Below are 56,210 nucleotides of genomic sequence, written 5' to 3'. Positions count from 1 at the left end.
ATGATCGCGCCGGTGTAGACGACGATCTGCACGATTCCCAGGAAGTAGGCGCCGTTGGCGAGGTAGAACACCGCCAGGACGATCATGGTTCCGGCCAGGGAGAGCGCGCTGTGCACGGACTTCTTCATGAAGACGGTGCACAGGGCGCCGATCACCGCGGCCGTGCCCAGGACCCAGAACTGGAAGGCCTCACCGGTGGAGGTGGTGTAGGCGGCGAGCTGTGCGGTCATCGACCGATCACCTTCTCCGAGGCCGGCTCGTCCTCGCCGAGGGTGGACGCGGCCTCCTGCGGGACCTCCCCCTTGGAGAGGGCGACCTGCTGGACTGTGCCGGGCGCGGCCTGTGTCACCAGGCCCCGGTAGTAGTCCTCCTCGGTCGTCCCCGGGAAGATCGCGTGGGGCGAGTCGACCATGCCCTCTTCGAGGCCGGCGAGCAGCTGCTCCTTGGTGTAGATGAGGTTGGCGCGGCTGGAGTCGGCCAGTTCGAACTCGTTGGTCATCGTCAGCGCGCGCGTGGGGCACGCTTCGATGCACAGGCCGCACAGGATGCAGCGTGCATAGTTGATCTGGTAGACGCGGCCGTAACGCTCGCCCGGCGAGTAGCGCTCCTCGTCGGTGTTGTCGGCACCCTCCACGTAGATGGCGTCGGCGGGGCAGGCCCAGGCGCACAGCTCGCAGCCGACGCACTTCTCCAGGCCGTCCGGATGGCGGTTGAGCTGGTGCCGTCCGTGGAACCGCGGAGCCGTGGTCTTCTTCTGCTCCGGGTACTGCTCGGTCAGCCGCTTCTTGAACATGGCCTTGAAGGTCACGCCGAAGCCGGCCACGGGGTTCTGGAAACCGGGCTTGGTCTCCTTGGGCTCCTCAACCATCGGACGCCTCCTTTCCATCCGAAGATCCGTCACTGACAGTGTCCGACCCACCACTGACAATCAGCTCCCGCTCGCGGCGCGGATGGCGCCTCGGCACCGGCGGAGCCTCCTGTCCGGGCAGCGGCGGTACGGGGAATCCGCCCGCCATCGGGTCGAAGCCGGCCTGCTGCGCGGCGGGCTGCTCGCCCGTCCTCGACTTCTCGCGGAACATGTCGACGACGAAGGAGATCAGCAGCAGGGCGAGTACGCCGCCGCCGACGTAGAGGGCGATGTCGGCGAAGTCGTAGTGCTCGTTGCGCAGGGCCCGTACGGTCGCGACCAGCATCAGCCAGGTCACCGAGACCGGGATGAGGACCTTCCAGCCGAGCTTCATCAGCTGGTCGTAGCGGACCCGGGGGAGGGTGCCGCGCAGCCAGATGAAGAAGAACAGCAGCAGCTGGACCTTGATGACGAACCACAGCATCGGCCACCAGCCGTGGTTCGCGCCCTCCCAGAAGGAGCTGATCGGCCAGGGGGCGCGCCAGCCGCCGAGGAACAGCGTGGTGGAGACGGCGGAGACCGTCACCATGTTCACGTACTCGGCGAGCATGAACATCGCGAACTTGATGGACGAGTACTCGGTGTTGAAGCCGCCGACCAGGTCGCCCTCGGACTCCGGCATGTCGAAGGGGGCGCGGTTCGTCTCGCCGACCATCGTGACGATGTAGAGGATGAAGGAGACCGGCAACAGGAGGATGTACCAGCGGTCGTGCTGCTGGGCGACGATCGTGGACGTCGACATCGACCCCGAGTAGAGGAACACGGAGGCGAACGCGGCGCCCATGGCGATCTCGTAGGAGATCATCTGCGCGCAGGAACGCAGGCCGCCCAGGAGCGGGTAGGTGGATCCGGAACTCCAACCCGCCAGGACGATGCCGTAGATGCCGACGGAGGCGACCGCGAGGATGTAGAGCATCGCGATCGGCAGGTCGGTCAGCTGCATCGTGGTGCGGTGGCCGAAGATCGAGATCTCGTTGTCGGCCGGCCCGAAGGGGATCACCGCGATCGCCATGAAGGCCGGGATGGCCGCGACGATCGGCGCGAGGACGTAGACGACCTTGTCCGCGCGCTTGACGATGAGGTCTTCCTTGAGCATCAGTTTCACGCCGTCGGCGAGCGACTGGAGCATGCCCCAGGGGCCGTGCCGGTTGGGTCCGATGCGCAGCTGCATCCAGGCGACGACCTTGCGCTCCCAGACGATGGAGAAGAGCACGGTCACCATCAGGAAGGCGAAGCAGAAGACGGCCTTGACGACGACCAGCCACCAGGGGTCGCGGCCGAACATCGAGAGGTCTTCTGCGGCGAGGTACGGGCTCATGCCTCCACCTCCTTGGGGGCCCCTTCGGCGGGTGCCGCCGGGCCGATGCGGACGAGGGAGCCGGGCTGTGCCCCGGTGTCGGAGGCGACTCCGGCGCCGGCGGAGTTCAGCGGGAGCCAGACCACCCGGTCGGGCATCTCGGTGATCTGGAGCGGGAGTTCCGTCGTCCCCGCGGTGCCGGTGACGGCGAGGAGGTCGCCTTCCGCGACGCCGGCCTCGGCGGCCGTGGCCGCCGACACGCGCGCGCGTGCGGCGTGCCGGGTCCCGGAGAGCGCTTCATCGCCCTCCTGGAGGAGGCCTTGGTCGAGGAGCAGCCGGTGCCCGGCGAGCACGGCCTCGCCGGCGGCCGGACGGGGCAGTGTGCCCGCGGTCTCCATGGGCTCGGCGGCGTGCAGGCCGTCCCAGGGGCCGAGCCGGTCGATCTCCGCGCGCGTGGTGCGCACGTCGGGCAGGCCCAGGTGGACGTCCATGGCGTCGGCGAGCATCTGCAGGACGCGCCCGTCGGTCGGCGCGAGGCGCCGGGTCATCTGGTCGGGCTTGAGCGCCGCCTCGAAGAAGCGCACCCTGCCCTCCCAGTTGAGGAAGGTGCCCGCCTTCTCGGCGACGGCGGCGACCGGCAGGACGACGTCGGCGCGCTCGGTGACCTCGCTGGGCCGCAGCTCCAGGGACACCAGGAAGCCGACGCTGTCCAGCGCGTTGCGCGCGCGTGCCGGGTCGGGCAGGTCGGCGACCTCCACACCGGCGACCACGAGCGCCGACAGTTCGCCGCCCGCGGCCGCCTCGACGATCTGGTGGGTGTCGCGGCCGTAGCGCAGCGGGAGTTCGGCGAGGCCCCAGGCGGCGGCGACCTCCTCACGCGCGCGCGGGTCGGTCGCGGGGCGGCCGCCCGGCAGCAGCGACGGCAGCGCGCCGGCCTCGACGGCGCCGCGCTCACCGGCCCGGCGCGGGATCCACACCAGCTGGGCGCCGGTCGCGGTGGCGGCCCGCACGGCGGCCGTGAGGCCGCCCGCGACCGAGGCGAGCCGCTCTCCCACGACGATGACCGCGCCCTCGGCCCGCAGCGCCTCGGCGGCGCGCGTACCGGGCTCCTCCAGGCCGACACCGCTCGCGAGGGCGTCCAGCCACTCGGTCTCGGTGCCGGGAGCGGCCGGCAGCAGGGTGCCGCCCGCCTTCTCCAGGCCCCGGGTCGCGTGGGTGGCGAGCGCGAACACCCGCTGCTTGCGCTTGCGCCAGGCCTTGCGCAGCCGCAGGAAGACGCCGGGTGCCTCCTCCTCCGACTCGAAGCCGACGAGCAGGACGGCGGGTGCCTTCTCCAGGGAGGTGTACGTGACGCCCGTACCGTCGAGGTCGCGGCCGTGGCCTGCCACACGGGAGGCGAGGAAGTCGGACTCCTCGCCGCTGTGCACGCGCGCGCGGAAGTCGATGTCGTTGGTGTCGAGCGCCACGCGCGCGAACTTGCTGTACGCGTAGGCGTCCTCGACGGTCAGCCGGCCGCCGATGAGGACGCCGGCCCGGGAGCGGGCGGCGGTCAGGCCCTGCGCGGCCGCCTCGAGCGCCTCCGGCCAGGAGGCGGGTTCCAGGACTCCGTCGGCGTTGCGGACGAGCGGGGTGTCGAGGCGGTCCTTCAGCTGCGCGTACCGGAACGCGAAGCGTCCCTTGTCGCAGATCCACTCCTCGTTGACCTCGGGGTCGTTGGCGGCGAGCCGCCGCATGACCTTGCCGCGCCGGTGGTCGGTGCGCGTGGCGCAGCCGCCGGAGCAGTGCTCGCACACCGACGGCGAGGAGATCAGGTCGAACGGGCGGGAGCGGAAGCGATAGGCCGCCGAGGTGAGCGCCCCGACCGGGCAGATCTGGATCGTGTTGCCGGAGAAGTACGACTCGAACGGGTCGCCCTCGCCCGTGCCGACCTGCTGGAGCGCGCCCCGCTCAACCAGCTCGATCATCGGGTCGCCGGCGACCTGGTTGGAGAAGCGGGTGCAGCGTGCGCACAGCACGCAGCGCTCGCGGTCGAGCAGCACCTGGGTGGAGATCGGTACGGGCTTCTCGTAGGTGCGCTTCTTGCCGTCGAAGCGGGACTCGGCGTTGCCGTGCGACATGGCCTGGTTCTGCAGCGGGCACTCGCCGCCCTTGTCGCAGACCGGGCAGTCCAGCGGGTGGTTGATGAGCAGCAGCTCCATCACGCCGCGCTGGGCCTTCTCGGCGGCCTGGGAGGTCAGCTGCGTCTTCACCACCATGCCGTCGGTGCAGGTGATGGTGCAGGACGCCATCGGCTTGCGCTGGCCCTCGACCTCGACGATGCACTGCCGGCAGGCGCCAGCCGGGTCCAGGAGGGGGTGGTCGCAGAACCGCGGGATCTCGATGCCGAGCTGCTCGGCGGCCCGGATGACCAGGGTGCCCTTGGGCACGCTGATCTCGATGCCGTCGATCGTCAGCGTGACGAGGTCTTCCGGCGGGACCGCCGCCTCTCCCCCTCCTGTGGGGGCGCTGGTGGTCACGGTCATGCGTTCACCTCCGGGCGGTCCGCCCAGGCCGTCGACTTGGCCGGGTCGAAGGGGCAGCCCCGGCCCGTGATGTGCTGCTCGTACTCCTCGCGGAAGTACTGCAGCGAGGAGAAGATCGGGGATGCGGCGCCGTCGCCGAGGGCGCAGAAGGACTTGCCGTTGATGTTGTCGGCGATGTCCGCGAGCTTGTCGAGGTCGGACATGGCGCCCTTGCCGGCCTCGATGTCCCGCAGCAACTGCACCAGCCAGTAGGTGCCTTCGCGGCAGGGAGTGCACTTGCCGCAGGACTCGTGGGCGTAGAACTCGGTCCAGCGGGTCACCGCCCGCACCACACAGGTCGTCTCGTCGAAGCACTGCAGGGCCTTGGTGCCGAGCATGGAACCCGCGGCGCCCACGCCTTCGTAGTCGAGGGGGACGTCGAGGTGCTCGTCGGTGAACATCGGCGTCGAGGAGCCGCCCGGCGTCCAGAACTTCAGCCGGTGGCCGGAGCGCATCCCGCCGCTCATGTCGAGAAGCTGACGCAGGGTGATGCCGAGCGGGGCCTCGTACTGGCCGGGGCTCGCGACGTGGCCGCTGAGCGAGTAGAGCGTGAAGCCCGGGGACTTCTCGCTGCCCATCGACCTGAACCAGTCTTTCCCGTTTTTCAGGATCGCGGGAACCGACGCGATCGACTCGACGTTGTTCACAACAGTCGGACAGGCGTAGAGGCCTTCCACCGCAGGGAAGGGGGGACGCAGCCGCGGTTGACCACGGCGGCCTTCGAGCGAGTCGAGCAGTGCGGTCTCCTCACCGCAGATGTAGGCGCCTGCGCCCGCATGCACGGTGAGTTCCAGGTCGAGCCCGCTGCCCAGGATGTTCTCGCCGAGGTAGCCCGCCGCGTGGGCCTCGCGCACGGCCTCGTGCAACCGCCGCAGAACGGGGACGACTTCGCCACGCAGATAGATGAAGGCATGCGACGACCTGATGGCATAGCACGCGATCACAATGCCCTCGATGAGGCTGTGCGGGTTCGCGAAGAGGAGCGGGATGTCCTTGCACGTCCCGGGCTCCGACTCGTCGGCGTTGACAACTAGATAGTGCGGTTTTCCATCTCCCTGCGGAATGAACTGCCACTTCATCCCGGTCGGGAATCCCGCGCCGCCGCGCCCGCGCAGTCCGGAGTCCTTGACGTACGCGATCAGGTCGTCCGGTGACATGGCGAGCGCCTTGCGGAGCCCCTCGTACCCCTCGTGCCTTCGGTAGACGTCGAGGGTCCAGGACCGGTCCTCGTCCCAGAAGGCCGACAGCACGGGTGCGAGCAGCTTCTCGGGGCTCGAGTCCTTGAGTTCGGGTGCCACGGTCATCACTCCCCCTCCTCGGCGGTAGGCCCTGCCGGGTGGGCCGGGTCGGAGGCCGATGTCTGATGCGGCGCGTCATGAGAACTGAGGTGCTCGGCCGGCGACGGCTCGTGCATCCGGTCCTGCGGTTCGTCATGCGGACCGCCGTCGCGCGGATGGACCACGCGCGCGGGTGCGGCCTCTCCCCTTGCCAGGCGAAGGCCCACCAGCGACGCGGGTCCCGCACTGCCGCCCTCCTCGACGGCCCCGGGCCGCTCGTCGGGGAAGCCGGCCAGAATCCGCGCGGTCTCCTTGAAGGTGCACATCCGCGCCCCGCGCGTGGGCTCCACGGGCCGTCCCGCCCGGAGGTCGTCCACCAGACGCTTGGCGCTGCCCGGCGTCTGGTTGTCGAAGAACTCCCAGTTGACCATCACGACCGGCGCGAAGTCGCAGGCCGCGTTGCACTCGATGTGCTCCAGGGTGACCTTGCCGTCGTCGGTGGTCTCGCCGTTGCCGACGCCCAGGTGCTCCTGGAGGGTCTCGAAGATGGCGTCGCCGCCCATCACCGCGCACAGCGTGTTGGTGCACACGCCCACCTGGTAGTCACCGGACGGCCTGCGCCGGTACATGGTGTAGAAGGTGGCGACCGCGGTGACCTCGGCCGTGGTCAGGCCTAGCACGTCTGCGCAGAACCGCATTCCGGTGCGCGTGACGTGGCCCTCCTCCGCCTGCACGAGGTGGAGGAGCGGCAGCAGGGCGGACCGGGAGTCCGGGTAGCGCGCGATCACCTCGCGCGCGTCCGCCTCCAGCCGGGCCCGCACGTCGTCCGGGTACGCGGGCGCGGGCAGTTCGGGCATGCCCAGGCTGACGCCCCGCTCCGAAGAAGAGGTGGTCACCGGTCGACGCCTCCCATCACGGGGTCGATGGACGCGACGGCGACGATCACGTCGGCGACCTGGCCGCCTTCGCACATCGCCGCCATGGCCTGCAGGTTGGTGAAGGACGGGTCGCGGAAGTGGACCCGGTAGGGGCGGGTGCCGCCGTCGGAGACGGCGTGCACCCCGAGTTCGCCCTTGGGCGACTCGACGGCCGCGTACGCCTGTCCCGGCGGGACGCGGAAGCCCTCGGTGACCAGCTTGAAGTGGTGGATCAGGGCCTCCATGGAGGTGCCCATGATCTTCTTGATGTGGTCGAGGGAGTTGCCGAGCCCGTCCGGTCCCAGGGCGAGCTGGGCGGGCCAGGCGATCTTCTTGTCGGCGACCATGACCGGTCCGGGCTGGAGCCGGTCCAGGCACTGCTCGACGATCCTGAGCGACTGGCGCATCTCCTCCAGGCGGACGAGGAAGCGGCCGTAGGCGTCACAGCTGTCGGCGGTGGGGACGTCGAAGTCGTACGTCTCGTAGTCGCAGTACGGCTGTGTCTTGCGCAGGTCGTGCGGCAGGCCGGTGGAGCGCAGGATCGGGCCGGTCGCGCCGAGGGCCATGCAGCCGGCCAGGTCGAGGTAGCCGATGTCCTGCATGCGGGCCTTGAAGATGGGGTTCCCGGTGGCGAGCTTGTCGTACTCCGGGAGGTTCTTCTTCATCTTCTTCACGAACTCGCGGATCTGGTCCACCGCGCCGGGCGGCAGGTCCTGGGCGAGTCCGCCGGGGCGGATGTACGCGTGGTTCATCCGCAGGCCCGTGATGAGCTCGTAGATGTCGAGAATCATTTCACGATCACGGAATCCGTAGATCATGATCGTGGTGGCGCCCAGCTCCATGCCGCCGGTGGCGATGCACACCAGGTGGGAGGACATCCGGTTCAGCTCCATCAGGAGTACCCGGATGATCTTGGCGCGCTCGGTGAGCTGGTCCTCGATGCCGAGGAGCTTCTCGACGGCGAGGCAGTAGGCGGTCTCGTTGAAGAAGGACGTCAGGTAGTCCATGCGCGTGACGAAGGTGGTGCCCTGCGTCCACGTGCGGAACTCGAGGTTCTTCTCGATGCCGGTGTGCAGGTAGCCGATGCCGCAGCGGGCCTCGGTGACCGTCTCGCCCTCGATCTCCAGGATCAGGCGGAGCACTCCGTGGGTGGAGGGGTGCTGGGGACCCATGTTGACGACGATGCGCTCGTCGTCGGCACGGGCCGCGGACTGGACGACCTCGTCCCAGTCGCCGCCGGTGACCGTGTAGACGGTCCCCTCGGTGGTCTCGCGTGCCGATGCGGACGGCGCGGATGCTGGCTGCGTGCTCACGAGTACGACCTCCGCTGGTCCGGAGCCGGGATCTGGGCGCCCTTGTACTCGACGGGGATGCCGCCGAGGGGGTAGTCCTTGCGCTGCGGGTGGCCCTGCCAGTCGTCCGGCATCATGATCCGCGTCAGGGCCGGGTGACCGTCGAAGACGATTCCGAAGAAGTCGTAGGTCTCGCGCTCGTGCCAGTCGTTGGTCGGGTAGACGGAGACCAGGGACGGGATGCGCGGGTCGCTGTCGGGGGCGCTGACTTCGAGGCGGATCAGCCTGTTGTGGGTGATCGAGCGCAGGTGGTAGACGGCGTGCAGCTCGCGGCCCTTGTCGTGCAGGTAGTGGACGCCGCTGACGCCGGTACACAGCTCGAAGCGCAGGGCGGGGTCGTCACGCAGGGTGCGGGCGACGCGGAGCAGGTGCTCGCGTTCGATGTGGAAGGTGAGCTCGTCGCGGTCGACCACCGTCTTCTCGATGACGTTCTCGGGGAGCAGCCCCTGCTCGTCCAGGGCGCCCTCCAGTTCGTCGGCGACCTCGTCGAACCAGCCGCCGTAGGGGCGGGTCGCCGGTCCCGGGAGCCGGACCGAGCGGACCAGGCCGCCGTACCCGGAGGTGTCGCCGCCGTTGTTGGCGCCGAACATGCCGCGCTGGACGCGGATCTCCTCGCCGCCCTGGCCGCGCTGGCCGGGGAGGTTGGAGGCGGAGAGGTCCTTCTCGGGGTTCACCCCGTTCGCGGACCCGTTGACGCCGTGGGTGCCGTTCGCGTCGCTCACCGCAGCAGCCCCTTCATCTCGATGGTGGGCAGGGCCTTGAGCGCCGCCTCCTCCGCCTCGCGGGCCGCTTCCTCCGCGTTCACGCCGAGCTTGGTGGACTGGATCTTCTGGTGGAGCTTGAGGATCGCGTCCATCAGCATCTCGGGGCGGGGCGGGCAGCCCGGGAGGTAGATGTCGACCGGGACGATGTGGTCGACGCCCTGGACGATCGCGTAGTTGTTGAACATGCCGCCCGAGGAGGCGCAGACGCCCATGGAGATCACCCACTTGGGGTTGGGCATCTGGTCGTAGACCTGCCTGAGGACCGGCGCCATCTTCTGGCTGACCCGGCCGGCGACGATCATCAGGTCCGCCTGGCGCGGCGAGCCCCGGAAGACCTCCATGCCGAAGCGGGCCAGGTCGTATCGGCCGGCGCCGGTGGTCATCATCTCGATGGCGCAGCAGGCGAGGCCGAAGGTGGCCGGGAAGACGGACGCCTTGCGCACCCAGCCCGCGGCCTGCTCGACGGTCGTCAGCAGGAAGCCGCTCGGCAGCTTTTCTTCGAGTCCCATGTCGTTAAAGGCCCCTCAGTCCCATTCCAGGCCGCCGCGCCGCCATACGTACGCGTACGCGACGAAGACGGTGAGCACGAAGAGCAGCATCTCCACGAGCCCGAAGATCCCCAGGGCGTCGAAGGTGACGGCCCAGGGGTAGAGGAAGACGATCTCGATGTCGAAGACGATGAAGAGCATCGCCGTCAGGTAGTACTTGATGGGGAAGCGCCCGCCGCCGGCCGGCGTGGGGGTCGGCTCGATACCGCACTCGTAGGCCTCGAGCTTGGCGCGGTTGTACCGCTTCGGACCGATCAGCGTGGCCATGACCACGGAGAAGATCGCAAAGCCTGCCCCGAGGGCTCCCAGTACGAGGATGGGCGCATACGCGTTCACCGCTCCTCGCTCCTCTCAGTCGGCGCTGACTGCTGGCGGTTGCACTGGGCTCACACCCTCCTCACCGGTCCCACCAGCCCCGCTCGTCCCGGGCGAAGATCGAGAACATGTGAAGCAGGTCACAAGCCCAACTGCCTCGCATCTTATGCCCGCCGCTCTGTGATCTGCGACACGGGGTATTCCACAAGCTTTGTGATCTCCACCACCTGACGAAGGATCATGAAGTCGGATGATGAGTGATCTTCATACGCGAAGCGTTCAGTTGATCACCAGAAGTGACATTTTTGCCAGTCGTCGCAGGCCGGAGGGGTCGTCTCAATATCAAGAGACTTCCGTTGCATGCAAATTGGCATTGGACGCGGGGGCCTGATAGTGGCCCGCGTTCACACATCAGAGGGAGGTCCGGGGCGCGGTGTGGACGGGGGTGAAGGTGCGTGCACGCGTTCACGAGCTCCACACGCGCGGGACGCCGTCATTCCGGTGGCCGTTCCGTGACCTCCGCCACATCGATGAGAAGCTCCTGAGAACGGGGCTTGGCCAATGAACCCAACCAGTGGTAGGTCGCGGGCAATTCGGACGTAATGATCAAAGACCGTGATCAAGGGCTTGATCACGGGCGCCCGCAATGTCCGTTACGGCGTCAATAAAGAGTGACGCACCCACGATTTCGGGTCTCGATTGAGCAACTGTGGCGCAGCACACGTTTCTTGAAGATATGAAGGAGCCCCTGGTACCGGTTGTTCCCATGTCCCACACCGCTCACATACGCAGCCACCGGAAGCCCTGCCGCAGCGCGTCGTCCCTCGCGATGCGGGCGGGAGTTGCCGGTGGCGTCCTCAGCACCCTGGCAGTTGCCGGGGCGTCGGGTTCGGCGAACGCCGCCGAACCGGTGACGCAGACCCTCGAACTGCCCACCCTGACGGCCGACCTGGCCGCTCAGGCGGCCCAGTCCGCGGACGCCACCCAGCAGGCCGCCGCGAACTACCAGCTGCAGGCCGAGCGTGACGCGGCAGCCGCGAACGCCGCGAAGCAGGCCAAGTCGGACCTCGCCGACGCCAAGCAGAAGGCCGCGGAGGCCAAGAAGAAGGCCGAGGAGGCCGCTCGCAAGGAGGCCGCCGCGCGCGCCTCCCGCAGTGCGGAGCGGACGACGCTCTCCACCACGGCGAGCACCAGCACCACCTCCACGAGCACGTCGACAGCCACCGGTTCGGCCGCGGCCATCGTCAGCTTCGTCAAGGCGCAGATCGGCAAGGCGTACGTCTCCGGTGCCACCGGTCCGTCCGCCTACGACTGCTCCGGCCTGGTGCAGACGGCCTTCAAGCAGGTCGGCATCAGCCTGCCGCGTGTCTCCCAGGACCAGTCGACCGCCGGCACCCAGGTCTCGCTGAGCAACCTGCAGCCGGGCGACATCCTGTACTGGGGCAGCGCGGGCAGCGCGTACCACGTGGCGGTGTACGTGGGCGACGGTATGTTCGTCGGGGCGCAGAACCCCTCCAGCGGCGTCGGCGAGCACCCTCTGTCGTACGACCCGCCGACCGGGGCCGTGCGGGTGCTCTGAGCGCACCCCGCCTCCTACGCGCGTAGGGCCGCAGCCGCTCGGGGGCAGCGGCCCTTGCGTCGTTCCCGACGGGGCTTCACCGCCCGGCCGTCCGCCGTCTCCTCCGGGCCGCCCAGCGGCTCCCCTGCGCGCCGCACGACTCCCCCTCGGCGCGCACCGCTGCTTCCCCGTGCGCCACGCAACTCCCCCTGGGCGCGCCCCGCTGCTCCCCGGACGCCGCACGGCGCTCCCCGGGTGCGCGAGGCCGCCTCCCGGGCGCGTCCCGCGTCCCTCCTGGAATCCTCGTGGGCGGGCCGCCGGACGGCGGCCGTCAACGGACGAAGGAGACAGCGCGATGCCACGCGTGTTCGTGCAGGGAAGCCCCGTCGAGCAGTTCCCCCGCCACGCCCCCGAGGCCGGGCGCGGAGCGGTGCGCCGGATCACGGAGGTCGGCGAGGAGGTGCTGCACAGGCCGTGCCGGGACGTCACGGAGTTCGGGCCCGACCTCGCCGCCCTGGTGGACGACATGTTCCTCACCATGTACGTCGCCGACGGGGCGGGACTCGCGGCGAACCAGGTCGGGGCCGATCTACGCCTTTTCGTGTACGACTGCCTCGATGACGATGGAAACCGGCATGTCGGACACATCGTCAATCCCGTGCTGGAGACGCCCCTGAGCGGCCGACGGCTGCTGGGCGAGGGCGAGGGGTGCCTGTCGGTGCCGGGCGCCGTGATGACCCTTCCCAGGCCGGACCGGGCCGTCGTACGGGGGCAGGACAGGGACGGCGACGCCCTTGCCGTCGAGGGCACTGGGTACTTCGCGCGGTGCCTCGCCCATGAGACCGACCACACCGACGGGTACATCTACCTGGATCGGCTCTCCAAGCGGGAGAAAAAGGACGCGCTGCTGCAGATGGCGGCCCGGCGGGACGAGGTGTACGCCCGCCGGGCCGCCAAGGCCGCCTCGCTCAGCGCCCAGGGCCTGTCGTTCGGATCATGCCGCGCGGCGCGGGGTGTGGCACGCGCATCACACCCCGCCCGGGTCGTCTGACGACGCACCGTGGGCCAAGCCGACCTGATCCGAACGACAGGCCCTGGTCACGCCTTCGGGGCCACCTTGCTCAGGCCGTTGATGATGCGGTCCATCGCGTCGCCGCCCGTCGGGTCGGTGAGGTTGGCCAGCAGCTTCAGGGTGAACTTCATCAGCATCGGGTGGGTCAGGCCGCGCTGGGCGGCGATCTGCATGACCTTCGGGTTGCCGATGAGCTTCACGAAGGCGCGGCCGAGCGAGTAGTAGCCGCCGTAGGTGTCCTTGAGGACGCGCGGGTAGCGCTGCAGGGCGATCTCGCGCTGGGCGGGCGTGGCCCGCGCGTGGGCCTGGACGACGACGTCGGCGGCGAGCTGGCCGGACTCCATGGCGTAGGCGATGCCCTCGCCGTTGAAGGGATTCACCAGGCCGCCCGCGTCGCCGACGAGCAGCAGGCCCTTCGTGTAGTGGGGCTGGCGGTTGAAGGCCATGGGGAGGGCGGCGCCGCGGATCGGGCCGGTCATGTTCTCGGGGGTGTAGCCCCAGTCCTCCGGCATCGAGGCGCACCAGGCCTTGAGGATCTCGCGCCAGTCCAGCTCCTTGAAGGAGGCGGAGGTGTTGAGGACGCCGAGGCCGACGTTGGAGGTGCCGTCGCCCATGCCGAAGATCCAGCCGTAGCCGGGCAGCAGGCGGTCCTGGGAGCCGCGCCGGTCCCACAGCTCCAGCCAGGACTCCAGGTAGTCGTCCTCGTGGCGGGGGCTCTCGAAGTACGTCCGGACCGCGACGCCCATCGGGCGGTCCTCGCGGCGGTGCAGGCCCATCGCGAGGGAGAGCCGGGTGGAGTTGCCGTCGGCGGCGACGACGAGCGGCGCGTGGAAGGTGACCTCGCGCTTCTCCTCGCCGAGCTTGGCGGTGACGCCGGTGATGCGGCCGGTGCGGGCGTCGATGACGGGGCCGCTCACGTTGCAGCGCTCGTGGAGGCGGGCGCCCGCCTTCTGGGCGTTGCGGGCGAGCTGCTCGTCGAAGTCGTCGCGCTTGCGGACGAGTCCGTAGTTCGGGAAGGAGGCCAGATCCGGCCAGTCCAGCTGGAGGCGGGAGCCGCCGCCGATGATGCGCAGGCCCTTGTTGCGCAGCCAGCCGGCCTCCTCGGAGATGTCGATGCCCATGGCCACGAGCTGCTTGACCGCGCGCGGGGTGAGGCCGTCGCCGCACACCTTCTCGCGCGGGAACTCGGTCTTCTCCAGGAGCAGGACGTCGAGACCGGCCTTGGCGAGGTGGTACGCGGTCGTGGAGCCGGCTGGCCCCGCGCCGACGACGATCACATCGGCGGTGTGGCCGGAGAGGGGCTCGGTCACGGCGGGATCTCCCCAAGGTTCGAAATCTGCGTGCCGACCGGCACTGGACATGGGCAGTCTATTCAGCAGAATTGATCACCCGGCTGAAGGGCTGCCCTGTGAACCGACCTCTCCCCGCGGTACGGCTGCGCGTTCCCACCCATGAGGACGCGGTGGCCTGGCACCGGGTCTTCGACGACCGCGAGGTCATGGAGTTCTACGGCGGCGGACCGGCCTCCCTGTCGGTCTACGAGGAACTCACCGCGCGCCAGCGGCGGCACGACGCGGAACTCGGCTTCTGCCTGTGGACCTTGCTGGACGAGTCCGGGGAGGTCATCGGCTTCACCGGCGCCCAGCCCTGGCGGCCCAAGTGGGGTCCGGTCGGCGAGGTGGAGATCGGCTGGCGGCTCGGCCGGGCGTACTGGGGCAGGGGTTATGTCACGGCGGCGGCGCGCGAGACCCTGGAACGGGTGCGGGCGGCGGGCCTGTCGGGGGTGGTGGCCATGGTGCGGCCGGGCAACGAGCGGTCGATCGCGGTGACCCGGCGGCTCGGCATGGAGCCGGCGGAGACCTACCCGCACCCCACCCTGGACGAGTCTGCACTCTGCTTCCGACTCGCCCTCAATCACGCAAAGTAGTCAACTGTCACAGAAAGACACCGGCGCCTTCCGGGCGGCGGGCACGGGAGTTACCCTGCCAGTACCGCTGGGGGTGACATCTGTGCGCATAACACCCAAAACACCTGAAGTACGCGTTCCACGTCTGGTCGGTCTGATGGCCGTGGACGCGCGCGAAACGGCCCGGGCGCGGGGCCTGTTCCTCAACGCGCCGGACCGCCCCGACTTCCTGCGCACCGTCGTGGACTACGTCGTACGCCAGTATCCGCAGCCCGGCGCCGAGGTGCCGCCGGACTCGATGGTGTACGTGTGGTTCGACTTCGGTGAGGGCGAGGGCGGCGGGGGCGTACGTGAGCCACGCATCCCGCGGCCGCCCACGGGCGGGATGCAGCGCGAACTGGGCGAGCCCGGGGACGCCTTCGAGATGATCGACCGGTGAGCCGCCGGCGGGTGCTCAGCTCTCCTTGAATCCCCGGTGCAGCGCGACCACGCCGCCGGTGAGGTTGCGCCACGCCACCCTGGACCAGCCGGCCTTCCGCAGCCGCTCGGCGAGGGCGGGCTGGTCGGGCCAGGCGCGGATGGACTCGGCGAGGTAGACGTACGCGTCCGGGTTGGAGGACACCGCGCGCGCGACGGGCGGCAGGGCGCGCATCAGGTACTCGGTGTAGACGGTCCGGAAGGGCGCCCAGGTCGGGTGCGAGAACTCGCAGATCACCACGCGGCCACCGGGGCGGGTGACCCGGTGCATCTCCCGCAGGGCCGTGTCGAAGTCCTGCACGTTGCGCAGACCGAAGGAGATCGTCACGGCGTCGAAGGTGTCGTCCTTGAACGGCAGCCTCGTCGCGTCGCCGGCCGTGAACGGCAGCCAGCCGTGGTTCCTCTTGCCCACCTGGAGCATCCCCAGGGAGAAGTCGCAGGGGACGACGTAGGCGCCCGTCCGCGCGAAGGGCAGCGAGGAAGTGGCGGTGCCGGCCGCGAGGTCGAGGACCTTCTGGGCGGGCCGTGCGTCGACCGCCTGCGCCACCTCCTTGCGCCAGCGCCGGTCCTGTCCGAGGGACAGCACGTCGTTGGTCAGGTCGTACCGTTCCGCCACGTTGTCGAACATCGAGGCGACTTCGTGCGGCTGCTTGTCCAAGGATGCGCGGGTCACCCGCTCATTGTTGCAGCCCGCCCTCACGGCGGGAGCCGGGGCTTCACGCGTGCCGCGACGTCCTCCACCCGACCGCACGCGAGCAGGAGCGCGAGGGCGGGAATGCCACGGGGCCGCCGGAGCGCCGCGACCCTGGCTGCCGCACGTTCGACGCGGGTGGGGGCGCGCCCGCGGCCGTGGAGGGGGGGACGTCGGAGCGGCCATGACCACCGCCGCACTCCGGTCGGTCGGCGCCCGCGGGGGCGGAGACGGATTCGGACGGGAACGGGGACGGGGCGCCGATGTTTGCGGTGGCGACCACGCCCGACGGTGCGCATTCCGATGGCGGGAGAAGCGCGGCGCGGCCCACGGTTCCGCGAGAGATTCCCGGGAGGCAAACCCTGTGTCCCTTTTTGCGGCAGGCGTCACGAGAACGGGTGCATACACGATGAAGGATTCCTGGAGACCGACAGCAGGATTTGCTTTCGCATTTGCGTTGGCATCCGGCTGTTCCGTAGAAACCGGGTCCAAGGCACACAGCCCCGCGTACGCCCCCTATGTCAGCGCGACCGACGCCTCGGCCACCGACTCCGCCGGGGCCCCGGCGGCGTACAACCTCGCCTTCGTCATCCTCGCCTTCGTCATCGCCGGCGGCAGCGGCTGCACGCCCAAGTGGGACGGCTCCGAGGCGATCGGCGACTCCGCGGTGAAGTCCCGTGTCACGAAGCTGAAGAAGGACGGCGCCGACGTCCGCGTCTCCTTCGGCGGGGCCTCCGGCAAGGAGATGGCCGCCGTCTGCCACAGTGCCCCCGCGCTGGCCGCCGCGTACGCGCGGGCGCTGGACGCGGTCGGCGCCACCGAGGCCGACTTCGACATCGAGGGCGACGGACTGGCCGATTCCGCCTCGGTGGCCCTGCGTTCACGCGCGATTGCCCGGCTGCAGAAGGAACCACCCGGCCTGGACGTCTCCTTCACCCTGCCGGTGATGCCCTCGGGCCTCGACCCGGACGGCCTCGCGCTGCTGGAGTCCGCGAACCGGTACGACGTCCAGGTCTCCACCGTCAACCTGATGACCATGAACTACGGCGAGTCGTACTCCGGTGACATGGCGGGCTACGCCCTCGCCTCCGCGAAGGCCGCCCACGCCCAGCTGAGGAAGCACGGGGAGACCTTCACGCTCGCCGACGCCGCGCGGGTACGGAAGTTCGCCGAGGACAAGGAGATCGCCTGGGTGTCGATGTGGTCCGCGTTCCGCGACCGGGCCTGCGCGGCCGGGAAGTCCGGGCGGGACGACGCGGCGACCGACTGCAGTGGCGTGAGCGAGCGTTCGGGCGCCTTCGCGCGGGCGTTCGCGGGCTGACCCGGCCCGCCCCGGCAGGAGGGCAGGGGGCGGGAGCCGTGGTCAGCGGCCGCGGTACACCAGGCGTCCGCCGATCACGGTCGCCACACAGGTCCCGGCGCCACGCCGGACCAGCTCGGCGCGGTCCCCGACGTCGAACACCGCGAACCGGGCGGGACCGCCCGGCACCAGCGCCGGCAGCAGGATCAGCGGGGTCGGGGACAGCGCCGCCGGGCCCGGCAGCCGGTCCGGCCGCCGCCCCACCGCGAGTCCGGCCCTGCGCACCGCGTCGACCGCGGCCCGCGACCGCAGCTCGCCGGCCACCGCCACCGTGCCGTGCGCCAGCATCCGCTGCACCCCGCGCCGCGCGCTGGCGCCGAGGCGGGCGGGGTCGGCGCGGAAGATCTCCTGCGCCCGCCGCCCGCCGATGGGCTTGGTGCCGAGGGCGTCGGCCTCGCGCGGGTCGGGGTGGTACGTGGCCTCAAGCAGCTCCGGGCCGTACGGGTTCAGCAGCCCCGGAGTCAGGATGCCGGGCCAGCGCCGCAGCTTCGCCCGGGGCTCGGCGTCGGCCAGTTCCTCGTACCGGCCGACGGCGGCGACGGACGCCCCGTCCACCAGTACCGCCGTCTCCGGCGACTGCTCGGCGACGTGAAGTGTCAGCACGGGACCCCTGGTCGGCTCTGGGTGGGACAGGGGCGGCTCCGGTCGGACCGCCCCGCTGATCGGCCCGGACTAGCTGGAAGCGAGCAGCTTCAGCTCGGGATGGGCCGTCCCGCCCGCGATCGCCGTGGACGAGATGTGCGACATCACGCGCTCGTCGACGGGGTCGTTCGCCGGGTCGTCGTGGACGACGAGGTGCTCGTACGTCGTGGCGCGCTGCGCCGGGACGCGGCCCGCCTTGCGGATCAGGTCGATGATCTCCATGCGGTTCGAGCGGTGCTTGGCACCGGCCGAGGAGACCACGTTCTCCTCCAGCATGATCGAGCCGAGGTCGTCCGCGCCGTAGTGCAGCGACAGCTGGCCGACCTCCTTGCCCGTGGTGAGCCAGGAGCCCTGGATGTGCTGGACGTTGTCGAGGAAGAGGCGGGCGATCGCGATCATCCGCAGGTACTCGAACAGGGTCGCCTGGGTACGGCCCTTCAGGTGGTTGTTCTCGGGCTGGTAGGTGTACGGGATGAAGGCGCGGAAGCCGCCCGTGCGGTCCTGCACGTCCCGGATCATCCGGAGGTGCTCGATGCGCTCGGCGTTGGTCTCGCCCGTGCCCATCAGCATGGTGGAGGTGGACTCCACGCCCAGCCCGTGCGCGGTCTCCATGATCTCCAGCCAGCGCTCGCCGCTCTCCTTCAGCGGGGCGATGGCCTTGCGGGGCCGCTCGGGCAGGAGTTCGGCGCCGGCGCCCGCGAAGGAGTCAAGGCCCGCCTCGTGGATCCGGGTGATGGCCTCCTCGACCGACACGCCGGAGATGCGGGCCATGTGCTCGATCTCGGACGCGCCCAGCGAGTGGATCACCAGCTGCGGGAAGGCGTCCTTGATGGCCTTGAAGTGCTTCTCGTAGTACTCGACGCCGTAGTCCGGGTGGTGGCCGCCCTGGAACATGATCTGGGTGCCGCCCAGCTCGACGGTCTCCGCGCAGCGGCGCAGGATGTCGTCGAGGTCGCGGGTCCAGCCCTTCTCGGTGTCCTTGGGGGCCGCGTAGAAGGCGCAGAACCTGCACGCCGTGACACACACGTTCGTGTAGTTGATGTTGCGCTCGATGATGTACGTCGCGATGTGCTCGATGCCCGCGTACTTGCGGCGGCGCGCGGCGTCGGCGGCGGCGCCCAGCGCGTGCAGCGGAGCGTCGCGGTAGAGGACGAGCGCCTCCTCGGGCGTGATGCGTCCGCCCGCCGCGGCTCGGTCGAGCACGGACTGGAGGTCGGCCTTCTCGGTCACCGGGCGTCCCTTTCGTCAAGGCTGTGGACGGACCGAACCAGCCTACGCCAGCGCCTTCGAGGCGCGGACCTCAGGCCACTTCGGGCGGGCACGTCAGGCGGCGTACGCGCCGATCAGCAGCCCGGCGAGGGCACCGGCCATGAGGAACGGCCCGAAGGGGACGGCCGTCCTGCGGTCCGCGCGCCGCAGGAGGACGAGCGCGCCGCCGTACAGCGCGCCGAGCAGGAACCCGGCGAAGGCGCCGAGCAGGACCGTGGGCCAGCCGTACCAGCCGAGCACGACGCCCATCCCCACGGCGAGTTTGACGTCGCCGAAGCCCATGCCGGCCGGGTTGATGCGGTACAGCAGGTAGTAGCCGGCGCCGAGCGCGAGCGCGCCGTAGAGCGCGGTGGGCCAGTGACCGGCGTGCTCGGGCAGCAGGGCGGCGAGGCCCAGCAGGACGAGGGCGGCGACCGCGAGGGGCAGGGTCAGCGGGTCGGGCAGGCGCTGCACCCGGAAGTCCACGACGGCCAGGAGCACGCCGATCGGCGCCAGCAGCAGCCACACCGCCAGCTCGGGCCGGGTACCGGTGGCGGCGGCGAGGACGGCGCAGGTGAGGGCGGTGGCGAGCACGAGGAGCGGGGTGGAGGGGGCGTACGGGGTGTACGACGCCTCGTCCTGGGGCCGTACGTCCCCGGGGCACTCGCCGCAGGCCACCCGTCCCAGCCATCCCCGCAGCGGATGGCCGCCCACGCACCGGTCCCGCCAGGGCTCGCCCGGCGGTACGGCGAGGCGGTGGGCGGCGCGGGGCAGCAGCGCGCCCGCCAGTCCGCCCCACAGCAGGGCGACGAGCACCAGGAGCCCCGTCATCCGCCGGCCTTCGACATCCTCGACTCCGGGTTGCCCTCCGCGGTGCTGGACGAGGTGTAGCGCAGGTCGTCGCCGACCGGGGTCAACTCGATCTCGTGCGAGGCAGGGTCGCAGCCCTCGTGGTTGCCCTTCGCGCCGACCGAGGTCGCGCGCAGCTGCGTCTTCGTCACCTTCTTCAGGGTGAGGACGTCGATGCACACGGCGCCGATCTGGTCGGTCTGCTTCAGCCGCCCCAACTCCTCGCCGACGCGCGCCTGGTGCACGGTGAGGTGGAAGGTGCCCATGGGCAGGCTGCCGCCGAGGCCGGTGGCCTGGCCCTCCCATGTGCCGAGGTAGCGGGCCGGGATCGCGCCGGGCCGCGCGCCTCCTGCGGTGGCGCCGTCGCCGTCACTGGCCGCGGCGCTCGGTCCCGGGGTGCGGGCGGCGCCGCTGCCCGCCTCGTCGTCCCCGCCGCCCGCGCCGAACCACGGCTGCAGCAGGACGCCGGCGCCCACGGTCACCGCGGCCAGCGCCCCGGCGACGGCCAGCGCCACCGTGCAGCTCACCCTGCGCCCACGCCCGCTCTCCGTCGGCGCCGAGGTCGCCGCCACGCTCATGGAGACCCGTCCGGGCCGCTGCGCGGGCACGACCGTGGCCGAGTCGGAGGGGGCGCCGGGCACGACGGTGGGGTTGCCGGGCTCGCCGGCCGGCGGGGGCGGGAACCCGTACGCGGTGCCGGGGGCGTCGGTGGGCGGGTGCCCGGGCGCTGTCCGAGGAACTTCGGTGGGCGAGTGCGGGTGGCCGGGGGCGTCCGCCGACGGGTTCGGGAAGCCGGGCGTGGTGCCGGGCGCACCCGGGGGTGGGGTCGCCGGTCCGGCCGCGGCGCCGGGCGCACCAGCGGGCGGGCTCGGGAATCCGGGGGCGGCGGTCGGTGGGCCGCCCTGGTTCATCACGGGGGGCGGGCCGAACACACCGGCGGCGAAGGCGGGTCCGCCCGGACCGGCCGGGGACGGTCCGGGCTCCCCGGCCGGCGGGGGCGTTCCGCTCGGCGAGGGGCCGCAGGCCGGTTCGGGCGTTCCCGGGGAGCCGGTCATCGAGGGGCTGCCGAAGGGGACCGGGCCCGAGGGGGCCGGGTCGGCGGTGTCCAGGTTGAGGAGGTGCACGGCGCTGCGGCTGACCTGTTCCACCAGGGGGCCGGGCAGCCAGCCGCCGGCGACGAGGCGGGCGGCGCCTTCGGGGGCGAGCCGCCGGCCCAGCTCGGCGGGGGTGGGACGGGCCGCCGGGTCCTTGGCCAGGCAGGCCGCCGCGACGTCCCGCAGCTCTCCGCTCAGCGAGCCGAGTTCGGGCTCCTCGTGGACGACCTTGTAGAGCAGCGCGGCCGAGGAGTCACCGGGGAACGGCTGCTCACCGGTCGCCGCGTAGATGAGGACGGCACCCAGGGAGAAGACGTCGGCGGCGCCCGTGGCGCCCTTGCCGAGGATCTGCTCGGGCGCCATGTAGCCCGGGGAGCCGATCGACACGCCGGTGGACGTGAGGGACGCCGTGCCGTCCGTGGCCCGCGCGATGCCGAAGTCGATCAGCAGCGGGCCGTCGAGGGTCAGCAGCACGTTGGACGGCTTCACGTCCCGGTGGACGAGACCCAGGTCGTGTACGGCGGTCAGCGCTTCGGCGAGGCCCGCGCCCAGGGCCCGTACGGTGTGCGCGGGCAGGGGGCCGGCGCCGGTGACGGCCGACGAGAGGGACGGGCCGGCCACGTAGGCGGTGGCGACCCAGGGCACCGGGGCGTCCGGGTCCGCGTCCAGGACCGGCGCGGTCCAGGCGCCGCCGACCCGGCGGGCGGCCTCGACCTCGCGCCGGAACCGGGCGCGGAACTCCTCGTCGAGCGCGAAGTGCGGGTGCACGATCTTCACGGCGACCGTGCGGCCGCCCGCGCTGCGGCCCAGATAGACCCGGCCCATGCCACCGGAGCCGAGCCGGCCGAGCAGCCGGTAGGGCCCGACGGCCACCGGTTCGTCGGCGGCCAGCGGCTGCACGGCCTCCCGCGACCGCCCCGCGCGCCCGGACGACTCGCCCTCACCCGAACGCACGAAATCCCGCGGCCGTTCGGCCGCACCCGGTCTCCCGGCATCACCTGGCCGCCCGGCCGCACCTGGTCTCCCGGCGTCCCGGAGCCCCTCGGGCGTACCCGGCCACGCGGCGCCACGGTTCCCGGTGTCACCCGGCCGTTGCGCCTCACCGGACCGCTCCGCGTCCCCCGGCTGCATGGTGTCCACCGTTCCCCCGCTCCCCGACGCCCGGTGCACCGCAGCGTAGTGATTAGGGCTGGAGCAGATCCACCTTCACGTCCGCCGGGAAGCCGGTCGTGGGGCCGACGCGGCGGGCGAACTCGGCGACGGCCGCGAGCTGGGGGCCGCCGAAGCGGAAGTCGAGGGTGGTGAAGTACTGCTCCAGGGTCGACTCGTCGAAGGCCTCCCAGCGGGCGGCCTGTTCGGCGACCTTGCCGACCTCTTCGAGGGAGAGGTTGCGGGACTCGAGGAAGGCCTCGTGCACCCTGCGCGTGATCTGCGGCTCGCGCTCCACGTAGTCCCGGCGGGCCGCCCACACGGCGAAGACGAACGGCAGCCCCGTCCACTCCTTCCAGAGCTCGCCGAGGTCGTGCACCTCCAGGCCGTAGCGCGGGCCGTCGTGGAGGTTGGCGCGCAGCGCGGCGTCGCCGATGAGGACGGCGGCGTCGGCCTCCTGCATCATCAGGCTGAGGTCGGGCGGGCAGGTGTAGTAGTCGGGCTGGACGCCGTACCGCTCGGCGAGCAGGAGCTGGGCGAGCCGGACCGAGGTGCGGGAGGTCGAGCCGAGGGCGACCCGGGCGCCGTCGAGCTGGTCCAGCGGGACCTGCGAGACGATCACGCAGGACATCACCGGGCCGTCGCAGCCGACGGCGATGTCCGGGAAGGCCACGAGGTCGTCCGCGTTCTTCAGGAACTCGACCAGGGTGATCGGACCGATGTCGAGGTCGCCCTGCACCAGCTGCTCGCTGAGCTTCTCCGGAGTGTCCTTGGTCAGCTCGAAGTTGAGGAGCGTGCCGGTTCTCGCGAGCCCCCAGTAGAGGGGCAGGCAGTTCAGGAACTGGATGTGGCCGACGCGCGGCCGGGTGCGAGAATTGTCCACATCGCGAGACTAGACCCCGTGCTGTACCGTGCTGGGACCGGCCCCGCCGTCAAACGGGTTACGGACATTCAAACATCCGGGTGAAGTGATCTTGCCCTCTATTGCTTTCGGCTGCCCACATGCTAGGCTCGCCGCAAGTTGCAGTTTGGTTTCCCTTGCAGTACAGAGCCTGCGGAGCATGTGACCGCGGGCTCTCGTCGTTTTCAGACGTATGCAGTCGTGCAGCACCGTTTCGCACTTGCAGGTTCTGGAGCAGGGCAACCCTTTTGAGCCCAAGGAGGGCTTATGGCTACCGGAACCGTGAAGTGGTTCAACGCCGAAAAGGGCTTTGGCTTCATCGCCCAGGAGGGCGGCGGCCCCGACGTCTTCGTCCACTACTCCGCGATCAACGCGCAGGGTTTCCGTTCTCTCGAGGAGAACCAGCAGGTCTCCTTCGACGTGACCCAGGGCCCGAAGGGTCCGCAGGCGGAGAACGTCACCCCCGTCTGATCACTGCCTGATCGCAGAACCTGAGTGCAGTACCCAAGGAGCCCCGCGCCGCCAGGCGATGGGGCTCCTGCCTTTCCCGGGTGCTTTTCCGCCGCCGCTCATTCTCCGTTCGCCGTAAAGGGCGCACCGACGGTCACCGGCAGTGCCCGATTGTGGCGTGGGTCACGTTCGGGCGGGATGCCGTGGGGCGGTGTGGGGTTGTCGGTGGGGGCCGCTACCTTCCGGGCCCATGACCGACACCCAGGACACCCATGACACGCACACCGGGGAGACCGGCACCCGGGACTTCCTGACCGCCACCCGGGCCTTCTACGACGCGATCGCCGAGGACTACGCCGAGCGCTTCCGGGGCCACATGGCCCGTACGCCGCTGGAGCGGGCGCTGCTCGGCGCGTTCGCCGAACTCGTGGGGCCCGGCGGGCCGGTGGCCGACCTCGGCTGCGGCCCCGGGCAGGTCACCGCGCACCTCGCCGCCCTCGGCCTCGACGTCTTCGGGCTCGATCTGTCCGCCTCCATGCTGACCGTGGCCCGGCGCGAGCACCCGGAACTGCGGTTCGAGCAGGGCTCGATGCTGGATCTCCCGTTGCCGGACGGCGCGCTGGCCGGGGCCGTCTCCTGGTACTCCTCGATCCACACCCCCGTGGACCGACTCCCGGAGCTGTTCCGGGAGTTGCGCCGGGTCCTGGCACCCGGCGGGCACCTGCTGCTGGCGTTCCAGGCCGGAGAGGAGCCCCGCCACCTGGAGGCGCCGTGGGGCCACCCGGTGGCGCTGGACTTCCACCGGCGGCGCCCGGACCACATGGCGCGGCTGCTGGCGGACGCCGGTCTCGTGCTCGGCTCACGCACCGTGCGGGAGCCCGACGAGGCGCTCGACGAGAGCGTCGCACAGGCCTTCCTGTATGCGCGCAAGCCCTCCTGACCCGCCCTGACCAGGGAACTAACCGGTTGAAACCGGGAGTACCGGTGGTCTCCCGGCACCCGGGAACCAGCGGGGAAGGCATGGGGATCGGCTGCGTCGAGCATCGGTCGCGGCGCCGGGGAGGGAGCCCGGCGACCGGAGCACGATCCGTCTCTCACAGGGGGTCCATATGCGCACCATCGCACTGCGTTCGAAGACGGTTCTGGCCGCGCTCGCCGGTGCCGGCGTCCTGGCACTCGGCACCGCCGCGACTGTTCCGACGACCGGGCTTCACCAGGCACTGGTGCGCGACACCGCCGGCCTGACGGGCGTCCACTCGCACTCCGGCCAGGTCCTGGCCGACGACCGCGGCCCGGGTCTCGTCCACTCCTGACCGCAGCCGCAGCCGCAGCCGCAGCCGTACCGCACCACCACACCACCGCACCACCCCACCGCGCCGCCGGCACCGGCCGGGACCCCACCCCACCGGTGCCGTCGCGCATGGCGGGCCGGCCGCCGAGGCGCCTCGGCGGCCCCTCGTGGGCTACAGTCGCCGGCCGGACTCCGTCACACCCATCGCGTCGTACAGCGCCTGCGCGGCCCGGTGGTGGCGCCGGGCCGTCTGCTCGTCGTCGAGGGCCTCGGCCGCCTCCGCCATGCCGTGCAGGGCGCGGGCGACCTCGATGCGGTATCCGTGGCGGGAGGCCAGCTCATGGGCCTGGCCGTGCAGTTCCATCGCGCGGTCGGCGGCGCCGCTGCGCAGATGGACCAGGCCGACCACGTTGGTCACGGTCGCCTGGCGCAGGGCCGTCCCCTCGGCGGAGACCAGGTCCAGGGCGCGCTCGGCGTGCTCGGCGGCCGAGCGCACGTCGCCCAGCCGCTGGCACACCCGCGCCCAGTGGGCGAGGACGACGGCCACGTTCGCGGGTTTGCGGGACTCGTCGCACAGTTCGAGGGCCTGGGCGAGACAGGCACGTGCCCGCTCGTCCTCGCCGGTGCCGAGGTGGGCCAGCGCCAGGAAGGTCAGCGAGTGGATCTCGTTGCTGCGCTCCCCCAGGCGCCGGTTCAGCTCGGTGGCCCGGGCCGCGTACCGGGCGCCCTCGGCGTAGTGGCCCGCCCAGGTCTGCACGGTGCTGAGGTTGACCAGCGCCTGCGCCTCCATCCGGGCCACGCCCAGTTCGTTGTGGAGGGCTATGCCCTGGGCCAGATAGGCGCGGGCCTCGTCGAAGTTGCCGAGCGCGCCGTGCAGCAGGCCGAGGACGTCGAGGCACATGGCCTCGGTGCGCCGGTCGATGCCGCCGGCCAGTTCCAGGCCCTCCTGGGCGGTGGTGATGCCGTCCTGGAAGTCGCCGAGCCACCAGTGGCCCACGGCCAGGTTGCACAGGCTGATGCCGAGCAGCGCCGGGTCGCTGATCTGCCGGCAGGCGCCGACGCCGATGCGGCCGACCACCCGGAACTCCTCGTAGCGTCCGCGCAGGTCCAGGTAGAACAGCAGATTGCGGGCCAGCAGCACGGCCGGCCGGTGCAGGCGCTGGGTGCCGGCCTGGGCCACCACCGCGAGCAGCGCCTCGTACTCCCGGTCGAACCAGCGCAGTGCCTGCTCACCGTCGTCCAGCCGGGGCAGTCCGGGCGCGCCGGCGCGGGCCGGCGGATCGCCGTAGCGGCTGCGCCCGGGGAAGAGCGTCTCGCAGGCCCGGTCGGTGGCCTGGGTGTAGTAGTGGACCAGCCGCTCGACGGCGGCCTCCTCGTCGTCCTCGGCCTCCCGGACGCTCAGCGCGTAGGTGCGCACCAGGTCGTGGAAGCCGTACAGGCCCGCTTCATGCTGTTCGAGCAGGTGGGCGTCGAGCAGGCACTCCAGGAGGTCCTCGGCGTCGTGGCCGCCGGTGCCGAGCAGCGCGGCGGCGGAATGCACGTCGATGGCGCTGCCGGGGTGCAGGCCGAGCAGCCGGAACGCGGCGCGCTGGTCCTCGTCCATCGCCTGGTACGACAGCCGGAGCGTGGCCTCGACACTGCGTTCCCCGGCGCTCAGCTCGCGCAGCCGGCGGGTCTCGTCGGCGAGCCGGTCGACCAGGTACTGCACGGTCCAGCGGGGCCGGTTGCGCAGCCGGGCGGTGGTGATGCGCAGGGCGAGCGGCAGGCCGCCGCAGAGCTGGGCCAGCCGGTCGACGGCCTGGGGTTCGGCGGCGGTGCGGTCGGCGCCCAGCATCCGGGTGAGCAGGGTGGTGCTGTCGTCGGCGGAGAGCAGGCCGAGGGAAAGCCACTCGGACCCGTCCAGGTCGAGCATCCTGACCCGGCTGGTGAGGATCGCCAGGCAGTCCTCGGAGGTGGGGAGCAGCGGCCGGATCTGGGCCGCGTCGGCGGCGTTGTCGAGGAGGAGCAGCAGCTTCCGCTGGGCGGAAACGGTTCGCCAGAAGGTGGTGCGGCGTTCCAGGTCGTCCGGTATCCGGTCGTCCGGTATGCCGAGGGTGCGGAGTAAGGAGTGCAGCACGACCCCCGGTTCCTGGGCCTTCTCGCCGGGGCTGAAGCCGCGCAGGTCGACGAAGAGCTGCCCGTCGGGGTACTCGGGGGCGAGCAGATGGGCGGCGTGCACGGCGAGGGCCGTCTTGCCGCTGCCGCCCATGCCGTCGACGCCGACGATCCGGGTGCCGCCGCCCGACGGGGCCCGGCCCACGGTGAGCACCCGGGCCAGCTCCTCGTCCCGGCCGGTGAAGTCCGGCAGGTCGTAGGGCAGGGTGCAGGGCGCGGGCTCGCTGCCGGAGGGCTGGGTGTACGGGGCGGGTACGAGAAGGGCGGCGCGGTCGGCCACCGACTGCGGCAGACGGGGCGCCACTTCGGGGCTGTCGCGCAGGATCGCCTCGTAGAGCCGGGTGAGCTCGGCGCCCGGGTCGATGCCCAGCTCCTCCACGAGCAGGGCGCGCACCCGGCCGAACTCCTCCAGCGCCTCCGCCTGCCGGCCGGCCCGGTACAGGGCGAGCATCAGCCGGCCGCGCAGGGTCTCCCGCAGCGGGTGGGCGGTGACCAGCTCGCGCAGCGGGCCCACGAGTTCGCCGGACTGGCCGAGTTCCAGCTGGAGCTCGAAGTACTGCTCGGCGACGGCCATGTGCCGCTCCTCCAGGGCCGCGGAGGCCGCGGAGATCACCGAGCCGCCCCCGCCCGCCATGACCTGGCCCCGCCACAGGTCCAGGCAGGCCCGCAGATGACCGACCGCCTCCTCGGGCCGGCCGGCCGACACCGCCTGCCGGGCCTGCCGGGCCCACTGGGTGAACTCGTGCAGGTCCAGCTGCTGTTCACCGAGGACGGCCCGGTACCCGGCGCCGTCGGTGACGATCAGCGAGGCGCCGTCCGGTATGCGGGTGCGCAGCGCGGCGACGGACTTGCGGACCTGGTGACTCGCCGTCTGCGGCGGCTCGTCGTCCCAGGCGGCGGCGACCAGCCGGGACATCGGCACCATGCGGCCGGGCTCCAGCAGCAGGGTGACGAGCACACGCTCCTGGGTCGGACTGCCGAGCCGTAAGCGCCGTTCGCCGTACCAGCCTTCCAACGAACCCAGGATGTTGAACCGCACGACAGGACGACCCGATGCCGCCGATTCCACGAACCCGTCCCCTCCGCCCCGTCGTACCGCCCGGCCCGAGATGTTCGGGTCCACCCTAGGTTGTACCCGAACGAGCAGCACGGAGGAGGCGATTCCGGCTACCTGGGGTGTTGCTCGGTCCCGCCGAACAGCTAACCACCTTCACGCGAGCTGGAGGAGGGTGGCGCGCACATCGCCGGACAGGGCGGGGTCATGTCGGAGGATAGCGCTCTCAACCTTGCGCAGGGCGGGCGAGGGCTGGATGCCGAGTTCCTCGTCCAGCTGGCGGCGCATGCGCCGGAAGACGTCCAGGGCGTCGGCCTGCCGGCCCGAGCAGTACAGGGCGACCATCAGCTGCTCGCAGAAGCGCTCGCGCAGCGGGTGGTTGGAGTGCGCCTCGGCCAGTTCGGCGAGCACGGCCGCGTGGTGGCCGAGCCGCAGCTCGGCGTCGAAGCGCAGCTCCATGGCCCGCATCCGGTACTCCTCGTAGCGGGCGCCGGCCAGCTGGCACAGGGTCCCGCCGGGGAAGCCGCCGAACACCGGCCCGCGCCACAACGCCAGTGCCCCGCCGAGCAGCCGGGCGATGCGCGGGGCGTCGTCCGGCGAGGCCGTCTCCGCGTGCCGTACGGCCCGCACGAACTCGGCGGCGTCCAGCTCGCCCTCGGTCACGGTCAGCCGGTACCCGGAGGGGTGCATGGTGACCCGGGAGGCCGGACGGTCGGGTTCCAGGCCGCGCAGCTTGCGGCGCAGCCGGCTGATGTGCGCCTGCAGGGCGTTGGCCTGGTTGTCGGGCACGGTGTCGCCCCACATCTCCTCGACCAAGCTCTCCCCGGACACCGGCTGCCCCTCGCTGACCAGCAGCGTCTGGACGAGGGTGCGCTGCAGGTCGCCGGAGATCTCCGCAGGACCGGACACGGTACGGATCTGCAGTGCCCCGAGTATCGAGAACCTCAGCATCCTGGCTCCGCCTCCTGTTGACGTCGCTGGCGTCGTCGTCCTTCTTCCGGCGACGTATCAACAGTGCGGTCGTCGTGTACCGGATCGTTCCCGATCCGTTCCCGGTCCCGGTGGTCAGCCGGCCTCGCCCGCGACCAGCGCCTTCAGGCTGGTCACCCGCTGGGCCGCGCCCTCCGGCGAGTCGGCGTGGACGACGAAGTGGCCGGGGCGTCGGGAACCGGGCGGCGAGACGTGCCGGACGTGCGGCAGCACGCCCACCTCGCCGGTCTCCATCCGCCACGGCGGGCTCAGCACGGCCGCCGCGGCGAACCGGCCGGGCCGGACCATGTCGACCAGCCGCCCGGCCAGCACCTGGACGGCCCCGGCCGCCAGGTCGAAGCCGCCGGCCACCTTGAGCAGTTCGGGCACCGGGTCGTCCGCGAGGCCCGCCCGGCAGCCGGTGATCACCGGGCCGCGCCGGGTGAGCGCGACGCCGGTGTGCGCGGGCCCGTACTGGTATCCGGTCAGGTCCAGCAGCGCGGTCACCACCGCGCGCACCTCGGCGGCCGCGTCCTCGGTCAGCGGGGCCGGGTGGAGCAGGCCGTAGGGCATCCGGGCGGTGATCCCGACGGTCTGGTGCATGCCGTGCACGCTCAGCGTCTCCACGGTCAGCCGCAGGGCGCCGGGGGGCGGCCCGGTGTCGGGCGAGAGCCGGTTGTCGCGGACCAGCCGCCGGACGGCGTCCGGATCCGCCAGCAGGCTCAGGGCGCGGGCGGGGTTGACGAACAGCCCGGCCGCGGCGGCCTCCTCCAGAAGGGGGCGCAGCGCAGCCTCGTCGTGCACGTCGACCCGGGCCGAGCGCACTTGGACACCCGTCCGGGCGGCCTCGCGCAGGAGACGCTGGTCCGGGTTCAGCAGGAAGATCCGGCGGACGTCGTTGTCTTCTTTCATGCCTCTGCTCGGGTGACGGAGTCGGCGAGGGTGGAAAGGCAGGCTACGAGTGGGTGTTACCGATCCGGTCCCGGACGGTTCCCTGAGTGGGCGTGGGCCCAAGACGCTCACTTCTTCCCCGTGATGGCAGACCGTGGTCGCGAGTGGAACGTCCCGTACGCTACCCGTTCACCGGCACGTGCCGGGGGCGGATTCACAGCAATCGAACGGGGTCGTCTCAGCGGGTCGTCCGGCCGTCCGGCGAACCTCTGCCGGAGCGTCCGCAGCGTTCACGCACGGTGTCCGCGAAGGCACGGGCGGGCGGGCTGAGCGCGTCCCAGCGGCGCACCGCCCAGCCGACCGGCAGCGGTCTGAGCACCGGCAGCGGCACGAGCCGGAGCGCGCCCTCGCCGGGCACCGGCAGCCCGGGCACGGCGGGTACGACGGCCCGGCCCGCGCCCAGTTCGGCCAGCAGCAGCGCGGTGTCCCAGTCGGCGACGGACGTGTCGTAGGCGAAGCGGACGCCCGCCTCGGCGCAGGCGGCGTCGAGATGGGCGGCGGAGGCGGAGTTCGGCGGCAGCCGGATGAGCGGGATGTCCCGCAGGTCCGCGGCGGCGAGGCTGGGTCCCGCCGCCAGCGGGTCGGCGGCGTGCACGGCGAGCACCCATGGGAGTTCGACCACGGCGTGCTGCTCGATGCCGCGCACGGGCGGGCCGAGGGTGATCCAGGCGAGGTCGAGGGTGCCCTCGGCGAGCGCGTCGAAGCTGCCGCGCCCCGAACTGACCGTGCGGAACTCCAGGTTGACCCGGGGGTGGCGGCGGCGGTAGGTGACGACGGCGTCGGACATGAAGTGCCGGACGGTGGTGGCGCCGGTGGCCACCCGGACCTGCCCGCTGTGCCCGTCGTGCAGGTCGCGCAGCCGCTGTACGGCGAGGTCCAGGCCCGATATGCCCTCGGCGGCGGCCGATTCGAGGATCCGGCCGGCCTGGGTGGGCACGACCCCGCGCGGCTGGCGCTCCAGCAGGGCGACGCCGGTCTCCTTCTCCAGGCGTCTGACGTGCTGGCTGACGGCGGACTGGGTGCGGCCGAGGTCCCGGGCGACGGAGCTGAGGCTGCCGGCGCGGCACACGGCCACGAAGACGCGGAGGTCGTCGAGTGTCACAACTCCCAAGTTTTCCCTGGGGTGTGGCGAGGAAACCCAAGGATTGACTGGATGCGGCGCCGGGAGCAGGATCGTGGGCGGGCCGCGATCGACCCAGGCGGCAACCCGCTCCCCGCACCCGCCGAGTCCGGACCGAGGCGGGAGCACGCCGGGAGCGGGTGCCGACCGCCACACCGGGCCGCTCAGCGCTCGTACAGCCCCTCCACCTCGGGGTCGAAGTCCCGCATGATCTGCTCGCGCCGCAGCTTCATGGAGGGGGTGAGATGACCCGCCTCCTCGGTGAAGTCCACGGGCAGGACGGCGAACCGGCGGATGGACTCGGGGCGTGAGACGAGCCTGTTCGCCTCGTCCACCGCCCGCTGCAGCACGGCCTCCAGCTCGGGGTCGCCGACGAGCAGTTCCGGGGGCACGGGGTGCTTGCCGATCATCTGCCGCCAGTGGACGATCCCGTCGGGGTCGAGGGTGATCAGGGCGGAGACGTACGGGCGGCCGTCGCCGACCAGCATCACCTGGGAGATCAGCGGGTGCTGGCGCAGCCAGTTCTCCAGCGGGGCCGGGGCCACCGACTTGCCGCCCGCCGTGATCAGCAGTTCCTTCTTGCGGCCGGTGATGGTCAGGTAGCCCTCGTCGTCCAGCTCGCCGATGTCCCCGGTGGCCAGCCAGCCGTCCCGGGTCGCGGGCACGACACCGCCGGCCGCCGGGTCCCAGTAGCCGCGCAGCACGTGGTCGCCGCCGACGAGGATCTCCCCGTCGGCCGCGATCCGCACCCGCGTCCCCGGCAGCGGCCAGCCGACCGTGCCGAGCCGGGGCTTGAGCGGCGGGGTGACGGTCGAGGCGCCGGTGGTCTCCGTCAGGCCGTACCCCTCGAAGACCTCGATGCCGGCACCGGCGTAGAAGGCGGCGAGGGGGCGGCCGAGGGGGGAGCCGCCGCAGATGGCGTAGCGGACGCGGCCGCCCATCGCGGCGCGGATGCGGCGGTAGACCAGCGGGTCGTAGAAGGTGCGGGCCGTCTTCAGGGCGCGGCCCGGGCCGCTGCCGGCGCCGGTCTGCCGGGCCTCCAGCGCCTCGCCGTAGCGCCGGGCCACCTCCGCCGCCCGGTCGAAGACCGCCGCCCGGCCGCCGGCCTCCGACTTGGCCCGGGCGGAGTTGTAGATCTTCTCCAGCATGTACGGGATGGTCAGCAGGCAGGTCGGCCGGAACGCGGCCAGGTCCGGCAGCAGGTCCTCCGCCTGCAGGCTCGGCGCGTGCCCGAGCCGCACCCGGGCCCGCACGCACGCGATCGCCACCATCCGGCCGAAGACGTGGGACATCGGCAGGAACAGCAGCACCGACGGGACCTCGTCCCGGGCCTTGAAGACCGGGTGGAGGAGTTCGATGGCGTTGTCGACCTCGGCGAAGAAGTTGCCGTGCGACAGGGCGCAGCCCTTGGGCCGGCCGGTGGTGCCGGAGGTGTAGATGAGAGTGGCGAGGGTGTCGGGGCCGAGCATGCCCCGGCGCACGCCGACCTCGCCGTCGGGCACCGGCGCGCCCGCCTCGGCCAGCCGCTCCACGTGTCCCTTGTCCATCACCCACAGGTGCCGCAGGTCGGGCAGGTGCTGGAGCTCCGGGCCGATGGCGGAGGCCTGCTCGACCGTCTCGGTGACCAGGGCGACCGCGCCGGAGTCGTGCAGGATCCAGCGGGTCTGGAACACCGAGGAGGTCGGGTAGATGGGCACGGTGACCAGTCCGGCGGCCCAGGCGGCGAAGTCGAGCAGGGTCCACTCGTAGGTGGTGCGGGCCATGACGGCGATCCGGTCACCCGGCATCAGCCCGCCGGCTATCAGCCCCTTGGCCACGGCCAGCACCTGCCCGGCGAAGTCCTCCGCCGTCACGTCCGTCCACCGGCCGTCGGACAGCCTGCGGCTGAGCACCACCGCGCCGGGGGCGGTGCCGGCGTTGTCGAACGGCAGGTCGGCCAGCGACCCGTGGGTGACCGGCGGCGCGAACGGCGGTACGGACGCCTCCCGTACGGCCCCGTCCAGCCGCCGGGTCTCGGGCTGGACCAGGACCGGCATGCCGTCGTAGTCGGTCGCGGAGATGGGGACGCCGGAGGAGACGGGGGCGTGCGGATGGGGCGTGGACACGGGCGGCTCCTCGGGCGTGCAGCGGCGCACTGCTTGCTGCATGACGTACGTGCCTCGTGCGGCGAGGCGTTCACCGGCGGCGGGCCGCAGAAAGGGGTTACCGCGGGTTAGGCAGGTGATCGTACGACTCGGCTGTGGGGGGCTTGTGCTGGTTCCGGGCGGGACCGGGGCCGGGGGTGTGCAGCCTCGGGGGGTATGTGACAGGTGTTCACGTTCGTACCGCCGCTACGGTCGTTCCAGGACCGCGGTCACGCCCTGGCCACCCGCCGCGCAGATCGAGATCAGCCCACGGCAGGGTCCTTCCCGCTCGGCCAGCAGCGCGGCCAGGGTCGCCACGATCCGGGCGCCGGTCGCGGCGAACGGGTGCCCCGTGGCCAGCGAGGACCCGGCCACGTTCAGCCGGGCCCGGTCCACCGGCGGCAGTCCGCGCTTCTCCCAGGCGGCGAGCGTGGCCAGCACCTGCGAGGCGAAGGCCTCGTGGATCTCGACCAGGTCGAAGTCCGCGAGGTCCAGGCCGGTGCGCTCCAGCATGCGCGGGACCGCGTACGCCGGGGCCATCAGCAGACCGTCCTCGCCCTCCGCGACATCGCCGTGCACGAAGTCGACGGCGGCCGTCTCGTACGCCGTGAGATACGCGAGCGGTTCGAGGCCGCGCGCCTCGGCCCACTCCTCGCTCGCCAGGAGGACGAGGGCGGCGCCGTCGGTGAGCGGGGTCGAGTTGCCCGCCGTCATGGTCGGATCCGGCGCCCCGAGCCCGAACACCGGCCGCAGGGCGGCGAGTTTGCCCGGCGTGGAGTCCGGGCGCAGGTTCTGGTCCCGCTCCAGGCCCCGGAAGGGCACCACCAGGTCCTGGAAGAAGCCGCGTTCGTAGGCCGCCGCGAGCCGCTGGTGGCCGGCGGCGGCCAGCTCGTCCTGGGCCTCGCGGCCGATGCCCCAGGCGCGGGCGGTCACGGCCGCGTGCTCGCCCATGGACAGCCCGGTGCGCGGCTCGGCGTTGCGCGGGACGTCCGGGACCAGATGGCCGGGGCGGAGCTTGGCGAGGGCCGCCAGGCGGGCGCGGGCGGACCGGGCCCGGCGGGCCTCCAGCAGGATGCGGCGCAGTTCGTCGTTGACGCCGAGGGGGGCGTCGCTCGCGGTGTCGGCGCCGCCCGCGACCGCCGACTCGGTCTGCCCGAGGGCGATCTTGTTGGCGGCCGCGATGACCGCCTGGAGTCCGGTGCCGCAGGCCTGCTGGACGTCGTAGGCGGGGGTGCGCGGGTCCAGCACGGAGCCGAGGAGGGTCTCGCGGGCGAGGTTGTCATCCCTGCTGTGCTTGAGGACGGCGCCCGCGACGAACTCGCCGACGGCGCCGGGTCCCTCCAGTCCGTGGCGCGCGGCCGGACCGTTCAGGGCCGCGGTGAGCATCTCCTGGTTGGAGGCGGTGGCGTAGGGCCCGTCGGAGCGGGCGAACGGGATGCGGGTGCCGCCGATCACCGCGACCCGGCGTGCGCGGGGTGGCTCAAGGGGACTCATCTCGACCTGCTCCTCACCCGTGGCATAGGATTACCGCCGGTAACCTTACTCCAGAGTAAGCAAAGACGACCGAGTCGTGCGGGAGTTGCACATGGCCGACCGCTACCTCAGCTTCACCGGCACGGCACCCGGCCGTTTCCTCACCGGGCTGCTGGGTCTGCCCCGCCCGGCCGAGCTGCTGCGCCGGGCACCCGAACGGCCCGCCCCCGACGGCACGTTGCTCCGGCTGACCGCGGGCACGTCCGCCCTCGACCTCGCCCCCGTCCTGGCCCGTACCGGCCTCACCCCGGCCGGCGCCGGCCCCTTCGCCGTCGTCCTGGACGCCACCGGGGTGCGGGACGTCGAGGCGCTCGCCGAGGTGCACGCGGCCCTCCACCCCGTCGTGGGGTCCGTCGCCACCAGCGGCCGGATCCTGGTGCTGGGCGCCCCGCTCGACCCCGCCGACCACCACCAGTCGGCCGCCCAGCAGGCGCTGGAGGGCTTCACCCGCTCGCTCGGCAAGGAGATCGGCCGGGGCAGGACGGTCAACCTGGTCCGGCTGACCGACGCGGCCGCCGCCGAGTCCACCCTGCGCTTCCTGCTCTCCCCCGCCTCCGCCTACGTCAGCGGCCAGGTGATCGAGGCCGGCGCCGGGACGGTCACCCCGCCCGCCGACCGGGACCGGCCGCTGGCCGGGCGGACCGCGCTGGTCACGGGTGCCGCGCGCGGGATCGGCGAGGCCGTCGCCGGGGTCCTCGCCCGGGACGGCGCCCATGTCGTCGTCCTCGACGTGCCCGCCGCCGGGGCGGACGCGCACGCGGTCGCCGAACGGCTCGGCGGCACCGCGCTCACCCTCGACATCACCGCCGACGACGCCGGTGAGCGCATCGCCGCCGCCCTGCCGGACGGCCTGGACGTCCTGGTCCACAACGCGGGGATCACCCGGGACCGGCGGCTGGTCAACATGCCCGCCGAGCGGTGGCGCCCGGTCCTGGAGGTGAACCTGGGCAGCGTGCTGCGCACCACCGACGCACTGCTCGCCCAGGGCACCCTGCGCCCCGGCGGGCGGATCGTGGCCACGGCCTCCATCGCCGGGCTCGCGGGCAACGCCGGGCAGACCAACTACGGCGCGAGCAAGGCGGGGATCGTGGGCCTCGTGCGCTCTCTCGCGCCGCGCGCGCTCGCGGAGCACGGGGTGACCGTCAACGCGGTCGCGCCCGGGTTCATCGAGACGAGGATGACCGCGGCGGTCCCGCTGTTCATCCGGGAGGCCGGCCGCCGTATGAACTCCCTCGCGCAGGGCGGACTGCCCGTCGACGTCGCCGAGACCACCGCCTGGCTCGCCCACCCGGGCTCCGGCACGGTCAACGGCCAGGTCGTCCGCGTCTGCGGCCAGAGCCTGCTGGGGGCCTGATGAGCACCGTCACCCTGACCGGGACCCCCGCGCTGCCCCCGCTGCTGGCCCGCGGCGCCCTGCTCTCCCCCTTCAAGCGGCCCGGCCCCGGCGCGGCCTTCCCCCGCACCCGCCTGGTGCTGCCCGGACTGCGCGTCGACCTGGCGCGGCTGGCCGCGTACGAGCGGGTCTGCGGGTTCCCCACCGGCGAGGCCGGGCTCCCCGTGACCTACCCGCACGTGCTCGGCTTCCCGCTGGCGATGCGGCTGATGAGCGGCCGGGACTTCCCGCTGCCGCTGCTGGGCCTGGTCCACACCTCGATCGAGATCGTCCGCCGCACCCACCTGCCCGCCGGCGAGGCGTACGAACTCGCCGTGCACGTCGACGGGCTGGCGCCGCACCGGCGCGGGACCGAGGCGACCGTGGTCACGGAGGCGCGGCTCGGCGACGACCTGGTCTGGGAGTCGCGCAGCACCTACCTCGCCCGGCACCGCACCACCGGGAGCGCCGGCCCTGCCGGGACGCCCGGGGAACAGCCCCCTGCCCTGCCCGTGGTCACCGAGTGGCGGCCTGCCGCGGACGTGGGGCGCCGGTACGGGGCGGCCTCCGGCGACCGCAACCCCATCCATCTGCACCCGCTCACCGCCCGGCTCTTCGGCTTCCCGCGGGCCGTCGCGCACGGCATGTGGACCGTGGCCCGCTGCCTGGCCGCCCACGGCACCCCCGGCTCGGCCGTGGTCCGGGCCGCGTTCCGGGCCCCGGTGCTGCTGCCGGGCACGGTCGCCTACGGCGCGGACGGCACGGGCCGCTTCGAACTGCGGGGCAGGGACGGGCGACTCCACCTGGCCGGAGAGGTGCGGCGCCCCGGAGAATGAACAAGAACTCCGGAGGCCCTGGTCGCGTACGCACGGCCGTACGGCGGGCCGCCGGGTGGCCCGCTAGACCGGCGGGGTCCACCCCTCGCCGCGCATCAGGTTGCCCATCCCCGCCCAGGCGAAGTTCATCAGGGTGGCCGCCGCCTGCCGGGCCGTGACGCCGGGTGTGGCGTTCGCCCAGGCGGCCAGAGACTCGGCGGCGCCGACCAGGGCCTCGGCGAGCCCGGCGACCTCGTGCTCGGGCAGACCTGGATCGCGGTGTGCCTCGCGCGCCGCGACCGCGACCAGCCGGGTCACGAACGCGACGATGTCCGTCCGCATCGCGGCGACCTCGGCCGCGAAGGGATCCCCGTGGGTACGGGCCTGCAGATGCAGCACCGACCAGCCGTCGGGGTGCTCGGCGGTGTGCGCGAAGAAGGCCTGCACGCCGTCCCAGAGTTGCCGCTCGGCGGGCAGCCCCGGGCCCACCGCCGCGCGGACCGCCTCCGTCAGGGCGGCGGCCTCACGGCGGATGCAGGCCGTGAAGAGGTCTTCCTTGGAGTTGAGGTACAGGTAGACCAACGGCTTGGAGACACCCGCGAGTTCGGCTATCTCGTCCATGGAGGCGGCCATGTAGCCGCGTCGGCCGAAGATCCGCACGGCGGCGTCGAGCATCTGCTGCTCCCGCACCGCCCTCGGCATCCGCTTGGTCTTGACGGCACCCATGGGGGCAAGACTAGTTGGGCCCTCGGTCAGGAAGGCTGGCCCTGCGCCCGCGCGGTGTCGTCGGCGACGTCCTCCTGGCTGCGGTTGGCGTCCAGGTTGGCCTTCATCCGGTCGACCTTGCCCACGATCTGCACCGAGGCCCGGTCCCGCTCCTTGCGCAGCACCACCCAGCTGATCGGTGCCGAGAGCACCAGCGAGAGCAGCAGGACCCACAGGCCGTTGGAGCTGCCGAAGCCGCGCGGGAAGATGCCGGAGTAGACGGCTCCCCAGACGACCATGAGGCAGCCCGCGAAGATACCGAGGCGCATCAGCGTGTAGCGGAGCATCTCAATCCACTCGTCCGATTCCAAAAGGGGTCATCGTCCAGTGAAGCACGCCCCGGGGCCGATCATGCAGCGGGGTCGGGGCGCGGGGGTCACAGGAGCGGCAGCAGCATGGTGATGTCGTCCCGGTCGTCGCCGGGGGCGGACCGGATGGCGCCGGGCACCCGGCCGACCTCCTTGTAGCCGCAGGAGCCGTAGAACCGCTCCAGGCCGTGCCCGCCCCGGCAGGTCAGCCGTATCGCCTCGATGCCCTCGGACCCGCGGGCCGCGTCGGCAGCGGCGGCCAGCAGGTCGCGGCCGTACCCCCTGCCCTGGTGCCTCGGGTGGACCATCACCGTGTACAGCCACAGCCAGTGGGTCATCAGTCGGTGCGTGTTGCGGGTGAGGAACGCGGCGGCGGCCACCTCGCACTGCTCGTCGTGCCCGACGAGCAGCCGGGTGCGGCCCTCGGCCATGTGCACGAAGTGCCGCACCAGCTCGGGCCGGATCTCCTCACGGGTCACCGGGGCGACGAAGCCCACGGCGCCGCCCGCGTTCGACACGTCCGTCCACAGGTCGAGGACGCCGTCGCGCAGGGCAGGGGTGATGGCCGGATCCAGCGTGAAAGTAAGAGGCATAGAGCGATGGTAACTATTACCCCAGGGCGCGTGAAGCTACTTTCAGATCGGCCACCAGCCCCTGGTACGCCGCCTTCCGGTCGTCCGCCCGCAGCACGGCCGACGGATGCACGGTGGGCACGAGCCGCTCCGGCCGCCCGTGGATCTCCTCCTCCAGCACCGTCCCGCGCACCCGGGTCACCCGGAACGACGACCCGAGCAGGGCCTTCCCTGCGGTCGCGCCCAGCACCACGATCAGCTCGGGCTCGACCAGCGCGAGCTCGGCCGCGAGCCAGGGCCCGCACGCCGTCATCTCCCTGAGGCTGGGCGCCTTGTGGATCCGGCGTCTCCCCGGCTCGGTGCGGGTGAACTTGAAGTGCTTCACGGCGTTGGTGACATAGGCCTCACCGGGATCGATCCCGGCCTCCGCGAGCGCCCGGTCGAGCAGCTTGCCCGCGGGGCCGACGAAGGGCCTGCCCTGCCGGTCCTCCTGGTCACCGGGCTGCTCGCCGACGAGCATCACCCGCGCGTCGGCCCGGCCGGCCCCGAAGACGGTCCGGGTGGCGTCCCGGTGCAGGGGGCATCCGCGGCAGCCCGCGGCGGCCTCGCGCAGGGCGGCGAGATCGCCGCGCCCCGGCGGCTCCGGTACGAAGGGCTCCGCCGTGTAGGCCTCTTCGGGGAGCTTCGTGGTGGCCATGGCCGCCGGGTACCCCTGGTTCCCGGCGGCGAAAGGAGGCGTCCCCGGCCCGGGTCGCGCCGCGGACCGGGTCAGACCCGCATCGGCTGGGGCGACTCGCGGCGCTCGGGGTCGGGACCCGCGTACTCGCGGATGATCTCGTAGCGGGTGTTGCGCTCCACGGGCCTGAAGCCCGCGTCGCGGATGAGGTCCAGCAGGTCCTCGCGGGTCAGCTTGTTCGGGGTGCCGTAGTTGTCGGCGTCATGGGTGATCTTGTACTCGACCACCGAGCCGTCCATGTCGTCCGCGCCGTGCTGCAGGGCCAGCTGGGCGGTCTGCACGCCGTGCATCACCCAGAACACCTTCACGTGCGGGACGTTGTCGAACAGCAGCCGGGAGACGGCGAACGTCTTCAGCGCCTCGGCGCCGGTCGCCATCTGCGTCCGCGCCTGGAGCGTGTTGCGGACCTTGCCGTCCTTCATGTCCACGAAGTCGTGCTGGTAGCGCAGCGGGATGAAGACCTGGAAGCCGCCGGTCTCGTCCTGCAGCTCACGCAGCCGCAGCACGTGGTCGACACGGTGGCGGGGCTCCTCGATGTGCCCGTAGAGCATGGTGCACGGGGTCTTCAGACCCTTCTCGTGCGCCAGCCGGTGGATGCGGGACCAGTCCTCCCAGTGGGTGCGGTGGTCCACGATGTGCTGCCGGACCTCCCAGTCGAAGATCTCGGCGCCGCCGCCGGTGAGGGACTCCAGGCCCGCGTCGATCAGCTCGTCGAGGATCTCGGAGGCGGACAGCCCGGAGATGGTCTCGAAGTGGTGGATCTCCGTCGCCGTGAAGGCCTTGAGGGAGACGTTCGGCAGGGCCTTCTTCAGCTCCCGCAGCGAGCGCGGGTAGTACCGCCAGGGCAGGTTGGGGTGCAGCCCGTTGACGATGTGCAGTTCGGTGAGGTTGTCCGACTCCATCGCCTTGGCGAGCTTGACGGCCTCCTCGATGCGCATCGTGTAGGCGTCCTTCTCCCCCGGCTTGCGCTGGAAGGAGCAGTAGGCGCAGGACGCCGTGCACACGTTCGTCATGTTCAGGTGCCGGTTGACGTTGAAGTGCACGACGTCACCGTTCTTGCGGGTCCGCACCTCGTGCGCCAGACCGCCCAGCCACGCCAGGTCGTCCGACTCGTACAGCGCGATGCCGTCCTCGCGGGTCAGCCGCTCACCGGAGCGGACCTTCTCCTCCAGCTCGCGCTTGAGCCCGACGTCCATGCCAACACCTTTCTACGACAGCTCGGCCAACCCTATGCCTAGACCTCTTCCGGGAGCTCCCCGACCCGGTTCTCCCACTTGGTGGAGAGCACGATGGTGGTACGGGTCCGGGAGACCCCCTTGGTCCCGCTGAGTCTGCGGATGATCCGCTCCAGGCCGTCCACATCCGTGGCCCGCACCTTGAGCATGAAGGAGTCGTCGCCGGCGATGAACCAGCAGTCCTCGATCTCCGGCAGGTCCCTCAGCCGCTGCGCCACGTCCTCGTGGTCGGCGGCGTCCGAGAGGGAGATGCCGATCAGGGCGATGACGCCGAGACCGAGGGAGGCCGCGTTGACCGTGGCACGGTAGCCGGTGATGACACCGGCCGCCTCCAGCCGGTTGATGCGGTCGGTGACGCTGGGTCCCGACAGACCGACGAGGCGCCCCAGCTCCGCGTAGGAGGCCCGGCCGTTCTCCCTCAGGGCCTGGATGAGCTGCCTGTCCACCGCGTCCATGCGATCGAAGCCTTCCCCTGAAAAGTTCCGAAGAGTTCACGAAGTGATGCGAGGTACCGCGCCGCGGCCTACTGCTCCGGCCTGCCGCCGCCCAGTTCGCCGTGCCAGCGCCGGTACAGGCCGTGCCCGACGCCCGCCGCGTCCAGCACCCGTCCGGCGACGAAGTCCACCAGATCCTGGATGTGGGTGGCACCCGCGTAGAAGGCGGGCGAGGCCGGCACGACCGAGGCGCCGGCGTCGTCCAGCGCCACCAGGTGCCGCAGCGTCTGGCCGTTCAGGGGCGTCTCCCGCACGGCGACGACCAGCGTCCGACGCTCCTTCAGTGTGACGCTCGCCACGCGCTGCAGCAGATCCTTGGACAGTCCGAGGGCGACACCCGCCACGCACGCGGTGGAGGCCGGCACGATGAGCATCCCCTTCGCCGGGTACGACCCCGACGACGGGCCGGCGGCCAGGTCCCCCGCGTTCCAGTACCGCACCCCGCTGACGTCCACGTCGAAGGTCCCGGGCTTGCCGTCGGCGCCCCGGGCCAGCCACTCCCCCAGGTCGTCGCGCCAGTGGGCGTCCCGGAACGAGATCCCCGTCTCGTCCAGCAGCGTCAGTCGGGAGGCACGGCTGACCACCAGGTCCACCGCCTCCCCCGCCGCCAGCAGCGCCCGCAGCACGGCGGCCGCGTATGGCGTACCGGACGCTCCGGAAACCCCCACGATCCAAGGCGCGCGCTGCGATTCTCCTGCGTTCACACCTTGAGCGTACCGGTGGGTCGGGCGGCCCTCAGGCCGGGTGGGGACGCCCGCGCCCGCGCGGCCCGCTCAGACGGTCAGACCACGGACCAGCAGGTCCAGCAGCGCGCACACGAACAGGGCAATGCCGATGAAGCCGTTGACGCTGAAGAACGCCCGGTTGAGGCGGGAAAGGTCGTGGGGGCGGACGATGCTGTGCTCGTAGACGAAGGCGCCCGCCACGATCAGCAGGCCCAGCCAGAAGAAGGCGCCGGCGCCCGTGGCGACCCCGTACCAGACGAACAGGGCGGTGGTGATCGCGTGGCAGACCCGGGCGCCCCGGATCGCGGCCGGGATGCCGAAGCGGGCCGGCACCGACATCACGCCGATCTCACGGTCGGTCTCGACGTCCTGGCAGGCGTAGATCAGGTCGAAGCCGCCGATCCAGACGCCGACCGCGAGGCCGAGGACCACCGCGTCCCAGGACCACTCGCCGCTGATCGCCAGCCAGCCGCCGATCGGGCCCATCGCCTGCGCGAGGCCCAGGATGGCCTGCGGGAAGTTCGTGAAACGCTTCCCGTAGGGGTAGACCACCATCGGGATCACCGCGACCGGCGCCAGGGCCAGGCACAGGGGGTTGAGCAGGGCCGCCGCGCCGAGGAAGACCACCAGCGCGATCAGGGCGCCCGTCCAGGCGTGCCGGACGGACATCGCGCCGGTCACCAGCTCGCGGTGCGCGGTGCGCGGGTTACGGGCGTCGATCTCGCGGTCGATGATCCGGTTGACCGCCATGGCGAAGGTGCGCAGGCCGACCATGCACACGGTGACCAGCAGCAGCCTGCCCCAGTGGATGTTCCGGTCCCACTCGTACATCGCCGTCAGGGCGGCGATGTAGGCGAAGGGAAGCGCGAAGACCGAGTGCTCGATCATCACCAGGCGCAGGAACGCCTTGGTGCGTCCCGGCTGCGGGATCGCGGCGGACGCTGAGCTCACAGGCCGTACTCCTTCCAGCGGCGGTCGACCAGCGCCGCCGTATCGGGGTCCGACAGGACCATGTCCGGCCATCCGCCGTCCCTCGTGTAGCCCTCCTCGGGCCACTTCCTCGTCGCGTCGATCCCCGCCTTGCCGCCCCAGAACTGCTGGTAGGAGGCGTGGTCGAGGTGGTCGACCGGGCCCTCGACGACCGTGAGGTCACGGGCGTAGTCCGTGTTGCCGAGGGCGCGCCAGGCGACCTCGTGCAGATCGTGGACGTCGCAGTCGGCGTCCACGACCACGATCAGCTTGGTCAGGGACATCATGTGTGCCCCCCAGACCGCGTGCATCACCTTCTGCGCGTGCTTCGGGTACTTCTTGTCGATCGAGACGATCGCGCAGTTGTGGAAGCCGCCGGCCTCGGGCAGGTGGTAGTCCACGATGTCCGGGACGATGATCTTCAGCAGCGGCAGGAAGAAGCGTTCCGTGGCCCGGCCGAGGGGGCCGTCCTCGGTCGGCGGGCGGCCGACCACGATCGACTGCAGCAGCGGGCGCCTGCGCATGGTCACGCAGTCGATCGTCAGCGCGGGGAAGGGCTCCTGCGGGGTGTAGAAGCCGGTGTGGTCGCCGAAGGGGCCCTCGGGGAGCATCTCGCCCGGCTCCAGCCAGCCCTCCAGGACGACCTCGGCGTTCGCCGGCACCTGGAGCGGGACCGTCTTGCAGTCGACCATCTCGATCCGCTTGCCCGCCACGAACCCGGCGAACAGGTACTCGTCGATGTCCCCGGGCAGGGGGGCGGTGGAGGCGTACGTCACGGCGGGCGGACAGCCGAAGGCGATGGCGACGGGCAGCCGCTCGCCCCTTCGCGCCGCGACCTGGTAGTGGTTCCGGCTGTCCTTGTGGATCTGCCAGTGCATGCCGATGGTGCGCTTGTCGTGGCGCTGGAGGCGGTACAGGCCCAGGTTCCGGATGCCGGTCTCGGGGTCCTTGGTGTGGGTCAGGCCCAGGTTGAAGAAGGAGCCGCCGTCCTTGGGCCAGGTGAACAGGGCGGGCAGCCGGTCGAGGTCGACCTCGTCGCCGTGCAGGACGACCTCCTGCGCGGGCGCCTCCTTCACCTTCCTCGGCGGCACGTGCGCCATGGCGCCGAGCTTGCCGAAGGCCTCGCGCACCCCCACGAAGCCGTGCGGCAGTTCGGGCCGCAGCAGCCCTCCGATCTTCTCGGAGATCTCGCCGTACGACTTCAGGCCCAGCGCCTTCAGCAGCCGGCGGTCGGTGCCGAACACGTTCATGGCGAGGGGCATGTCCGACCCGCGCACGTTCTCGAAGAGGAGCGCCGGACCGCCGGACTTCTGCACCCGGTCGACGATCTCCCCGACTTCCAGGTAGGGGTCGACCTCGGCCTTGATGCGCTTGAGGTCTCCCTCGCGCTCCAGCGCCCGCAGCAGGGAGCGAAGATCGTCGTAAGCCATGCGTCCCAGTATCGGCCACGGGCCACTCCGGCCCGGTCACCGGGCCCGCCTCAGCCCGTCGGGGCTCTTCGGCGAGGCCCCGGTGGGGCCACCCGCCCGGCTGATCAGCGAGCCCGAGCAGGACCGAACCGTGGAACTCCGTGCGCTCCGCCGAGGGCCGGGGGCGTTGCCGCGGCCCCCGGCGCACCGCAGAGTGAAGATATGGACGAACCCGAGCTCCGCGCCTGGCTCGCCACCGCCGTCGAGGAGGCCCGCGCCGGTCTCGCCGAGGGCGGCATCCCGGTCGGCGCCGCCCTCTACGGCCCGGACGGCGCCCTCCTCGGCCGCGGTCGCAACCGCCGCGTCCAGGACGGCGACCCGTCGGCGCACGCGGAGACGGCCGCGTTCCGGGCGGCGGGCCGGCAGCGGTCGTACCGCGGCACCACCATGGTCACCACCCTCTCCCCCTGCTGGTACTGCAGCGGCCTGGTCCGCCAGTTCGGGATCTCCCGGGTGGTGATCGGCGAGGCGACCACCTTCCGCGGCGGCCACGACTGGCTCGCCGCGCACGGCGTGGAGATCGTCCTGGTGGACGATCCCGCGTGCGTGGACCTGATGACCGGCTTCGTCGAGGACCATCCCGCCCTGTGGAACGAGGACATCGGTGAGTGAGCCCCGCATCCCCACCATCGACCTGCGGCACTGGACCCGCGGGGACGGCGCCGCCCGCGCGGCGCTCGCCCGCACCGTCGACGAGGCGCTGCAGGCCGCCGGCTTCCTGCTGGTCACCGGGCACGGGGTGGACCCGGGCCTGCGGGCCGGGATCCGCGCGGCCGCCCGGACGTTCTTCCGGATGCCCCCCGAGGCCAAGCGGCGCTACCGGGCACGGGTCGGCGGACGCGGCTGGCTCGGCCCCGGGGCGGAGGCCAACGGGTACGCGGAGGGCACCGAGACACCGCCCGACCTGAAGGAGTCGCTGACCTTCGCGACGGACGAGCCGTTCGACGACCCGGTCGTCAACGCCGAGTGGTACGCGCCCAACGTGTGGCCGGCCGAGGTGCCCGAACTGCGGACGCTGTGCGCCCGGTACCTGGCCGACATGGCCGCGCTGCAGCGGGAGCTGCTGGCGCTGCTGGGGTGCGCGCTCGGACTGGGGGACGGGTTCTTCTGCCGGCACCTGGACCACCCGACGTTCGGCTTCAACATCAACTGGTATCCGGGCACGGAGGTGGTCGGCGAGCCCCGGCCGGGGCAGTTCCGGATCGGGCCGCACACCGACTTCGGGACCGTCACCATCCTCGACCGGCAGGCCGGCAGGGGCGGGCTCCAGGTGCACACCGACGCGGGCGGGTGGGAGGACGCGCCGTACGACCCGGCCGCGTTCACCATCAACGTCGGCGACCTGATGGCCCGGTGGACCGGCGACCGCTGGCGCTCGGGCCGGCACCGGGTGCTGCCGCCGCCGGCCGACCTGCCCGCCGAGGAGCTGATGTCGCTCGTGTACTTCGGCGAGTGCACCCCCGGCACCCTGGTGGAGTCCCTCCCGGCGCCGCTGGGCCGGGTGGCGTACCCGCCGCTCGACTCGCACGTCTACCTGCGCGAGAAGCTCGACTCGATCACCGTCGGTTAATCACTTCCGCGTTCGGCCCGCCACCCGTTGAGTTGAAATGCTCCGAACGGGCATGTCCCGGCCGCGTCCCACGGCATTGCCTTGACGGGGGGCCCGCATTCCAAGGGCCCCCTTCTGCGATGGGAGACGCGTGCGAATCACTGACATCCAGCGCTGCGAGGTCCGGCCGGGACGGCTCGTCGAGTGGACGCTGAGCCCGGCGACCGTCGCGGCGGCGACGGAGCTGCCGGACGACTCCCGGCCGCCTGCCTACATCCAGGAGTCGCACATCCGGACCGCCAAGTGCGTGCGGGACGACGGGCTGTTCGTGCCGACCTGGCTCGGCACCGCCTTCGACCTGCCGGGGCCGGCGGACCTCGACGTCCTCCAGGAGGCGCTGCGCGCCTGGACCCTGCGGCACGAGACGCTGCGCAGCGGCTTCCGCTGGGCGGGCGACGAGCTGCGCCGGTTCACGCTCGACCCCGCGGACGTGTCCCTGCGCCGGGAGACGGTGGGCGACTTCCCCGACGCGCGGCGGCTGGTCCGCCGGCTCCAGGACCGCTTCGACACCGTCGCGGACGCGCTGCGCTGGCCCAACCTCATCTACACGGCGGTCGTCAGGGACGACTCCACCAGCGTGTACATGGCCTTCGACCACAGCAACGTCGACGCCTACTCCCTGCACCGGATCGCCGCCGAGGTGCACGAGCTGTACACGGCGGGACTCGCCGGGCGCGCACCCGCCGCCACCGCCCCGGCCGCCAGCTACGTGGACTTCTGCGAGATCGAGCGGGCGGACGCGGACCGCATCGACGGCGGGCACGACATCGTCGCGCGCTGGCGGGAGTTCATCCGGCGCTGCGACGGCAGCCTGCCGGGCTTCCCGGTGGACCTCGGCCTGACGCCCGGGGATCCGCTGCCCCGGCAGCGGATGCTGTGCGAGCCGCTCGCCGACGCGGACGCGGCGGCCGCGTTCGAGTCCTACTGCCGGCCCTACGGCGGCAGCCAGGTCGGGGTGCTGGCGGCGACCGCGCTCATCGTCCACGAGCTGGGCGGACAGTCCGTGTACCGGACGGTGGTGCCGTTCCACACCCGGGTGAAGTCCCGCTGGACCGACTCGGTGGGCTGGTACGTGGGCGGCGCGCCGGTCGAGGTGCCCGTGAGCCGTACCCGCGGCCTCCCGGACGCGCTGCGGACCGTACGGGCGCAGCTGGGGGCCAACCGGACGCTGGCCCGGATGCCGCTGGCACGGGTGCTGGACCTGCTCGGCGCGGACTTCCGGCCGACCTCACCGGACCTGTACTCGATCGTCTCCTACCTCGACACCCGGGCCATGCCCGGCGCCGAGCGGTGGACCGAGATGCGGGCGCACGCGCTGCTGCGGGTGTCGTACGGCGACCAGGTGTGCGTGTGGGTGAGCCGGCAGCACGAGGGGCTGTGGCTGGCCAGCCGCTACCCGGACACCGACGTGGCGGCGAAGAACATGCGGCTGTACGTCGAGCGGCTGCGGGACCAGATCGCCTCCGTGGCCCACGGGAGCCTGCCGGCGGTGTCGTAGAACCGGCGGAAACCCGGATTCCGGAAATTCGTGACCCAACGGTCACCACTGACCCTGGTCCGGAGCAACTCCCCCTTCCTACACTGCTGTTGAGGGGGGCGATGCGGTGCACAGACGGTTGCACGGGCGCGGGGCACTGTTCGACGTCGATCCGGCCGGTCTCGCGCCGCGCCTGGTGGGGCTGCGCCCCGGCCACCATCGGGCCCACCCTTTCGAGCACCCGGACGAGCCGCCCTTGGTGGTGCTGGCCGGTGCCCGCGGCCTCGGCAAGAGCGCGGTGCTGGCCGAGCTGCACGACGCCTACCAGGGGCACACCCCGGTCGCGCTGGTCGACTGCGCGGAGGGGCAGTTCGCCCACCCGCCCGCGGACCGGCCCGCCGCCTCCTGGTCGCCGCTCGCGCAGGCGCTGCTGGTGATCGCCGAGCAGCTCGCCGAGCCGGTGACGGGCGCCGGGCGGATCACCTTCCCGCGGCTGATGTCGGGCCTGGTCGCCGTCGCCGCCGGCGGCTGGGGCGACGCCGACTCGGAGCGGATCCGCCGCGAGGTCGAGCGGATCCTGCTGCTGAACGAGAGCGGCTCCTGGATCAGCGGGTTCGCCGGACGCTGGGCGGGCAAGGTGGCGGCCAAGGTGGTCGCGGCGGCCACCGGCACCGGGCCGCTGGTGTCGGGCGCCATCGAGGCGACCCTGGAGTCCGTCGCGGAGGGCTTCACCAGCCGCCGGCACCAGAAGGCGTCCGTCTGGTACCGGACGTACCCGAACGCGGGCCGCAACGCCCAGCGCGGGCTCATCCTGCTGTCCCAGCACTTCCGGGACGGCGGCGGCTCCCGCGAGCACGCCGAGCGGTATCTGGTGCGGGCCCTGCTGGCCGACCTGACGGAGGCGTACGCGGGCGTGCTGCCGCGCATGCAGCGCCTCGGCCGGCCGCTGGTGCTGCTCGACAACGCGCAGTCCGCGCCGGGCCCCGGGCTCGTGGCCGCCGTGCTGCGGGACCGCGCCGAGGGCATCCCCGACCAGGTCGCCCTTCTCGCGGCCCGGCGCGGCGAGGGCCGCGAGGAGCTGCGCAGCGCGGTGCGGCGGGAGCTGGCGGAGGTGGCCCGGCGCACCGGCTGGGCGCCGGACGCGGCCCCTTCCTCGCGGGCGCTGGTGGTCGCGCTGCCCCCGCTGAGCGCGGACGACACCCTGCACATCGTCGGCGCGGTCTGCGCGGACACCCCGGTGCCATCCCATCTCCCGGCCGCCACCCACCGGTTGACCGGCGGCAACCCGCTCGGCATCGTGCTGCTCGCCGAGTCGGCCGCGCAGCACCTGCCCGGGGTGTCCTCGCTGGGCGAGCTGCTCACCGCGGAGTTCCGCCCCGCCGAGGACCGGCCCGGGGTGCCCGCCCACCAGGCGCTCCTGGACCGGCTGGTGCCGGCCGAGCACCTGGACGAGATGACCGTGCTGGCCGCCGCCCACGACCACGGCTCGGCCTGCGCCCTGGCCTCCGCGCTGCTGCCGGACACCTTCGGGGCGGCGGACGTACGGGCCCTGCAGACGCTGCTCGCCGAGGAGGGGCTGCCCGTGGTGCCGGACCAGTTCGCCGGCGACCCGTTCGTGCGCACCCTGCTGCTGCTCCGGCTGCACCTGCGGGACGAGGACCACTCCTCGTGGCGTACCGCGCACGAGACGCTGGTCGCCCACTACGCGGCGCCCGGGCAGGAGCGGTACCGGCTGCACCACGAGCTCGCCCTCGGCCGCGCCGAGCCGGCCGTCGCGCACCTGCGCGACACCTTCGCCACCGCCGACACCCGCACCTGGCTCGGCACCCTGCGCTTCATCGCGTCCGCACCCTACTTCCACGCGCACGACGCCGAGGGCCGCGACTTCAGCGGCCAGGGCGACCGGCGGGCCGCCGTGGCGCTCGGCCGCACGGACGCCGGGCACGACGTGCCGGAGGGCGTGGACGCCGTACTGCACCTGCGGGTACGGCGGTTGCTGTACGCGGTGTGGCAGCTGACGGACCCGCTGGTGCTGCCCGACCCGAAGGTGTGCGACCGGCTCCGCTTCGAGCTGGAGCAGCTGTCCAACCTGCGGCCCGCGGGCAACGCGCTGCTGTGGCGGGCCTCCCGGGACTGGCCGGCGGCGGCGCTGGCCGGGCATCCGCTGGAGGGCCCGGAGGACGCGGGCGACGGCCCGGACGACCGGAGCGGGGAGGCGTGATGGCGCGCGGGGGCGTGGGGACGTGGGTGCGCGAGCACGTGTGGGAGATACCGCTGCGCCGCTATCTGTCCCTGCTGGCGGCGGCGGCGCTGGTGGCCGGGCTGGTCTTCGCGGTGCGGGCCCTGGCGCACGACGACCGGTCGTGCGCCACCGGGGTGGCCCGGCCGCGGGGCAGCGACGAGTGCGTGGGCGTGACCACGGGGGCGTACGACTTCGGGCAGCCCCGGCTGCGGGACGCCGCCCGGGCGATCGCCCGGGAGAACGGCCGGCTCAAGCCCGGGAGCTACGTGACGGTGGCCCTGATGCTGCCGTACACCTCCACCTCGGCGACCAGCCTGAACGACATCCAGCACCAGCTGCAGGGCGCCTATCTGGCGCAGTACCAGGCCAACCACGACTCCAACGGCCAGGCGCCACAGATCCGGCTGGTGCTGGCCAACCCCGGCTCGACCGGCGAGTACTGGCGGCAGACGGTCGACCTGCTGACCCGGATGACGACGGGCGCGGACCGGCTGCGCGCGGTCGCGGGCATCGGGCAGAGCACCGACAACAACAAGAGGGCCGTCGCGGAGCTGACCCGGCGCGGCATCCCGGTGATCGGCTCCTCCATCACCGCCGACGACCTCGCCAACGGGCAGCACGGCAAGGACCCCTACCCGGGTCTGGCCCGGGTGTCGCCGACCAACACCGACGAGGCCCGCGCGCTGGCCTCCTTCGCCAAGGTGAGCGCGGGCAAGGCGCTGCTGGTGTACGACAAGCCCGGCGACCCGTACACGCGGACGCTCCAGGAGTCGTTCGCCGCGCTGATCAAGGGCTCGCCTTACGAGCCGCAGCCGTTCACCCCGCCCGCCGACCGCAGCCAGGAGGGGACGACCGCGAACACCTTCCGGCAGATCACGGACCTGGTGTGCGACACCTCCCGGGAGACGGACACCATCCTGTTCGCGGGCCGCCACACCCAGCTGCGGCAGTTCATCAACGCGCTCGGCGGCCGGGGCTGCCAGGACCGGAAGTTCACGGTGCTGACCGGTGACGAGGCCTCGTACCTGACCCATGAGAAGGCCCTGGACCGCGACGCCCTCAGGCACAACCTGTCCGTCCGCTACACCTCCCTCGCGCACCCGGACGCCTGGGCGAAGGACCCGTCGACCACGGGCGGTTCGGCGGCGGACTTCGCGGTCCTGAAGGGGCTGCTGACGGCCGCGGCTCGGGGGCCGGTGGGACCGGTCGGTCCCGTCGCCCTGGACGACGGCCAGCTGATCATCGGCTACGACACGCTGCGGCTCGCGGTGCACGGCATCCGCGAGGCGGTGCCGGCCGGGCGGAGCGTCCCGGCACTGGCGGACGTGGGCCTGCAGTGGCCGCAGGTGAAGGGCTCGCTGCGGGTCGCCGGGGCGAGCGGCTGGATCTGCCTGGACGTGCACGGCAACCCGTACGACAAGGCCGTGCCGATCGTGGAACTGACCCCGGAGGGCGACTCGCGCTTCGTGCGGATCGCCTGGCCCGAGGGGAAGCCGCCGGGGAAGCAGTGCCTGCCGCCGTCCTAGCCTGCCGCCGCCCTAGGTGAACTGGCCGGGCAGGGGCTCCTGACCGGCCTCCTGCCCGGGCAGGTCCGGCGCGATCTCCGGATTCTCGATCAGTCGTTCGAATCGGGTGCGCCAGCCGGACTCGGACTCCCCCTCGCCCTGGAACTCGTGGGTGAAGCGCAGCACGGTCCCCGTCTCCCCCTCCCGCTCCAGATGGAACCGGATCCGGCCACCGCCCTCGACGGTGTACTCCGCGACCCGGTCCACGTCCCAGGCGGTGACCCGGCCGGAGCCCAGGTCACGCAGGGTGACCGGCCCGTCGAGGCGGGGTTCGAGAACGTCGACGGCGGTGCACCACGCCCCGAGTCCCCCGGGAGTGGACACCGCCGGCCAGACGTCTTCCATGGGCCTCGGGATCCGCACCAGGAAGTGGAGTATGTGCGTGTTCCCGTGGGTCTGGCTGATGCCCTGTGCGATGGAACCGCTCATGACACCAGTGTGGGCGACCCGCGGCTCAGACGCCCGCGTAGGAGTGCTTGCCGGTGACGAAGATGTTGACGCCGTAGTAGTTGAACAGCCAGCACCCGAAGGCGATCATCGCCAGGTAGGCGGCCTTGCGGCCCTTCCAGCCGGCGGTGGCGCGGGCGTGCAGGTAGCAGGCGTAGCCGATCCAGGTGATGAAGGACCAGGTCTCCTTGGGGTCCCAGTTCCAGTAGCGGCCCCAGGCGTCGCCGGCCCAGATCGCGCCCGCGATGATCGTGAAGGTCCACAGCGGGAAGACGGCCGCGTTGACCCGGTAGGCGAACTTGTCCAGGGAGGCGGAGGCGGGCAACCGCTCCAGCACCGAGGTCGCGAAGGCGCCGGGCTTGCCGCCGGTCTGGAGCTTGTTCTCGTACGAGTCCTTGAACAGGTACAGGATCGTGGCGACCGCGCCGACGTAGAACACCGCGCCGCAGAAGATCGCGGTGGAGACGTGGATGTACAGCCAGTACGAGTGCAGGGCCGGGACCAGCTGGTCGCTCGCCGTGTAGAGCACGGTGACCGCGAGGCCCAGGTCGAGCAGGACCGTGGTGATCAGAAACAGGCCGAGCCAGCGCACGTTCTTCCGCAGCGCCAGCAGCGCGAGGTACACGGCCACGGCGACCGTGGAGAACGTGATGTTGAACTCGTACATGTTGCCCCACGGCGCCCGCTGCACGGATGCCGCGCGGGCGACGACCCCGCTCAGCTCGACGAGGAACGCGAGCACGGTGAGGGAGACGGCGATCCGGCCGAAGAGGTCGCCCTGGACGTCGTCGCCGTGCGCACCCGGGCCGTCCGGCACGTCACGGGCGCCCGACGCCGACCGCACGACGACCTTGGGCCGCTCCAGCACGGCGGTGCCGCCGGCCTGCTGGACGGTGACCGCGGGGCCGTTCTTGTGCTGCCCGGCCTCGGTGGTGAGCGCGGCGGCCGTGCGGGCCACCTTGCTGCGGCTGCCGAAGAGCCATTCGGCGATGTACGCGAAGAAGGCCAGGGTGTAGACGGCCATCGACGAGTAGATCAGCGTGTTGCTGATGCTCGCCAGGTGTTCGTTGGTTGCGGCGGCGAGAGTCACTTCTCAGCCCCTTCGGCAGGTACGACGGGAGATTCGGTGGGGTCGTCGTCGGGTTCGGGTGCCCCCGGCGCCTGGTCGTAGAGGGTTCCGGCGAGGTCGCCCAGCTCCTCGGGCACCTTGGCGGACTCGCTGCGGCCGAGCCCGGCCATCTCGACGACGGTGACGCCGTCGGCACCGCGCACCGCCCGCACCCACACGCGCCGGCGCTGGATGAACAGGGACGCGGCCAGGCCGAAGATCGCGGTCAGGGCACCGCCCAGCGCCCAGCCGCTGCCGGGCTCCTGGACGATCTCGAAGCCGGCCCACTCCTTGATGTCCTTCTCGAAGGTGAGGGAGCCGGCGCCGTTCGGCAGCGTGAGGGTGTCGCCCGGCTGGAGGAGCTTCTTCAGCGGCTGGCCCTTGCCGTCCTTGAACGTCTTCAAGTGGGTCTGGTCGAGCTGGTACACGCTCTGCGGGATGCCCGAGTCGACGCCGAGGTCGCCGTGATAGGCCTTCACCGCGAGCAGCGGGTTCACCAGCGCCGGGAACTGCGAGAGCATCGTGCCGCTCTTCGGGTCGAAGGTCGGCACGAAGAAGGCCTGGAAGCCGAGCTGGTCGGTCTTGCCCTGCGCGTCGCGGTAGCCGTCCATCACCTTGATCACGCCGTTCGACGTGACGTTGCCGTCGAGCGGCAGCAGCGGCACGGCGTCGTGGTAGACGACGTTGCCCTTGCCGTCGCGAACCGTGACGACCGGCGCGTAGCCGTGGCTGACGAGGTAGACCTTGGCGTCACCGATGTGCAGCGGCGAGTTGACCTTGATGGTGCTCGACTTCTGCTTGCCGTACGCGCCCTGGCTGTAGGCGATCTTCGCCTGGTAGGTGCGCGGCGTGCCCTTGTTGGGGCCGGTGAGCTCGTAGGTGCCCTTGAAGTCCTTCAGGTCGAAGCTGAACGGCACCAGGTCGTCGTTCTGGAACATGCTGCCGGACTTGAAGTCGTCGTACTGGAGGATCGAGTTGGAGAACCCGTCGCCCTCGACGACCAGCTTGGTGCCGTCGGACTTGTACATCTGGCCCCAGGCGAAGGCGACCAGCAGCACGATCAGCGCGACGTGGAAGGCCAGGTTGCCGACCTCGCGCAGATAGCCCTTCTCGGCGGCGACGGCGTCCCCGGCGACATGGGCGCGGAAGCGGCGCTTCTTCAGCAGCGCGAGCGCGGCCGCGCGGACCTGCTCGGGGTCGGCCTCGGTGCGCCACGTCGTGTACGCCGGCAGCCGGGTCAGCCGCTTGGGCGCACCCGGCGGACGGCCGCGCAGCTGGCCGACGAACTGCCAGGTGCGGGGCACGATGCAGCCGATGAGGGAGACGAACAGCAGGATGTAGATCGCGGAGAACCACACCGAGCTGTAGACGTGGAACAGGCCGAGCTTGTCGTAGACCGGCGAGAGCGTCTTGTGCGCCTTGCGGAAGTCGTCGACCTTGTTCAGGTCGGCGCCGGTCTGCGGGATCAGCGAGCCGGGGATCGCGCCGAGCGAGAGCAGCAGGAGCAGCAGCAGCGCGACCCGCATGGAGGTCAGCTGCCGCCAGAACCAGCGGACCCAGCCGATGACACCGAGGCCGGGGACGCTCGCGGTCTCCTCCTGCGGGGCGGTGGACAGCTGGGAGCCGGCGGCCCTCAGGTCGTCCTGGTCCCGGCTCTTGTCGGTTCCGGTTGTGCTCATCGATCAGATCCCCACAGTGAAGCCGTTGGACCAGGTCTGCATCTGCTGCACCAGACTGTCCCAGGCGCCGGTAAGGAGCAGCACACCGGTCACGATCATCATCGTGCCGCCGATGCGCATCACCCACACGTAGTGGCGCTTGACCCAGCCGAACGCGCCGAGCGCCTTGCGGAAGGCGATCGCGGTGAGCACGAAGGGGACGCCGAGGCCGAGGCAGTAGACGACCGTCAGCAGGGCGCCGCGGCCGGCACTCGACTCGTTCCAGGCGAGGAGGTTCACCGACGACAGGGTCGGGCCGAGACAGGGCGTCCAGCCGATGCCGAAGAGCGCGCCTATGAGCGGCGCGCCCACCAGGCCGGTGGTCGGCCGCTTGTGGAAGCGGAACTCGCGCTGGGTGAACCAGGGCATCAGCCCCATGAAGAACACGCCCATGAGGATCATGAGCACGCCGAGCACCTTGGACAGGGTGCCCTTGTACTCCTGCAGGGTCGAGCCGAAGTAGCCGAACAGCGCCCCGCCGGAGATGAACACGGCGCTGAAGCCGACCACGAACAGGGAGGCACCGGCGACCATCCGGCCGCGCCGGGCCTCGGCCAGGTCGGTGCCCGCCACGCCGGTGACGTAGGAGAGGTAGCCGGGGACGAGCGGCAGCACGCAGGGCGAGAAGAAGGAGACGAGTCCGCCGAGCAGGGCCACGGGCGCCGCGACGAGCAGCGCGCCGTGCAGGACGGTCTGGTTCTGGCCCGCTGCGGCCAGGGTCGTCAGCGTCGTACTCACGTCACTTCTCCGCGAGTACCGGCTTGAGCATCTTCAGCAGGCTCGTGTCGTCGAGCGCCTCCAGGGCCCGCGCTGCCACCTTCCCGTGCCGGTCGATGACCAGCGTGGAGGGGATCAGCTGCGGGTTGAGGGTGCCCTTCTTGAAGCGGAGCATCAGCCGGCCCGCCGGGTCGTACAGGCTCGGATAGGCGATCCCGTGCTCCTTCTCGAAGGCGACCGCGGGTGTGGTGCTGGTGTCCCGGGTGTTGATCCCGACGAACTGCACCCCCTTGCCCGCGTAGCTCTTCGACACCTTGGAGAAGTACTGCGCCTCCTCGCGGCACGGACTGCACCACGAGCCCCAGACGTTGATGACGACGACCTGCCCCTTGTAGGAGGCGACGTCCAGCGTCTTGCCGTCGATGGTCCTGCCGGACAGGTCCGGGGCCGCGGCGCGCTTGCCCTGGGGCGCGGTGGCGATGCCGTTGTTGCCGGTGACGAAGTTGGTGTTGCCGCCACCGCCGGAGGTGCCGCCCTTGCCGCACGCGGACAGGGTCAGGGCCGCGGCGGCGGCCACGGCGCTGAGCAGGAGGGCGCGGCTACGGGTACTCATGTGAAAAGTTTCGCATGTCCGTTCCGGCGATCTGTGGCGCCCCCCTGCCGGGCGGAAAACCGCATTTCAGGAGCTATTTACACGGGACATTTCAGGCAAGGAACTGCTTCCAGCCCGCGGCGGGCCGCTGCCCGACGTCCAGCGTGCGCAGCTTGGCGAGGACCTCGGGCTTCTGCACGTCGATCCAGTCGGTGAACTGCCGGAAGGAGACGAGGCGCACGTCCGCGCCCTTCTCCTTCTCCCGCGCGATGTGCTTGAAGGCCTCCTCGACGGAGTCCATGTAGATGCCGCCGTTCCACTGCTCGAAGTGGTTGCCGATGAAGAACGGCGCCCGGTTCGTCTCGTATGCCCGCTGGAAGCCGGCGATGTACGCCCCGGCCGACTGGGTGCGCCAGCCCGGGTAGTTGTAGGCGGGCGCCTTCGTGGAGTTCACGGACTGGTTGGCGAGCATGTTGTAGTCCATCGACAGGACCTCGAACTTGCGGCCGGGGAAGGGCACCTGCTGGAGCGGGAAGTCCCAGATGCCCATCCGCTTCACCGGCCACACCTGGCGGCCGCCCGGCGAGGACGCGTCGTAGCGCCAGCCCAGCTTCTTGGCGGTGGGCAGCAGGTTGTCCTGGCCGAGCAGACAGGGCGTACGGCCGCCGGCCAGCTCCTTGTCGTAGTCGAAGGGCAGCGCGGGCAGGTCGTGCCAGCCGGTGTTGGTCTTCCACTCCTTCACGTA

Annotated in this window: 53 protein-coding genes (1 of these 53 running past the window's edge); 15 read left to right on the top strand and 38 right to left on the bottom strand. The window is 71.9% G+C overall.

The genetic code is table 11. From position 1 onward, the window contains the following. The 10 genes in view from ACZ7FF_RS33120 to ACZ7FF_RS33075 are tightly spaced (at most 15 nt apart) and all read right to left on the bottom strand, a layout consistent with a single transcriptional unit that may run on beyond the window. On the bottom strand, positions 1-230 hold the beginning of the coding sequence (locus ACZ7FF_RS33120; protein WP_470816947.1) for an NADH-quinone oxidoreductase subunit J. Its footprint begins 613 nt before the window's first position; only the first 230 of its 843 coding nucleotides appear in the window; it begins with the start codon at positions 228-230; its stop codon lies off the left edge, out of view. Further along, positions 227-868, bottom strand: a complete 642-nt coding sequence (gene nuoI / locus ACZ7FF_RS33115) for an NADH-quinone oxidoreductase subunit NuoI (RefSeq protein ID WP_470816945.1) — start codon at positions 866-868, stop codon at positions 227-229. Before nuoI ends, ACZ7FF_RS33120 begins: the two co-directional genes overlap by 4 nt. Beyond that, positions 861-2,225 carry an NADH-quinone oxidoreductase subunit NuoH gene (gene nuoH / locus ACZ7FF_RS33110; RefSeq protein ID WP_470816943.1) on the bottom strand — a complete coding sequence of 455 codons (1,365 nt, stop codon included), beginning with the start codon at positions 2,223-2,225 and terminating at the stop codon, positions 861-863. The genes nuoI and nuoH overlap by 8 nt, the downstream gene beginning before the upstream one ends. Continuing rightward, complete coding sequence (locus tag ACZ7FF_RS33105) at positions 2,222-4,726, bottom strand: NADH-quinone oxidoreductase subunit G (protein WP_470816941.1); 2,505 nt, start codon at positions 4,724-4,726, stop codon at positions 2,222-2,224. Before ACZ7FF_RS33105 ends, nuoH begins: the two co-directional genes overlap by 4 nt. Next, positions 4,723-6,072 carry an NADH-quinone oxidoreductase subunit NuoF gene (gene nuoF / locus ACZ7FF_RS33100; protein WP_470816940.1) on the bottom strand — a complete coding sequence of 450 codons (1,350 nt, stop codon included), beginning with the start codon at positions 6,070-6,072 and terminating at the stop codon, positions 4,723-4,725. The genes ACZ7FF_RS33105 and nuoF overlap by 4 nt, the downstream gene beginning before the upstream one ends. Further along, positions 6,069-6,938 carry an NADH-quinone oxidoreductase subunit NuoE gene (nuoE, locus tag ACZ7FF_RS33095; RefSeq protein WP_470816938.1) on the bottom strand — a complete coding sequence of 290 codons (870 nt, stop codon included), beginning with the start codon at positions 6,936-6,938 and terminating at the stop codon, positions 6,069-6,071. Before nuoE ends, nuoF begins: the two co-directional genes overlap by 4 nt. Further along, positions 6,935-8,272, bottom strand: a complete 1,338-nt coding sequence (locus ACZ7FF_RS33090; RefSeq protein WP_470816936.1) for an NADH-quinone oxidoreductase subunit D — start codon at positions 8,270-8,272, stop codon at positions 6,935-6,937. Before ACZ7FF_RS33090 ends, nuoE begins: the two co-directional genes overlap by 4 nt. Continuing rightward, a complete protein-coding gene (locus ACZ7FF_RS33085; RefSeq protein WP_470816934.1) occupies positions 8,269-9,033 on the bottom strand; it encodes an NADH-quinone oxidoreductase subunit C in 765 nt (254 codons plus the stop codon). Before ACZ7FF_RS33085 ends, ACZ7FF_RS33090 begins: the two co-directional genes overlap by 4 nt. Then, positions 9,030-9,584 (bottom strand): NuoB/complex I 20 kDa subunit family protein, encoded by a 555-nt coding sequence (locus ACZ7FF_RS33080; RefSeq protein WP_009190037.1) that lies wholly within the window; start codon positions 9,582-9,584, stop codon positions 9,030-9,032. The genes ACZ7FF_RS33085 and ACZ7FF_RS33080 overlap by 4 nt, the downstream gene beginning before the upstream one ends. Before the next feature lie 15 nt (positions 9,585-9,599). Further along, positions 9,600-9,959 carry an NADH-quinone oxidoreductase subunit A gene (locus ACZ7FF_RS33075; protein WP_003992243.1) on the bottom strand — a complete coding sequence of 120 codons (360 nt, stop codon included), beginning with the start codon at positions 9,957-9,959 and terminating at the stop codon, positions 9,600-9,602. A gap of 745 nt (positions 9,960-10,704) precedes the next feature. Between ACZ7FF_RS33075 and ACZ7FF_RS33070 the strand changes: the two genes are divergently transcribed. Both ACZ7FF_RS33070 and def read left to right on the top strand, forming a co-directional pair. Beyond that, positions 10,705-11,517, top strand: a complete 813-nt coding sequence (locus ACZ7FF_RS33070) for a C40 family peptidase (RefSeq protein WP_470816932.1) — start codon at positions 10,705-10,707, stop codon at positions 11,515-11,517. A 334-nt stretch (positions 11,518-11,851) separates the two neighbouring features. After that, positions 11,852-12,547, top strand: coding sequence for a peptide deformylase (gene def / locus ACZ7FF_RS33065; RefSeq protein WP_470816930.1), 696 nt, complete (start codon positions 11,852-11,854; stop codon positions 12,545-12,547). Between the two features lie 47 nt (positions 12,548-12,594). Here def and ACZ7FF_RS33060 read toward each other — a convergent pair whose 3' ends face one another. After that, the gene (locus ACZ7FF_RS33060; protein ID WP_470816928.1) at positions 12,595-13,929 is read right to left on the bottom strand and encodes a geranylgeranyl reductase family protein; all 1,335 of its coding nucleotides are present in this window, start codon (positions 13,927-13,929) and stop codon (positions 12,595-12,597) included. Positions 13,930-13,976: 47 nt separating this feature from the next. Here ACZ7FF_RS33060 and ACZ7FF_RS33055 point away from each other — a divergent pair, with 47 nt between their 5' ends. Both ACZ7FF_RS33055 and ACZ7FF_RS33050 read left to right on the top strand, forming a co-directional pair. Next, complete coding sequence (locus ACZ7FF_RS33055) at positions 13,977-14,495, top strand: GNAT family N-acetyltransferase (protein ID WP_470816927.1); 519 nt, start codon at positions 13,977-13,979, stop codon at positions 14,493-14,495. Positions 14,496-14,577: 82 nt separating this feature from the next. Further along, positions 14,578-14,913 carry a PASTA domain-containing protein gene (locus ACZ7FF_RS33050; RefSeq protein WP_470816925.1) on the top strand — a complete coding sequence of 112 codons (336 nt, stop codon included), beginning with the start codon at positions 14,578-14,580 and terminating at the stop codon, positions 14,911-14,913. A 15-nt stretch (positions 14,914-14,928) separates the two neighbouring features. On the opposite strand, the gene ACZ7FF_RS33045 is transcribed toward ACZ7FF_RS33050, so the two are convergent. Next, positions 14,929-15,624 carry a demethylmenaquinone methyltransferase gene (locus ACZ7FF_RS33045; RefSeq protein ID WP_470816924.1) on the bottom strand — a complete coding sequence of 232 codons (696 nt, stop codon included), beginning with the start codon at positions 15,622-15,624 and terminating at the stop codon, positions 14,929-14,931. Positions 15,625-16,051: 427 nt separating this feature from the next. Here ACZ7FF_RS33045 and ACZ7FF_RS33040 point away from each other — a divergent pair, with 427 nt between their 5' ends. Then, positions 16,052-16,963, top strand: coding sequence for a glycoside hydrolase family 18 protein (locus ACZ7FF_RS33040; protein ID WP_470816922.1), 912 nt, complete (start codon positions 16,052-16,054; stop codon positions 16,961-16,963). A gap of 42 nt (positions 16,964-17,005) precedes the next feature. Here ACZ7FF_RS33040 and ACZ7FF_RS33035 read toward each other — a convergent pair whose 3' ends face one another. From ACZ7FF_RS33035 to ACZ7FF_RS33015, 5 genes are all read right to left on the bottom strand, one after another. Further along, entirely contained in the window at positions 17,006-17,605 is a 600-nt protein-coding gene (locus ACZ7FF_RS33035) for a hypothetical protein (protein ID WP_470816920.1), read from the bottom strand. Between the two features lie 69 nt (positions 17,606-17,674). Further along, positions 17,675-18,874, bottom strand: a complete 1,200-nt coding sequence (gene mqnC, locus ACZ7FF_RS33030; protein ID WP_470816919.1) for a cyclic dehypoxanthinyl futalosine synthase — start codon at positions 18,872-18,874, stop codon at positions 17,675-17,677. Positions 18,875-18,967: 93 nt separating this feature from the next. Continuing rightward, positions 18,968-19,723, bottom strand: coding sequence for a prepilin peptidase (locus ACZ7FF_RS33025; RefSeq protein ID WP_470816917.1), 756 nt, complete (start codon positions 19,721-19,723; stop codon positions 18,968-18,970). Then, on the bottom strand, positions 19,720-21,735 hold the full coding sequence (locus ACZ7FF_RS33020; protein WP_470817116.1) for a serine/threonine-protein kinase: 2,016 nt from the start codon (positions 21,733-21,735) through the stop codon (positions 19,720-19,722). The genes ACZ7FF_RS33025 and ACZ7FF_RS33020 overlap by 4 nt, the downstream gene beginning before the upstream one ends. Before the next feature lie 283 nt (positions 21,736-22,018). Next, positions 22,019-22,867 carry a menaquinone biosynthetic enzyme MqnA/MqnD family protein gene (locus ACZ7FF_RS33015; protein ID WP_470816915.1) on the bottom strand — a complete coding sequence of 283 codons (849 nt, stop codon included), beginning with the start codon at positions 22,865-22,867 and terminating at the stop codon, positions 22,019-22,021. A gap of 285 nt (positions 22,868-23,152) precedes the next feature. On the opposite strand from ACZ7FF_RS33015, the gene ACZ7FF_RS33010 reads away from it, so the two are divergent. The 3 genes from ACZ7FF_RS33010 to ACZ7FF_RS33000 all read left to right on the top strand — a co-directional run bounded on the left by ACZ7FF_RS33010 (position 23,153) and on the right by ACZ7FF_RS33000 (position 24,648). Then, positions 23,153-23,356 (top strand): cold-shock protein, encoded by a 204-nt coding sequence (locus ACZ7FF_RS33010; RefSeq protein WP_003974443.1) that lies wholly within the window; start codon positions 23,153-23,155, stop codon positions 23,354-23,356. A gap of 229 nt (positions 23,357-23,585) precedes the next feature. Next, positions 23,586-24,275 carry a class I SAM-dependent methyltransferase gene (locus ACZ7FF_RS33005; RefSeq protein ID WP_470816914.1) on the top strand — a complete coding sequence of 230 codons (690 nt, stop codon included), beginning with the start codon at positions 23,586-23,588 and terminating at the stop codon, positions 24,273-24,275. Between the two features lie 169 nt (positions 24,276-24,444). Beyond that, complete coding sequence (locus ACZ7FF_RS33000; protein ID WP_470816913.1) at positions 24,445-24,648, top strand: hypothetical protein; 204 nt, start codon at positions 24,445-24,447, stop codon at positions 24,646-24,648. Positions 24,649-24,798: 150 nt separating this feature from the next. Here ACZ7FF_RS33000 and ACZ7FF_RS32995 read toward each other — a convergent pair whose 3' ends face one another. The 6 genes from ACZ7FF_RS32995 to ACZ7FF_RS32970 all read right to left on the bottom strand — a co-directional run bounded on the left by ACZ7FF_RS32995 (position 24,799) and on the right by ACZ7FF_RS32970 (position 34,491). Continuing rightward, entirely contained in the window at positions 24,799-27,819 is a 3,021-nt protein-coding gene (locus ACZ7FF_RS32995; RefSeq protein ID WP_470816911.1) for an AfsR/SARP family transcriptional regulator, read from the bottom strand. 171 nt (positions 27,820-27,990) lie between these two features. After that, on the bottom strand, positions 27,991-28,785 hold the full coding sequence (locus ACZ7FF_RS32990; RefSeq protein ID WP_470816910.1) for an AfsR/SARP family transcriptional regulator: 795 nt from the start codon (positions 28,783-28,785) through the stop codon (positions 27,991-27,993). Positions 28,786-28,899: 114 nt separating this feature from the next. Further along, a complete protein-coding gene (locus ACZ7FF_RS32985; RefSeq protein WP_470816908.1) occupies positions 28,900-29,715 on the bottom strand; it encodes a hypothetical protein in 816 nt (271 codons plus the stop codon). Between the two features lie 217 nt (positions 29,716-29,932). Beyond that, entirely contained in the window at positions 29,933-30,856 is a 924-nt protein-coding gene (locus ACZ7FF_RS32980; protein WP_470816906.1) for a LysR family transcriptional regulator, read from the bottom strand. A 182-nt stretch (positions 30,857-31,038) separates the two neighbouring features. Beyond that, positions 31,039-32,910 (bottom strand): AMP-dependent synthetase/ligase, encoded by a 1,872-nt coding sequence (locus ACZ7FF_RS32975; protein WP_470817114.1) that lies wholly within the window; start codon positions 32,908-32,910, stop codon positions 31,039-31,041. 294 nt (positions 32,911-33,204) lie between these two features. Next, positions 33,205-34,491 carry an acetyl-CoA C-acetyltransferase gene (locus ACZ7FF_RS32970; RefSeq protein WP_470816904.1) on the bottom strand — a complete coding sequence of 429 codons (1,287 nt, stop codon included), beginning with the start codon at positions 34,489-34,491 and terminating at the stop codon, positions 33,205-33,207. Between the two features lie 91 nt (positions 34,492-34,582). Here ACZ7FF_RS32970 and ACZ7FF_RS32965 point away from each other — a divergent pair, with 91 nt between their 5' ends. Together ACZ7FF_RS32965 and ACZ7FF_RS32960 are read left to right on the top strand one after the other, a co-directional pair. Next, positions 34,583-35,884: a 3-oxoacyl-ACP reductase gene (locus ACZ7FF_RS32965; RefSeq protein ID WP_470816902.1), complete on the top strand. Its 1,302-nt coding sequence runs from the start codon at positions 34,583-34,585 to the stop codon at positions 35,882-35,884. Further along, positions 35,884-36,738 carry a MaoC family dehydratase gene (locus tag ACZ7FF_RS32960; RefSeq protein WP_470816900.1) on the top strand — a complete coding sequence of 285 codons (855 nt, stop codon included), beginning with the start codon at positions 35,884-35,886 and terminating at the stop codon, positions 36,736-36,738. The genes ACZ7FF_RS32965 and ACZ7FF_RS32960 overlap by 1 nt, the downstream gene beginning before the upstream one ends. 63 nt (positions 36,739-36,801) lie before the next feature. Here the strand turns inward: ACZ7FF_RS32960 and ACZ7FF_RS32955 are convergent, their stop codons facing one another. From ACZ7FF_RS32955 to ACZ7FF_RS32915, 9 genes are all read right to left on the bottom strand, one after another. Beyond that, complete coding sequence (locus tag ACZ7FF_RS32955; protein ID WP_470816898.1) at positions 36,802-37,443, bottom strand: TetR/AcrR family transcriptional regulator; 642 nt, start codon at positions 37,441-37,443, stop codon at positions 36,802-36,804. A gap of 26 nt (positions 37,444-37,469) precedes the next feature. Further along, a complete protein-coding gene (locus tag ACZ7FF_RS32950) occupies positions 37,470-37,769 on the bottom strand; it encodes a DUF4229 domain-containing protein (RefSeq protein ID WP_470816896.1) in 300 nt (99 codons plus the stop codon). Positions 37,770-37,858: 89 nt separating this feature from the next. Then, a complete protein-coding gene (locus ACZ7FF_RS32945) occupies positions 37,859-38,383 on the bottom strand; it encodes a GNAT family N-acetyltransferase (protein WP_470816895.1) in 525 nt (174 codons plus the stop codon). Positions 38,384-38,399: 16 nt separating this feature from the next. Continuing rightward, positions 38,400-39,059 (bottom strand): UdgX family uracil-DNA binding protein, encoded by a 660-nt coding sequence (locus tag ACZ7FF_RS32940; protein ID WP_470816893.1) that lies wholly within the window; start codon positions 39,057-39,059, stop codon positions 38,400-38,402. 71 nt (positions 39,060-39,130) lie between these two features. Next, positions 39,131-40,294 carry an aminofutalosine synthase MqnE gene (gene mqnE / locus ACZ7FF_RS32935; protein ID WP_470816891.1) on the bottom strand — a complete coding sequence of 388 codons (1,164 nt, stop codon included), beginning with the start codon at positions 40,292-40,294 and terminating at the stop codon, positions 39,131-39,133. A gap of 38 nt (positions 40,295-40,332) precedes the next feature. Continuing rightward, complete coding sequence (locus tag ACZ7FF_RS32930; RefSeq protein ID WP_470816889.1) at positions 40,333-40,788, bottom strand: Lrp/AsnC family transcriptional regulator; 456 nt, start codon at positions 40,786-40,788, stop codon at positions 40,333-40,335. Positions 40,789-40,856: 68 nt separating this feature from the next. Further along, on the bottom strand, positions 40,857-41,531 hold the full coding sequence (locus ACZ7FF_RS32925; RefSeq protein WP_470816887.1) for a UbiX family flavin prenyltransferase: 675 nt from the start codon (positions 41,529-41,531) through the stop codon (positions 40,857-40,859). Positions 41,532-41,600: 69 nt separating this feature from the next. Next, complete coding sequence (gene mqnP / locus ACZ7FF_RS32920) at positions 41,601-42,503, bottom strand: menaquinone biosynthesis prenyltransferase MqnP (RefSeq protein ID WP_470816885.1); 903 nt, start codon at positions 42,501-42,503, stop codon at positions 41,601-41,603. Then, positions 42,500-43,951: a menaquinone biosynthesis decarboxylase gene (locus tag ACZ7FF_RS32915; protein WP_470816883.1), complete on the bottom strand. Its 1,452-nt coding sequence runs from the start codon at positions 43,949-43,951 to the stop codon at positions 42,500-42,502. Before ACZ7FF_RS32915 ends, mqnP begins: the two co-directional genes overlap by 4 nt. 201 nt (positions 43,952-44,152) lie before the next feature. On the opposite strand from ACZ7FF_RS32915, the gene ACZ7FF_RS32910 reads away from it, so the two are divergent. From ACZ7FF_RS32910 to ACZ7FF_RS32890, 5 genes are all read left to right on the top strand, one after another. After that, positions 44,153-44,602 carry a nucleoside deaminase gene (locus ACZ7FF_RS32910; protein ID WP_470816881.1) on the top strand — a complete coding sequence of 150 codons (450 nt, stop codon included), beginning with the start codon at positions 44,153-44,155 and terminating at the stop codon, positions 44,600-44,602. Further along, positions 44,595-45,560: an isopenicillin N synthase family dioxygenase gene (locus tag ACZ7FF_RS32905; RefSeq protein ID WP_470816880.1), complete on the top strand. Its 966-nt coding sequence runs from the start codon at positions 44,595-44,597 to the stop codon at positions 45,558-45,560. Before ACZ7FF_RS32910 ends, ACZ7FF_RS32905 begins: the two co-directional genes overlap by 8 nt. 130 nt (positions 45,561-45,690) lie before the next feature. After that, the gene (locus tag ACZ7FF_RS32900; protein ID WP_470816879.1) at positions 45,691-47,097 is read left to right on the top strand and encodes a condensation domain-containing protein; all 1,407 of its coding nucleotides are present in this window, start codon (positions 45,691-45,693) and stop codon (positions 47,095-47,097) included. 106 nt (positions 47,098-47,203) lie between these two features. Continuing rightward, positions 47,204-49,297, top strand: coding sequence for a hypothetical protein (locus ACZ7FF_RS32895; RefSeq protein ID WP_470816877.1), 2,094 nt, complete (start codon positions 47,204-47,206; stop codon positions 49,295-49,297). After that, positions 49,297-50,844 (top strand): type 1 periplasmic-binding domain-containing protein, encoded by a 1,548-nt coding sequence (locus ACZ7FF_RS32890; RefSeq protein ID WP_470816876.1) that lies wholly within the window; start codon positions 49,297-49,299, stop codon positions 50,842-50,844. Before ACZ7FF_RS32895 ends, ACZ7FF_RS32890 begins: the two co-directional genes overlap by 1 nt. Before the next feature lie 12 nt (positions 50,845-50,856). On the opposite strand, the gene ACZ7FF_RS32885 is transcribed toward ACZ7FF_RS32890, so the two are convergent. The 6 genes from ACZ7FF_RS32885 to ACZ7FF_RS32860 all read right to left on the bottom strand — a co-directional run. Then, positions 50,857-51,312, bottom strand: coding sequence for an SRPBCC family protein (locus ACZ7FF_RS32885; RefSeq protein ID WP_470816874.1), 456 nt, complete (start codon positions 51,310-51,312; stop codon positions 50,857-50,859). 25 nt (positions 51,313-51,337) lie between these two features. Then, positions 51,338-52,420 carry a c-type cytochrome biogenesis protein CcsB gene (ccsB, locus tag ACZ7FF_RS32880; RefSeq protein ID WP_470816873.1) on the bottom strand — a complete coding sequence of 361 codons (1,083 nt, stop codon included), beginning with the start codon at positions 52,418-52,420 and terminating at the stop codon, positions 51,338-51,340. Next, complete coding sequence (resB, locus tag ACZ7FF_RS32875) at positions 52,417-54,117, bottom strand: cytochrome c biogenesis protein ResB (RefSeq protein ID WP_470816871.1); 1,701 nt, start codon at positions 54,115-54,117, stop codon at positions 52,417-52,419. Before resB ends, ccsB begins: the two co-directional genes overlap by 4 nt. A gap of 3 nt (positions 54,118-54,120) precedes the next feature. Beyond that, positions 54,121-54,894 (bottom strand): cytochrome c biogenesis CcdA family protein, encoded by a 774-nt coding sequence (locus ACZ7FF_RS32870; RefSeq protein WP_470816869.1) that lies wholly within the window; start codon positions 54,892-54,894, stop codon positions 54,121-54,123. 1 nt (position 54,895) lies between these two features. Then, the gene (locus ACZ7FF_RS32865) at positions 54,896-55,486 is read right to left on the bottom strand and encodes a TlpA family protein disulfide reductase (protein WP_470816867.1); all 591 of its coding nucleotides are present in this window, start codon (positions 55,484-55,486) and stop codon (positions 54,896-54,898) included. Between the two features lie 91 nt (positions 55,487-55,577). Beyond that, positions 55,578-56,210: polysaccharide deacetylase family protein (locus ACZ7FF_RS32860; RefSeq protein WP_470816865.1), on the bottom strand; the 633-nt coding region annotated here is incomplete at its 5' end.

Source organism: Streptomyces sp. NPDC037126, assembly GCF_055605965.1.
Note: the sequence above shows the minus strand (reverse complement) of the source record. Positions and strands in the feature narration are given on the sequence as shown.

Excerpts from the sequence above, each read along its gene's own strand:
- ACZ7FF_RS33000 (WP_470816913.1), top strand. The coding sequence starts at position 24,445 with ATGCGCACCATCGCACTGCGTTCGAAGACGGTTCTGGCCGCGCTCGCC.
- mqnE (WP_470816891.1), bottom strand. The coding sequence starts at position 40,294 with ATGGACGTCGGGCTCAAGCGCGAGCTGGAGGAGAAGGTCCGCTCCGGT.
- nuoH (WP_470816943.1), bottom strand. The coding sequence starts at position 2,225 with ATGAGCCCGTACCTCGCCGCAGAAGACCTCTCGATGTTCGGCCGCGAC.
- ACZ7FF_RS32865 (WP_470816867.1), bottom strand. The coding sequence starts at position 55,486 with ATGAGTACCCGTAGCCGCGCCCTCCTGCTCAGCGCCGTGGCCGCCGCC.
- ACZ7FF_RS32885 (WP_470816874.1), bottom strand. The coding sequence starts at position 51,312 with ATGAGCGGTTCCATCGCACAGGGCATCAGCCAGACCCACGGGAACACG.
- ACZ7FF_RS32960 (WP_470816900.1), top strand. The coding sequence starts at position 35,884 with ATGAGCACCGTCACCCTGACCGGGACCCCCGCGCTGCCCCCGCTGCTG.
- ACZ7FF_RS32990 (WP_470816910.1), bottom strand. The coding sequence starts at position 28,785 with ATGCTGAGGTTCTCGATACTCGGGGCACTGCAGATCCGTACCGTGTCC.
- ACZ7FF_RS33025 (WP_470816917.1), bottom strand. The coding sequence starts at position 19,723 with ATGACGGGGCTCCTGGTGCTCGTCGCCCTGCTGTGGGGCGGACTGGCG.
- ACZ7FF_RS33010 (WP_003974443.1), top strand. The coding sequence starts at position 23,153 with ATGGCTACCGGAACCGTGAAGTGGTTCAACGCCGAAAAGGGCTTTGGC.
- ACZ7FF_RS32915 (WP_470816883.1), bottom strand. The coding sequence starts at position 43,951 with ATGGCTTACGACGATCTTCGCTCCCTGCTGCGGGCGCTGGAGCGCGAG.
- ACZ7FF_RS32890 (WP_470816876.1), top strand. The coding sequence starts at position 49,297 with ATGGCGCGCGGGGGCGTGGGGACGTGGGTGCGCGAGCACGTGTGGGAG.
- ACZ7FF_RS32970 (WP_470816904.1), bottom strand. The coding sequence starts at position 34,491 with ATGAGTCCCCTTGAGCCACCCCGCGCACGCCGGGTCGCGGTGATCGGC.
- ACZ7FF_RS33005 (WP_470816914.1), top strand. The coding sequence starts at position 23,586 with ATGACCGACACCCAGGACACCCATGACACGCACACCGGGGAGACCGGC.
- ACZ7FF_RS33080 (WP_009190037.1), bottom strand. The coding sequence starts at position 9,584 with ATGGGACTCGAAGAAAAGCTGCCGAGCGGCTTCCTGCTGACGACCGTC.
- resB (WP_470816871.1), bottom strand. The coding sequence starts at position 54,117 with ATGAGCACAACCGGAACCGACAAGAGCCGGGACCAGGACGACCTGAGG.
- ACZ7FF_RS33105 (WP_470816941.1), bottom strand. The coding sequence starts at position 4,726 with ATGACCGTGACCACCAGCGCCCCCACAGGAGGGGGAGAGGCGGCGGTC.
- ACZ7FF_RS32930 (WP_470816889.1), bottom strand. The coding sequence starts at position 40,788 with ATGGACGCGGTGGACAGGCAGCTCATCCAGGCCCTGAGGGAGAACGGC.
- ACZ7FF_RS32965 (WP_470816902.1), top strand. The coding sequence starts at position 34,583 with ATGGCCGACCGCTACCTCAGCTTCACCGGCACGGCACCCGGCCGTTTC.
- ACZ7FF_RS33060 (WP_470816928.1), bottom strand. The coding sequence starts at position 13,929 with ATGTCCAGTGCCGGTCGGCACGCAGATTTCGAACCTTGGGGAGATCCC.
- ACZ7FF_RS33040 (WP_470816922.1), top strand. The coding sequence starts at position 16,052 with ATGAAGGATTCCTGGAGACCGACAGCAGGATTTGCTTTCGCATTTGCG.
- ACZ7FF_RS32940 (WP_470816893.1), bottom strand. The coding sequence starts at position 39,059 with ATGGCCACCACGAAGCTCCCCGAAGAGGCCTACACGGCGGAGCCCTTC.
- ACZ7FF_RS32975 (WP_470817114.1), bottom strand. The coding sequence starts at position 32,910 with ATGCCGGTCCTGGTCCAGCCCGAGACCCGGCGGCTGGACGGGGCCGTA.
- ACZ7FF_RS33070 (WP_470816932.1), top strand. The coding sequence starts at position 10,705 with ATGTCCCACACCGCTCACATACGCAGCCACCGGAAGCCCTGCCGCAGC.
- nuoI (WP_470816945.1), bottom strand. The coding sequence starts at position 868 with ATGGTTGAGGAGCCCAAGGAGACCAAGCCCGGTTTCCAGAACCCCGTG.
- def (WP_470816930.1), top strand. The coding sequence starts at position 11,852 with ATGCCACGCGTGTTCGTGCAGGGAAGCCCCGTCGAGCAGTTCCCCCGC.
- ACZ7FF_RS32945 (WP_470816895.1), bottom strand. The coding sequence starts at position 38,383 with ATGCCTCTTACTTTCACGCTGGATCCGGCCATCACCCCTGCCCTGCGC.
- ACZ7FF_RS32910 (WP_470816881.1), top strand. The coding sequence starts at position 44,153 with ATGGACGAACCCGAGCTCCGCGCCTGGCTCGCCACCGCCGTCGAGGAG.
- ACZ7FF_RS32955 (WP_470816898.1), bottom strand. The coding sequence starts at position 37,443 with ATGGGTGCCGTCAAGACCAAGCGGATGCCGAGGGCGGTGCGGGAGCAG.
- ACZ7FF_RS32950 (WP_470816896.1), bottom strand. The coding sequence starts at position 37,769 with ATGCTCCGCTACACGCTGATGCGCCTCGGTATCTTCGCGGGCTGCCTC.
- ACZ7FF_RS32985 (WP_470816908.1), bottom strand. The coding sequence starts at position 29,715 with ATGAAAGAAGACAACGACGTCCGCCGGATCTTCCTGCTGAACCCGGAC.